The 54,622-nt window shown below is 64.2% G+C and carries 56 protein-coding genes (2 of these 56 only partly in view); 29 read left to right on the forward strand and 27 right to left on the reverse strand.

Features of this window, described 5'->3' with window-relative positions:
* The 3 genes in view from MRUB_RS10980 to MRUB_RS10990 are tightly spaced (at most 45 nt apart) and all read left to right on the forward strand, a layout consistent with a single transcriptional unit that may run on beyond the window.
* Positions 1–788, forward strand: partial view of an EAL domain-containing protein gene (locus MRUB_RS10980; protein ID WP_013014428.1) — the 3' portion only. 1,393 nt of this gene lie to the left of the window's left edge; only the last 788 of its 2,181 coding nucleotides appear in the window; its start codon lies beyond the left edge, outside the window; it ends in the stop codon at positions 786–788.
* Positions 785–3,052 carry a sensor domain-containing diguanylate cyclase gene (locus tag MRUB_RS10985; RefSeq protein WP_013014429.1) on the forward strand — a complete coding sequence of 756 codons (2,268 nt, stop codon included), beginning with the start codon at positions 785–787 and terminating at the stop codon, positions 3,050–3,052. Before MRUB_RS10980 ends, MRUB_RS10985 begins: the two co-directional genes overlap by 4 nt.
* Before the next feature lie 45 nt (positions 3,053–3,097).
* Complete coding sequence (locus MRUB_RS10990) at positions 3,098–3,406, forward strand: hypothetical protein (RefSeq protein ID WP_015586789.1); 309 nt, start codon at positions 3,098–3,100, stop codon at positions 3,404–3,406.
* Positions 3,407–3,414: 8 nt separating this feature from the next.
* On the opposite strand, the gene MRUB_RS10995 is transcribed toward MRUB_RS10990, so the two are convergent.
* The 7 genes from MRUB_RS10995 to MRUB_RS11025 all read right to left on the reverse strand — a co-directional run bounded on the left by MRUB_RS10995 (position 3,415) and on the right by MRUB_RS11025 (position 11,920).
* A complete protein-coding gene (locus tag MRUB_RS10995; RefSeq protein ID WP_013014431.1) occupies positions 3,415–5,844 on the reverse strand; it encodes an ATP-dependent helicase in 2,430 nt (809 codons plus the stop codon).
* On the reverse strand, positions 5,837–6,385 hold the full coding sequence (locus tag MRUB_RS11000; protein WP_013014432.1) for a DUF4276 family protein: 549 nt from the start codon (positions 6,383–6,385) through the stop codon (positions 5,837–5,839). The genes MRUB_RS10995 and MRUB_RS11000 overlap by 8 nt, the downstream gene beginning before the upstream one ends.
* On the reverse strand, positions 6,382–7,524 hold the full coding sequence (locus tag MRUB_RS11005) for an AAA family ATPase (protein ID WP_013014433.1): 1,143 nt from the start codon (positions 7,522–7,524) through the stop codon (positions 6,382–6,384). The genes MRUB_RS11000 and MRUB_RS11005 overlap by 4 nt, the downstream gene beginning before the upstream one ends.
* Positions 7,525–7,543: 19 nt before the next feature.
* On the reverse strand, positions 7,544–9,388 hold the full coding sequence (locus MRUB_RS11010; protein ID WP_015586788.1) for a protein kinase domain-containing protein: 1,845 nt from the start codon (positions 9,386–9,388) through the stop codon (positions 7,544–7,546).
* A gap of 61 nt (positions 9,389–9,449) precedes the next feature.
* Positions 9,450–10,403, reverse strand: coding sequence for a methionyl-tRNA formyltransferase (gene fmt / locus MRUB_RS11015; RefSeq protein WP_015586787.1), 954 nt, complete (start codon positions 10,401–10,403; stop codon positions 9,450–9,452).
* Positions 10,403–10,987, reverse strand: a complete 585-nt coding sequence (gene def / locus MRUB_RS11020) for a peptide deformylase (protein ID WP_013014436.1) — start codon at positions 10,985–10,987, stop codon at positions 10,403–10,405. Before def ends, fmt begins: the two co-directional genes overlap by 1 nt.
* A gap of 57 nt (positions 10,988–11,044) precedes the next feature.
* A complete protein-coding gene (locus MRUB_RS11025; protein WP_013014437.1) occupies positions 11,045–11,920 on the reverse strand; it encodes a DMT family transporter in 876 nt (291 codons plus the stop codon).
* A gap of 92 nt (positions 11,921–12,012) precedes the next feature.
* On the opposite strand from MRUB_RS11025, the gene MRUB_RS11030 reads away from it, so the two are divergent.
* Together MRUB_RS11030 and MRUB_RS11035 are read left to right on the forward strand one after the other, a co-directional pair.
* The gene (locus tag MRUB_RS11030; RefSeq protein WP_013014438.1) at positions 12,013–12,435 is read left to right on the forward strand and encodes a nucleotidyltransferase; all 423 of its coding nucleotides are present in this window, start codon (positions 12,013–12,015) and stop codon (positions 12,433–12,435) included.
* Positions 12,432–12,659, forward strand: a complete 228-nt coding sequence (locus MRUB_RS11035) for a hypothetical protein (protein WP_013014439.1) — start codon at positions 12,432–12,434, stop codon at positions 12,657–12,659. Before MRUB_RS11030 ends, MRUB_RS11035 begins: the two co-directional genes overlap by 4 nt.
* On the opposite strand, the gene MRUB_RS11040 is transcribed toward MRUB_RS11035, so the two are convergent.
* Positions 12,625–13,527, reverse strand: coding sequence for a CAP domain-containing protein (locus MRUB_RS11040; RefSeq protein ID WP_015586786.1), 903 nt, complete (start codon positions 13,525–13,527; stop codon positions 12,625–12,627). The two genes, MRUB_RS11035 and MRUB_RS11040, sit on opposite strands and share 35 nt — an antisense overlap.
* 97 nt (positions 13,528–13,624) lie before the next feature.
* On the opposite strand from MRUB_RS11040, the gene MRUB_RS11045 reads away from it, so the two are divergent.
* Entirely contained in the window at positions 13,625–14,194 is a 570-nt protein-coding gene (locus tag MRUB_RS11045) for a CAP domain-containing protein (RefSeq protein ID WP_152024896.1), read from the forward strand.
* Here the strand turns inward: MRUB_RS11045 and MRUB_RS11050 are convergent.
* Together MRUB_RS11050 and MRUB_RS11055 are read right to left on the reverse strand one after the other, a co-directional pair.
* On the reverse strand, positions 14,191–15,432 hold the full coding sequence (locus tag MRUB_RS11050) for a M16 family metallopeptidase (protein ID WP_013014441.1): 1,242 nt from the start codon (positions 15,430–15,432) through the stop codon (positions 14,191–14,193). The genes MRUB_RS11045 and MRUB_RS11050 overlap by 4 nt on opposite strands.
* Positions 15,433–15,452: 20 nt before the next feature.
* Positions 15,453–16,685 (reverse strand): M16 family metallopeptidase, encoded by a 1,233-nt coding sequence (locus MRUB_RS11055; protein WP_013014442.1) that lies wholly within the window; start codon positions 16,683–16,685, stop codon positions 15,453–15,455.
* A gap of 93 nt (positions 16,686–16,778) precedes the next feature.
* Here MRUB_RS11055 and recG point away from each other — a divergent pair, with 93 nt between their 5' ends.
* Together recG and MRUB_RS11065 are read left to right on the forward strand one after the other, a co-directional pair.
* Positions 16,779–19,142, forward strand: coding sequence for an ATP-dependent DNA helicase RecG (gene recG / locus MRUB_RS11060; RefSeq protein ID WP_013014443.1), 2,364 nt, complete (start codon positions 16,779–16,781; stop codon positions 19,140–19,142).
* Between the two features lie 43 nt (positions 19,143–19,185).
* Positions 19,186–19,431 (forward strand): hypothetical protein, encoded by a 246-nt coding sequence (locus MRUB_RS11065; RefSeq protein ID WP_013014444.1) that lies wholly within the window; start codon positions 19,186–19,188, stop codon positions 19,429–19,431.
* A gap of 146 nt (positions 19,432–19,577) precedes the next feature.
* Here the strand turns inward: MRUB_RS11065 and MRUB_RS11070 are convergent, their stop codons facing one another.
* On the reverse strand, positions 19,578–20,582 hold the full coding sequence (locus MRUB_RS11070) for a serine hydrolase domain-containing protein (protein ID WP_013014445.1): 1,005 nt from the start codon (positions 20,580–20,582) through the stop codon (positions 19,578–19,580).
* A gap of 52 nt (positions 20,583–20,634) precedes the next feature.
* Between MRUB_RS11070 and MRUB_RS11075 the strand changes: the two genes are divergently transcribed.
* The 7 genes from MRUB_RS11075 (at position 20,635) to MRUB_RS11105 (ending at position 27,094) form a co-directional block, all read left to right on the forward strand.
* Complete coding sequence (locus tag MRUB_RS11075; RefSeq protein WP_013014446.1) at positions 20,635–21,732, forward strand: anhydro-N-acetylmuramic acid kinase; 1,098 nt, start codon at positions 20,635–20,637, stop codon at positions 21,730–21,732.
* A 30-nt stretch (positions 21,733–21,762) separates the two neighbouring features.
* Entirely contained in the window at positions 21,763–22,530 is a 768-nt protein-coding gene (locus MRUB_RS11080) for a nucleoside phosphorylase (RefSeq protein WP_013014447.1), read from the forward strand.
* Positions 22,531–22,769: 239 nt separating this feature from the next.
* Positions 22,770–23,672, forward strand: a complete 903-nt coding sequence (locus tag MRUB_RS11085) for a M23 family metallopeptidase (RefSeq protein WP_013014448.1) — start codon at positions 22,770–22,772, stop codon at positions 23,670–23,672.
* A gap of 37 nt (positions 23,673–23,709) precedes the next feature.
* Positions 23,710–24,105, forward strand: a complete 396-nt coding sequence (locus tag MRUB_RS11090; RefSeq protein ID WP_013014449.1) for a bactofilin family protein — start codon at positions 23,710–23,712, stop codon at positions 24,103–24,105.
* 81 nt (positions 24,106–24,186) lie between these two features.
* Positions 24,187–25,137 (forward strand): M23 family metallopeptidase, encoded by a 951-nt coding sequence (locus MRUB_RS11095; RefSeq protein ID WP_013014450.1) that lies wholly within the window; start codon positions 24,187–24,189, stop codon positions 25,135–25,137.
* A 116-nt stretch (positions 25,138–25,253) separates the two neighbouring features.
* Entirely contained in the window at positions 25,254–26,108 is an 855-nt protein-coding gene (gene accD / locus MRUB_RS11100) for an acetyl-CoA carboxylase, carboxyltransferase subunit beta (protein ID WP_013014451.1), read from the forward strand.
* Between the two features lie 38 nt (positions 26,109–26,146).
* Positions 26,147–27,094 carry an acetyl-CoA carboxylase carboxyltransferase subunit alpha gene (locus MRUB_RS11105; RefSeq protein WP_013014452.1) on the forward strand — a complete coding sequence of 316 codons (948 nt, stop codon included), beginning with the start codon at positions 26,147–26,149 and terminating at the stop codon, positions 27,092–27,094.
* A 95-nt stretch (positions 27,095–27,189) separates the two neighbouring features.
* Here the strand turns inward: MRUB_RS11105 and phnE are convergent, their stop codons facing one another.
* The 3 genes from phnE to MRUB_RS11120 form a co-directional block, all read right to left on the reverse strand.
* Entirely contained in the window at positions 27,190–28,818 is a 1,629-nt protein-coding gene (gene phnE, locus MRUB_RS11110) for a phosphonate ABC transporter, permease protein PhnE (protein WP_013014453.1), read from the reverse strand.
* Positions 28,815–29,573 (reverse strand): phosphonate ABC transporter ATP-binding protein, encoded by a 759-nt coding sequence (phnC, locus tag MRUB_RS11115; protein ID WP_013014454.1) that lies wholly within the window; start codon positions 29,571–29,573, stop codon positions 28,815–28,817. The genes phnE and phnC overlap by 4 nt, the downstream gene beginning before the upstream one ends.
* Positions 29,574–29,683: 110 nt before the next feature.
* Complete coding sequence (locus MRUB_RS11120) at positions 29,684–30,559, reverse strand: phosphate/phosphite/phosphonate ABC transporter substrate-binding protein (RefSeq protein WP_013014455.1); 876 nt, start codon at positions 30,557–30,559, stop codon at positions 29,684–29,686.
* A 118-nt stretch (positions 30,560–30,677) separates the two neighbouring features.
* Here MRUB_RS11120 and MRUB_RS11125 point away from each other — a divergent pair, with 118 nt between their 5' ends.
* Complete coding sequence (locus MRUB_RS11125; RefSeq protein ID WP_013014456.1) at positions 30,678–31,364, forward strand: HAD family hydrolase; 687 nt, start codon at positions 30,678–30,680, stop codon at positions 31,362–31,364.
* Here MRUB_RS11125 and MRUB_RS11130 read toward each other — a convergent pair.
* Positions 31,347–32,423: an N-acetylmuramoyl-L-alanine amidase family protein gene (locus tag MRUB_RS11130; RefSeq protein ID WP_013014457.1), complete on the reverse strand. Its 1,077-nt coding sequence runs from the start codon at positions 32,421–32,423 to the stop codon at positions 31,347–31,349. The two genes, MRUB_RS11125 and MRUB_RS11130, sit on opposite strands and share 18 nt — an antisense overlap.
* Positions 32,424–32,529: 106 nt before the next feature.
* Here MRUB_RS11130 and MRUB_RS11135 point away from each other — a divergent pair, with 106 nt between their 5' ends.
* The 5 genes from MRUB_RS11135 to MRUB_RS11155 all read left to right on the forward strand — a co-directional run bounded on the left by MRUB_RS11135 (position 32,530) and on the right by MRUB_RS11155 (position 39,207).
* Entirely contained in the window at positions 32,530–33,153 is a 624-nt protein-coding gene (locus tag MRUB_RS11135; protein WP_013014458.1) for a hypothetical protein, read from the forward strand.
* 69 nt (positions 33,154–33,222) lie between these two features.
* Positions 33,223–34,842 (forward strand): hypothetical protein, encoded by a 1,620-nt coding sequence (locus MRUB_RS11140; protein ID WP_013014459.1) that lies wholly within the window; start codon positions 33,223–33,225, stop codon positions 34,840–34,842.
* Complete coding sequence (locus MRUB_RS11145; RefSeq protein ID WP_013014460.1) at positions 34,839–35,972, forward strand: LptF/LptG family permease; 1,134 nt, start codon at positions 34,839–34,841, stop codon at positions 35,970–35,972. The genes MRUB_RS11140 and MRUB_RS11145 overlap by 4 nt, the downstream gene beginning before the upstream one ends.
* A gap of 56 nt (positions 35,973–36,028) precedes the next feature.
* Positions 36,029–37,135, forward strand: coding sequence for a DegT/DnrJ/EryC1/StrS family aminotransferase (locus MRUB_RS11150; RefSeq protein ID WP_013014461.1), 1,107 nt, complete (start codon positions 36,029–36,031; stop codon positions 37,133–37,135).
* 44 nt (positions 37,136–37,179) lie between these two features.
* Positions 37,180–39,207 carry a M3 family metallopeptidase gene (locus MRUB_RS11155; protein ID WP_013014462.1) on the forward strand — a complete coding sequence of 676 codons (2,028 nt, stop codon included), beginning with the start codon at positions 37,180–37,182 and terminating at the stop codon, positions 39,205–39,207.
* A gap of 8 nt (positions 39,208–39,215) precedes the next feature.
* On the opposite strand, the gene MRUB_RS11160 is transcribed toward MRUB_RS11155, so the two are convergent.
* The 6 genes from MRUB_RS11160 to MRUB_RS11185 all read right to left on the reverse strand — a co-directional run bounded on the left by MRUB_RS11160 (position 39,216) and on the right by MRUB_RS11185 (position 43,835).
* Positions 39,216–39,491, reverse strand: a complete 276-nt coding sequence (locus MRUB_RS11160) for a hypothetical protein (protein WP_013014463.1) — start codon at positions 39,489–39,491, stop codon at positions 39,216–39,218.
* Between the two features lie 87 nt (positions 39,492–39,578).
* Entirely contained in the window at positions 39,579–40,709 is a 1,131-nt protein-coding gene (locus MRUB_RS11165) for an RNA-guided endonuclease InsQ/TnpB family protein (protein ID WP_013014464.1), read from the reverse strand.
* On the reverse strand, positions 40,702–41,157 hold the full coding sequence (locus MRUB_RS16280) for a transposase (protein WP_156113857.1): 456 nt from the start codon (positions 41,155–41,157) through the stop codon (positions 40,702–40,704). The genes MRUB_RS11165 and MRUB_RS16280 overlap by 8 nt, the downstream gene beginning before the upstream one ends.
* Before the next feature lie 152 nt (positions 41,158–41,309).
* Positions 41,310–42,416: a type IV pilus twitching motility protein PilT gene (locus MRUB_RS11175; RefSeq protein WP_013014466.1), complete on the reverse strand. Its 1,107-nt coding sequence runs from the start codon at positions 42,414–42,416 to the stop codon at positions 41,310–41,312.
* 112 nt (positions 42,417–42,528) lie between these two features.
* Entirely contained in the window at positions 42,529–43,068 is a 540-nt protein-coding gene (locus tag MRUB_RS11180) for a hypothetical protein (protein ID WP_013014467.1), read from the reverse strand.
* A gap of 59 nt (positions 43,069–43,127) precedes the next feature.
* The gene (locus MRUB_RS11185) at positions 43,128–43,835 is read right to left on the reverse strand and encodes a nucleotidyltransferase family protein (RefSeq protein WP_015586782.1); all 708 of its coding nucleotides are present in this window, start codon (positions 43,833–43,835) and stop codon (positions 43,128–43,130) included.
* A 63-nt stretch (positions 43,836–43,898) separates the two neighbouring features.
* Between MRUB_RS11185 and MRUB_RS11190 the strand changes: the two genes are divergently transcribed.
* The 5 genes from MRUB_RS11190 to MRUB_RS11210 all read left to right on the forward strand — a co-directional run bounded on the left by MRUB_RS11190 (position 43,899) and on the right by MRUB_RS11210 (position 48,200).
* Positions 43,899–44,108: a DUF3248 domain-containing protein gene (locus MRUB_RS11190; protein WP_013014469.1), complete on the forward strand. Its 210-nt coding sequence runs from the start codon at positions 43,899–43,901 to the stop codon at positions 44,106–44,108.
* Positions 44,109–44,540 carry a DUF3809 family protein gene (locus tag MRUB_RS11195; RefSeq protein WP_013014470.1) on the forward strand — a complete coding sequence of 144 codons (432 nt, stop codon included), beginning with the start codon at positions 44,109–44,111 and terminating at the stop codon, positions 44,538–44,540.
* Between the two features lie 61 nt (positions 44,541–44,601).
* The gene (locus tag MRUB_RS11200) at positions 44,602–45,279 is read left to right on the forward strand and encodes a metal-dependent hydrolase (RefSeq protein ID WP_013014471.1); all 678 of its coding nucleotides are present in this window, start codon (positions 44,602–44,604) and stop codon (positions 45,277–45,279) included.
* A 32-nt stretch (positions 45,280–45,311) separates the two neighbouring features.
* Positions 45,312–46,181, forward strand: a complete 870-nt coding sequence (locus MRUB_RS11205; RefSeq protein WP_036198543.1) for a serine/threonine-protein kinase — start codon at positions 45,312–45,314, stop codon at positions 46,179–46,181.
* A gap of 93 nt (positions 46,182–46,274) precedes the next feature.
* Positions 46,275–48,200 carry an AMP-binding protein gene (locus tag MRUB_RS11210; RefSeq protein WP_013014473.1) on the forward strand — a complete coding sequence of 642 codons (1,926 nt, stop codon included), beginning with the start codon at positions 46,275–46,277 and terminating at the stop codon, positions 48,198–48,200.
* A 205-nt stretch (positions 48,201–48,405) separates the two neighbouring features.
* On the opposite strand, the gene MRUB_RS11215 is transcribed toward MRUB_RS11210, so the two are convergent.
* Entirely contained in the window at positions 48,406–49,506 is a 1,101-nt protein-coding gene (locus tag MRUB_RS11215; RefSeq protein WP_013014474.1) for a type IV pilus twitching motility protein PilT, read from the reverse strand.
* Between the two features lie 289 nt (positions 49,507–49,795).
* On the opposite strand from MRUB_RS11215, the gene MRUB_RS11220 reads away from it, so the two are divergent.
* Complete coding sequence (locus MRUB_RS11220; RefSeq protein ID WP_013014475.1) at positions 49,796–50,104, forward strand: hypothetical protein; 309 nt, start codon at positions 49,796–49,798, stop codon at positions 50,102–50,104.
* An 11-nt stretch (positions 50,105–50,115) separates the two neighbouring features.
* Here MRUB_RS11220 and rsfS read toward each other — a convergent pair whose 3' ends face one another.
* Genes rsfS through rplU form a run of 4 tightly spaced genes read right to left on the reverse strand, consistent with a single transcriptional unit; the run spans position 50,116 to position 52,407 of the window.
* Positions 50,116–50,460, reverse strand: coding sequence for a ribosome silencing factor (gene rsfS / locus MRUB_RS11225; protein ID WP_013014476.1), 345 nt, complete (start codon positions 50,458–50,460; stop codon positions 50,116–50,118).
* Between the two features lie 31 nt (positions 50,461–50,491).
* Positions 50,492–51,742 (reverse strand): GTPase ObgE, encoded by a 1,251-nt coding sequence (gene obgE / locus MRUB_RS11230; protein ID WP_013014477.1) that lies wholly within the window; start codon positions 51,740–51,742, stop codon positions 50,492–50,494.
* Between the two features lie 55 nt (positions 51,743–51,797).
* Positions 51,798–52,073, reverse strand: coding sequence for a 50S ribosomal protein L27 (rpmA, locus tag MRUB_RS11235; RefSeq protein WP_013014478.1), 276 nt, complete (start codon positions 52,071–52,073; stop codon positions 51,798–51,800).
* Between the two features lie 28 nt (positions 52,074–52,101).
* On the reverse strand, positions 52,102–52,407 hold the full coding sequence (rplU, locus tag MRUB_RS11240; protein WP_013014479.1) for a 50S ribosomal protein L21: 306 nt from the start codon (positions 52,405–52,407) through the stop codon (positions 52,102–52,104).
* A 275-nt stretch (positions 52,408–52,682) separates the two neighbouring features.
* On the opposite strand from rplU, the gene yqeK reads away from it, so the two are divergent.
* On the forward strand, positions 52,683–53,249 hold the full coding sequence (gene yqeK / locus MRUB_RS11245; RefSeq protein ID WP_013014480.1) for a bis(5'-nucleosyl)-tetraphosphatase (symmetrical) YqeK: 567 nt from the start codon (positions 52,683–52,685) through the stop codon (positions 53,247–53,249).
* A gap of 67 nt (positions 53,250–53,316) precedes the next feature.
* Entirely contained in the window at positions 53,317–54,570 is a 1,254-nt protein-coding gene (locus tag MRUB_RS11250) for an LCP family protein (RefSeq protein WP_013014481.1), read from the forward strand.
* 5 nt (positions 54,571–54,575) lie between these two features.
* Here the strand turns inward: MRUB_RS11250 and MRUB_RS11255 are convergent, their stop codons facing one another.
* Positions 54,576–54,622, reverse strand: partial view of a hypothetical protein gene (locus MRUB_RS11255; protein ID WP_013014482.1) — the 3' portion only. The gene runs 136 nt beyond the window's last position; the window shows 47 of its 183 coding nt (coding positions 137–183); its start codon lies off the right edge, out of view; it ends in the stop codon at positions 54,576–54,578.

Consider the following 54,622-nt stretch of genomic DNA (forward strand, 5'->3'; position numbering starts at 1 on the left):
TCGAAGAAGACTGGCTGCACCAGGCCCTGGGGCAGGCCCTGCGGCCGCTTAAGTCGGGGGGAACGCCCCTGGGCTTTTTTCTGCACTATCAGCCCATCCGCACCCTGGAGGATCGGCGCCTGCAGCACCTCGAGGCCCTGCTGCGCTGGCAGCACCCCAAGCGGGGCCCGATCTCACCGGCCCTGTTTTTACCCATCGCCGAGGAGGAGGGCTGGATGGTGGAGCTGGGGGGGTGGGTTTTAACCGAAGCCATCGCGCGCGCGGCCCAGTGGGGCATACCGATTGCGGTCAATCTGTCGGGCAGCCAGCTCGAGCCGAGTCTGCCCGAACGCATCGCCGGTCTGCTACAGCGCCACGGCCTGGCTCCCCAGCACCTGATCCTCGAGGTCACCGAGCAGGTAGCGCTGAACGAAACCAACCTTGCGGTGCTGCGCCAACTGGCCCGGCAGGGGCACCCCCTCTACCTCGACGATTTCGGCAGCGGGTTTTCCTCTCTGGAGCGCATCACCAGCCTACCCCTGGCGGCCATCAAGCTGGGCCAGGGATTCGTCAAAAACCTCGGCCCCAACCCCCGCGCCGATACCTCCGAGGCCCGCCTGATGCGCGCCGTGCAGGCCATAGGCCATGGCCTCAGGCTCAAGGTGATTGTGGAAGGCATCGAGACCGAGGCCCAGTACCGCTTCCTTCTGGCCGAAGGTTTTTCCCTGGGGCAGGGCTATCTGCTGGGCCGGCCTGCAGCAATCGAGTCCAGCGAGCAGCTACAGGCCATGCGCAGAGGGGACGCATGAACCGGGCCTTCAGTTGGTCAGCGGTTAATCTGGTCTACGGGGCAATTGCCGCCTCTGCCCTGATTTTTACGTTTTTTTCGGATTTCCTGGGTGCGCAGCCCTCGTACAAGCTCCCCTTCCTCATGATTTTTACAGCGACCACGGCCAGCATCTATGGCCTCAAATGGGGGTTCGCGGCCGGCATACTATCGGCCGTGCTGCTGGCCCGCCTCGCCGGGCTTCAGGCGTGGGATGGTTTGCTGCTGTTGCTATCGGTGCTCATCGCCAACGGCATCGGGGGGAGCCTGCGCAGGGCCCACCGCCACGCCAGAATGCTGGCCCGGAGCCATCAGCTTCTTGCAGAGGCCCTGGAGGTTTTGCCAGCCCTGGAACACCGGCAGGCTCTCCTGGCCAGCCTTCCCGAGCACCTTACCAAGTTTGTGTCGGGCGGCCACGCCAGCGTATGGCTGCCCCAAAAACACACCCTGCGCCTGCTCGCCAGCGTCCCGACGCTCGGCGCACAGGAGATCTCGGCCGAGGGGGTGGTGGGCCGGGCCTTCCGCGAAGGCCGGCCCCAGTACGTGCCCGACGTACGCCAGGAACCCAGTTTCATCGCAGCCCCTGGCATCAACACCCTGGCCGAGCTGGCCCTCCCGCTGTTCGAACGGGGCGAGGTGGTGGCGGTGTTCAACCTGGAAACCGAGCGGCCTTTCTGGCCGGAGGAGGTCGATGGGCTGATCCGTTTTGCCGAGACGGTGAGCCTGCACCTCGACCGCCTGGCCGACCTCGAGGCCCGTCGCCTGCTCTCCGACCTCTCGGTGGAGCTGCACAAGGTGACCTCCCTCGAGGAGGCCTCGGAGATGGCCCTTTCCCTCCTGCTGCAGGGCCTGTCGCTCAGGGCGGGGGTGGTCTGGGAGGTGCGGGGGGCGCGGATGCAGGCGCTGGCCCATGCAGGTGTAGACGAGCCCACCCTGCTGGAGGTTTTGCGGGAGGGCCTGCCCTACGGTCAGGGCCGGGCCTGGGACGTGTACGCCTCGGGTAAACCGTTCTTCACCCAGCGCTACGCGGAAGAACCGGGGGGGGTGCAGGCTTTGCAGGCCCTGGGCTGGCGCACCTTTGCGGCGCACCCCATCCCGACCCCTGGCTCCCCGCGCAGCCGCTACATCCTGGTGGTGGGCACACCCCCGGAAAGAAACTGGCGCAAGGCCGAGCAGGAGCTGCTCTTGCTCTTCTGTCGCACGCTGGGCATCGGGTTTGAACGCCTGATAGAGAAGGGCCGCCATGAAGGCGTCAGCCGTCTGGTGCAGGCCCTTTTGCAGCAGCCCTCGGAAAACCTTTACCAGATGGTGCTCGAAGAAGCCATCCAGCAGGTGCCGGGCAGTGAGGCCGGAAGCCTGATGGTGCTCGAGAACGGGCTATACCGCTATAAAGCGGCCGTGGGTTTCGACCTCGAGGGGTTGCAGGCCGCCCCCAGCACGGCCGCCGATATGCTCAACTGGTACGGCCTGGGTGAGGAGCGCTTGCACCAGGGCGAGCCCCGCATCCTGAGCGGCGAGACCACCCCCATTTACGAGGTCAGCCATCGGACTGCGCCGCCCGCAGTTGTGAATGGGGCCGGCAGGGTGCACGAGATTCAGGCCAACCTGTGCCTGCCCATCGCCTTTCGGGGGGAGGTGCTGGCCTACCTCAACCTGGACAACCTGCACGACCCACAGGCCTTCGGCGAGGATAGCCTGCGCGCCGCCCAGTTCTTTGCGGCTCCGCTAGCCACCCTTCTGCACGACAGCAAAACCCACCGCCTCCTGGAGGAGGCCGCCCTCACCGACCCCCTGACCAGACTGCCCAACCGCCGGGCCTTCGACAAAGCGCTGGCGGAAGAGCTCGAGCGGGCCGTCCGGTACGGCTACCCATTGTCTTTGATCGTGATGGATCTGAAAGGGTTCAAGGCGGTCAACGACCGGCTGGGCCACCCCACCGGGGATCTGGCCCTCATCCGGGTGGCCGAGCTGTTGGAAAAGGAGCGTCGCTCGGGCGACTACCTTTTCCGCTGGGGCGGCGACGAGTTCGCGGCCATCTTTCCGCACACCGATAAGGCCGAGGCGGTGGCGGTTACCACCCGCTACGCCCAGATCATCGAGTCCATCTGCTTCAACGGGTTGCGCTTGGGGGTCAACATCGGTCTGGCCGCCTACCCCGAAGACGGGGGGAGCCCAGAAAAGCTGCTCAGCACTGCGGACAGCCGCATGTACGAGGCCAAAGCCATGGGTGTGCCGTTGAAGTCCTGACAAACCCTCATGCAATTTGGGGTGGCTCGAGGTATCACGGTCTGGATGATGCGCGTTCTATTCTGCTGCCTGGTGGCCTTGCTGGCCCTATCGGCCTGTGCGCCCAGCGTTACCGAGGTGCGGCGCTTCGATTTGATTGTGCAGAACCAGTGCACCGGCCCCAACCAGACGGTGTTTTTCTACATCAACGGAGAGTTTATCGGAACTGTGCGGGGCTCGAGGCTCTTTCCCAGCCTGCGCGAAGGCCGCTACGAGCTGCGGGCCGAGGGCACCCAGCCCGGCCAGCCGGGCCATCTGCGCTTTAGCCGCAACCTGGTACTCAACAAGGACACCGTCTGGACGCTGTGTCCGTAGGGTTGGGTTCAGTCCTGGCCCTGCAAGCCCATTTTGGGCCTGCCCAGAGATGCACTGCCCACCACCTCCAGCCGGGCATAGCGCAGGACCAGCTTGCGCACCCCATCGGCAAAGGCCACCGTGGCCACGCCATCTTCCAGGCCGACCACCCGCCCCACACCAAACTGAAAATGCCGCACCTTTTGCCCCAGCGACAGCCCGGGGGGCTTTTCGGGGGCTTTGGGCTCCAGCAGGAAGCGCTCGAGGTCGGCAAACTCGCCCGCCATCCCCTCCCCCGGCTCTATATCGAAGGCTTCCCAAAGGCCCCTGGCTTCCGGGGTGAGGCCCAGCGCCTCGAGCCAGCCCGCCCGCTCGGCGTGGGCGAACAGGCGCAGCACCTTGGCGGCGATGGGCTGGGCCTGCTCGGCCTTCCACCAACGATGTAAGAAGCGCTCGAGGCCCAGCTCGTGGGCGCCCCGGGCCAGGGCCAGGGTCTGGGCGGTGGAGAGTTCCTCGGCCTTCATCTCCAGGGCCTCCCCCACCCGCTCGACCGCCCCCAGCACCTGCTGGTACTCGGCCTCCTGCAAGAACGGCGAGAGCGGGAGGCTGGACAGGGCATAAAGATAAGTATGCTGCGAGCTGCGGGTCAGGGCCACATAGAACAGGCGGCGCTCCTCCTCGAGGTTCTCCGAACCGCTGTAGGGCAGGGTGCCCTCGTTGCAGTCGGGGATGAAGACCAGGGGCCATTCCAATCCCTTGGCCCGGAAGATGGTCATCAGGCTCAGGCGTTCGCGGGTCTCCGGCGCGGGCTCGTCGCCCAGGTGCTCCTGGGCCAGCCGCTCGAGGTGCTGCAAGAGCTCGAACACGCGGCCCTTGTCGCGGGTGTACTCGAGGAAGGCCCGCACCCCCTCGGCCCTGCCCACCCCCACCTCATAGAAGCCCGAGGAACGCAGCAGATGACGGCAATAGTCCAGGCGGGCCTCGAGGGCCACCAGCACCGCGTGGGCCGGGCCCTGCGCTATAGCCCCACCCAGCCACTCAAAAAGCTCGGCTAGCTCGCGCAGCCGCCGGGCCACCCGCTCCTCGGCCCCGGCCAGCTCGGCCCGCAGCGCCTCCACCAGCGAAGCCCCCCGCTCCACCCGCCGCCAGACCGCATCGGCCAGGGCCCGGCTCAGGTAGCGCTTGGGGGTGTTGTAGACCTGCAGCCAGAGGTGCTTGGTGGGGTTCAGGGCCAGTTGCAGGTAGGCCAGCAGCCCCTGGATCTCCGGGCGCTGGTAGAAGGGCGTGCTGCCCACCACCCGGTAGGGAATCTGCCGCTCGATCAGGCACTGCTCGATGTAGGGGGTCTGGGCATAGAGCCGCACCAGCACCGCCATCTCGCCAGGCTTGCGGCCCTGGGCCAGCAGGCCCGCGATATCGCTCACCAGGCCCTGGGCCTGGGCGGGCGTGTGGGGTTCCAGGCGAAGGTGCACCCGGCCCTGGAAGCCCTTGGTCAGGCTCAGGCGCTTGGGTTCGCGCTGCTGGTTGTGGGCGATCACCCGCCCGGCCAGCACCACCTGCGGCGCGGGGCAGCGGAAGGTATCGCGGATCAGATATTTTTTGGCCCCATAGCGCTGGGCGAACTCGAGGATAAAGCGCGGGCTGGCCCCCCGCCACTCGTAGATGGTCTGGTCGTCGTCGCCCACCGCCATGTAGTTACGGTGGGGCTGGGTAATCAGGTCGAGCATCTCCGACTGGGCCAGGTTTACGTCCTGAAACTCATCCACCAGCACCGCCTGAAAGGCTTTTTGCACGGTCTGCAGAATGCCCGGATGGCGCACCAGCACTTCCCAGCCGGTCATGAGCATGTCGTCGAAGGTGAGCAGGCCCTCCTCGAGCCGCACCTGCTCCATCAGTTTGTACAGCTCCAGGTACCACTCGAGTTCCTCGGGCGCCTGGGCCTGCGAAGCCACCCGCAGGGCCGCTGGGGGCAGCCCGGCCCCTTTCAGATCGGCATACTGCAGGTTGCCCTTGCAGGCCCCCACGTAGCTCAAAAAGTCCTCGGCCTCGAGGTTCTCCAGCTCGGAGACCCACTCGAGCTTCAACTCGCGGGCCCGTCGCAGGGTGCGCTGCAACAGGGCCTGTTCAGAGCCCTCATCCCTGACCTCGGCCAGCTTCAAAAGCCCCTCCGAGGCCGCCTTGCGCACGATGCGGTAGCCCAGGGCGTGCAGGGTGGAGACCTGGATGGCCTGGGTGTGGGGCCAGCGCGCAAGCGCCCGCTTGAGATCGTCCACCGCCAGGCGGCTAAAGGAGGTAGCCAGAATCTTGCGGGGCTCGAAGACCCGCTCCCGCACCAGGCGCTCGAGGCGGTGCACCAGTGCGGTGGTCTTGCCGGCCCCGGCCACCGCAAACACCAGCGCCGGCCCCTCGTTGTGGGCTACGATGGCCTGTTGTTCGTCGGTTAGTCGCAAATCAGGCATTGGCAATTTTCTCTAGCTCCCGCCAAAGCTTGTCGAATGAAGGCGCTCTTTCACGCAAAAGATGAGGGTCACATGCCGTGGCCATTCTAGCTACCAACTTGGGTTGATCTACGGTTTCCGAATAGTACCCCATACGCCGCTTTATCTCCTCTTTGGCCCCACGAATCGTTTCAACGGCCACCGGAGCCCGTCCCAACCCCAAAGCGTCCGCGCCAGCCAGAAACCAGGTCTCGAACTCACATTTGGCCAGCACCAGATGACAGCTGAGGCGCGCATCCTGCCTAAGCTGGGACAGAAGACTCGGCGCAAGTTCTGCAGGACAGTCTTCGTCTGCATCCAGCAGCACCAGGATGGCCCCCTGCTGGCCTAAATTGTTTTGGGCAAGCGCAAGAAAACGCCTCCGTTCTTGCGGATCATTCAAGAAACGGTTTCGTTGAACCCTGAGCGGTCGCTGGACTTGGAGTGAGGGGAAAAAGCTTCTGATCAGAATGGGCAAAGCCTCCACCTCTCCATGTCCCTCTACAATGGGCGCAAGTTTCATAGAAGTGCGTCTTGGACTGTGGGCAGTTCCAGTTGTCGCTGGCGCAAAAGCTCCCCTGCGGTAAAAAGGTTATCCCGGATAACCTGTTTTTGTTCCTCTGGTATGGGCCGAACCTCACTTGTTCCCCGCTGCATACCTACCATGAAAAGAGCATCGGGAGACAAGCCCTCATGGTCAAGAAGGTCGGGACTGTGGGTCGTCAACAAAATCTGACGGCTTTCACTGGCTTCGATCAAGGCATCCGCAAGCACAAAAGCGCTGCCGGGATGCAGGGCCACCTCGGGCTCTTCGACCCCCGCTACCGTAACGGCAGTCTGGAAAGCAGCCACCAACACAGCCAGCGCCCGCAAGGTTCCATCCGACATCGAGCTGGCGTAAAAGCGCCAGTCGTTCTTGTTGTCCATCCGCTGAAAAAAATAGAGGGTTTCCTTGTGACCCAAGATCACAGGCTCAACCTTTGTAACACCCGGAACAATCTTTGAGAGAAACTCCTGAACCCGCTCTAAGCGTTGGGGAGCATTCCGCATCTGGCGCAGGACGCTGGGCAGGTTGCTACCATCCCGGCGCAGGATGGGGTAGGCATCGGGATCCTGCAGGTTGCGAATAGCCGCAGGGTTGGGGTTGTAGACGGCGATTCTGGTAAGATAATCGAAAACCTCGTTGAAGCCCTTTTCTGCTGAAACAGCCCTCAAGTATAGGTCTTGACGGTTGCTAGCCGCGCTCAACCGAGGGTTGGACGCTTTCAACTCACCGCGCTCTAGCACAAAATACCGCTCAGACGAGACTGCGGTCTGCAGTGAAAACACCCGGCACTCCTCCCGAGCAACCTGATAATCGTAGCCGCGCACAGCTTCGATGTCAAAAGCATATTTAGCAGCCCAGTGCTCGAGGGTTAGGTGCAGTTCGATACGGAAATTGTTGGGGCGACCGCTCGAGCGCCGACGTACCTCGTTGATACCCCCTCGTTCTCGCAACGCATAGTCCAGGTTGAGACTCAGGGCATCTGAAACGAAGCGCAAAGCATCGAGCAGGTTGCTTTTACCCGAGCCGTTGGGGCCTACAAAAACGGCCAGCTTACCAAGCTCGAGGTCAACCTTCCCCAAGCTCTTATAGTTACGAACCAAAAGCCGGGTCAACATGCGCTCATCCTAACTGCTTTCAAGCAAACCGGTACAGCTTCCCCGCCAGGGTCGCCACATAAAGCGCCCCCCGGTAGGGCAGCGGGGGCACCTGGATGGGGCCTAAACCGGTGGCCTCAAAGAGCAGCCGTCCGCTCTTGGTGTCCACCCCCAGCACCCGGCCTTCCTCGGTGCCCAGGTACAGCACCCCGTGGGCGATGGAGGGCGCCGCGGTAACCTTGCCGACCTCGAGCGCCCACACCTCATCGCCGGTTTTCTGGTCGAGGGCGTGGAGCTTCCCGGCCCAGCTCGCCGCATACAGGTGGCGTTCGTCCAGGGCCGGGGCCCCCCAGAGTTCGCCCTCGAGGTCGAAACTCCATTGCACCTCACGGGTCAGGGGGTCGAAGGCGTGGATCTCGCCCGCCCAGGTGGGGATAAAAAGCAGGCCGCCTCGAGCCGGCATGGCGGTGTGCACGGCCCCGGCCTCCACCTTGTAGCGCAGGTGGCCGCTCTGGGGGTCGAGGGCAAAAAGCCAGCCGCCCTCGCTAGCCACGAACAAAAGACCCCGGTACAGGGTGGGCGAGGCCGAAAGCTCGCTGCCGGCCTGGAAACCCCAGCGCAGGGTGCCGCTGGCGTCCAGGGCGTACAAAAAGCCGTCGCGCCCGGCCAGGTAGATGAGGCCACCCACCAGCGGGGCCGCGGTGATCTCGGCGCGGGTGGGGAAGCTCAGGATGGGCCGCCCGGAAAGGGACATGGCGGTCAGGCGGCCGTCCCAGGCCGCCACATAGACCCGCTCGTCGGTCACCACCGGCGGGGCCGAGACCTCGTCACCCAGGCGCTGGCGGTGAACCGCGCCATCGGTTAGATCGAGCCGGGCGATGCCCTGTCCCGCCCCCACCCACAGGCTGCCCTCGCGGGCCACCAGCTCACCGGGCCAGGCCACCTCGCCCGAGAGGTCGTGGGTGCCGCGCAGCTCGAGCTTCTCGGGCCGCGCGGGGCCGGTGGGGTAGTGCCCGCTGCGGCTGGCCCCTGCCCGCGGGGTGGCCGAGAGGCTCTCGCGGTAGCGCCGCAGGGTTTCCTCCAGCACCGCGTGGGCCGTGGCCGCGCTGGCCGGGCGCTCGTCGGGGGTTTTTTGCAAAAGCGACAGAATCAGCTCGGAGACCTCGAGGGGAATGGCCGGGTTCAGGCTGTGGGGGGGCCTGGGCGGCTCGTAGACGTGCTGGTAGAGCACCGACTGGTCGTTTTCCCCTTCGAACAGGGGCTTGCCGGTAAAGGTGCGGTAAAGCACCGCGCCAAAACTGTAGAGGTCGGCCTGGGGGGTGAGGGCCAGGCCCTTGGCCTGCTCGGGGGCCATGTACTCCGGGGTGCCCACGGTGATGCCGGTGCGGGTGAAGTGGCGGCTCTCCTGCATCAGATAGGCCAGGCCAAAGTCCATCACCTTGGGCTGGCCCTCGGGCGTGACCAGGATGTTGCGGGGGGTGAGATCGCGGTGGATCACGCCCCGCTGGTGCAGGTGCTCCAGGGCCTCGAGCACCCGCGCCGAGGCGGTCAGGAGGCGCAGGCCCTCCACCCCGTCCTCAAAAGGGCCCAGCCGGTCGTAGCTGCCGCCCTCCACCAGCTCCATCACAAAATAGGTGCGGCCCTCCTCCTCGCCCAGATCGAAGACCTGTACCACACCGGGGTGGGAGAGCTTGGAGAGGGCCTTCACCTCGCGGAAAAAACGGCTGCGCTCGCTGGGGGGCAGGTAGGTGTGCAGAATCTTGACCGCCACCAGGCGGTCCATGCGCTCATCGGCGGCCCGCCAGACCTCGGCCATCCCCCCCTCGCCCAGGGGGGCCAGCAGCCGGTAGCGCCCGGCCAGCTTCAACTTATCCGTGGGACTCATGGGCCACGCCCCCATTATGAATCAGGCAGCGTTTTTCCGATAGCTTGCCAGCAAAGCTGGGTCAGCCCAGCCGATCGCCCACCCGCAGGCGGGCCCCCCGCGCCCAGTCGGCGGCCGGCATGGGCTTCTTACCCTCGGGCTGCACCTCTTTCAGCAAGAGGCTGCCCTGCCCGGCGGCAACCATGAGCCCATCGGCGATGTGCAGAACCGTGCCCGGCTCGAGAATCTGCTCCAGTGGGCCCCTCGACATCTGCAGCACCTTTACCCGCCGGCCCCGGTGCTCGAACCAGCTTCCCGGCCAGGGCTGCACCCCCCGGTGGCGGTTGTAGATTTCATCGGCGCTACGCTCCCAGACGATTTTTCCGTCGTCTTTTTGCAGCATGGGGGCGTGGGTGCCCAGGGCCGGCTGGGGCTGGGGTTGCAGGTGCTCGAGGTCGGCCAGGGCCTCCAATAACAGCTCGATCCCTTTGTCGCGCAGGCGGTTGGAAAGCTCCACGGCTGTTTCGTCGGGGCCCACCGGGGTGCGCCAGCGGGCCACCACCGGGCCGGTGTCCATGCCCACATCGGTCTGCATGATGCAGACGGCGGTCTCGGTCTCGCCGTGGATCAGCGTCCACTGCACCGGAGCCGGGCCGCGGTACTTGGGCAGGTCGGAAGGGTGCAGGTTCAGGAAGCCGAACCGGGGGATTGCCAGCAGCTCGGCGGGGAGAATTTTGCCGTAGGCCGCCGTGACCGCCACCTCCGGGGCGATCTCCCGGAAAAGCTCTGTGAACTCGAGGTTCTTGCGCAGTCTGGCGGGCTTCTCGACCCGCAGGCCCCGGGCCTCGGCCCAGGCGGCCACCGGGCAGGGCGTGAGCTTGAGACCCCGGCCCGCCGGTTTGTCGGGCTGGGTCACCACCAGCACCACCTGGTGCTGCTGGTAGAGGGCCTCGAGCACCGGCACCGCCCAGGCCGGGGAGCCGAAGAAGGCCACCCTGCGAGGTTGGTTGGAGTGGGTTGAGATGGTCTCGTTCATCATCGCTTGGCTTCTCGCAAAAAGGCTTTGGCCTGGCGCTGGAACTCGGCCAGGTCTTCACGGTGCTCCTCGAGGAACTTCTGCCGGTCGGCGAAGGACATGCGCTGGAAGAAAAGGATGCCGTCGAGGTGGTCAATCTCGTGCTGCATGACCACCGCCAGGTAACCCTCGGCCTCGAGCACCTTCTTCTGGCCGTGCTCGTCCTGGTACTCGACCCGCACCTGCAGGTCGCGCTGGGCCCCCTCGGCGTACAGGCCCGGCAGCGAAAGGCAGCCCTCGAGGATGGACTGCCGGCCCGCGCGGTAGGTAATGACGGGGTTCACCATCACATATAGCTGCTTGACGCGGGTCTTGAGGTCGGCCTCGGGGCCTTCTTCTTCGTCGTCGTCCAGGTACTCAGCGGCCACAAACAGCCGCTGGCTCACACCCACCTGCGGGGCGGCCAGCCCCACCCCCCGGGCCTCAAACATGGTCTCGAGCATGTTCTCGGCCAGTTGGGGTATGCCGCTAAAGTCCTGCACCGGCAGGGCTTTTTTCTTCAAAACAGGGTCGCCGTACAGGCGGATGGGGAGAATCTCGGCCATATCTTGGTTGATTGTACCGGTAGGAAGAGGCGGTTACTGGAAGGCAGGCCCGCCGGACTAAGCATCCCTGGTCACCCTCCCCAGCGTGTTCACGATGATCACCCCCACCAGGGCGATACCCCCGCCCACCAAAGCCAGCAGGCCGGGCACTTCCCCCAGCCAGAGGTAGGCGATCAGGGTGGCGAGCACCGGGGAGACATACAGAAAACTGGTCACCTGCGAGGCCGGGGCGCGGCTCAGGGCGTAGTTCCAGGTCAGGTACGAAAGGCCGCCGGGCAGCACCCCCAGGTAGATCACGCTCCAGGTAGCCTGCGGCGAGGCCGCCTGCACCTCGGAGAAGAGCCCCGGCCAGAAGACCAGCAGGGGCAGCGTACCGGCCCAGATGGTGTAGGCCGTGAAGTTGAGGGGGTTGTACTTACGCGCCAGGCGCCGCTGGAAGACAAAATACACCGAGGTCACCAAGGCCGAGAGCACAATCAGCAAAGCGCCGGGCTCGAGCTGAAAACTACCCGGATGGTTCCCCACCGCAATCAGGGCCACCCCGGTAAAAGCCACTGCAATGCCCAACCAGCCCCAGGCCGAGAGCCGCTCCCGCAGGAAAAAATAGGACATCAGGGCCACAAACACCGGCCCCACCGCAATCAGGAGGGCCGCCGGGCCAGCTTTCACCGTGACCTGCCCGAAATTGAGGGCGGTGTGGTAGACGGTAATGCCCAGAAACCCCAGCCCGAAGATGGCCGGCCAGTCGCGCCGCTCGGGCAGCGGCATCCGCACCAGCAGGGCATAAACCAGCATCACGCTCGAGGCCACTAAAAAGCGCAGCAAGGTGAGGTGCGCGGGGCTGTAGTCCTGCAGGCCCGCCCGTATCCCGGCAAAGGCCGAGGCCCAGGGCAGGATGGTAAGGGCGATGGCAAGGAGAACTCGAGCTTCCACAACAACCGGCTCCTCTCGGGACAGACGGCTTCGCCGCTGGAGGATACTAACATGGGCTAAGCTATAAGCAGCGGTGCACCCCGCGCTGAGATATGACCCAGGAGATGCTCGAGTTTATCCGCTGCCTCAATACCCAGGGCGCTCGCTCAATGGTAATCGGTGGCTATGCCCTGGCTTTTTTGGGCGTGCCCCGCTACACCAAAGACCTCGACCTGTGGGTAGACCTAAGCGAGGCTCCCCTAGTTCTTCGAGCCATCCAGACTTTTTTTGGTGGGGACGATTTGGGGCTCACCCTGGAGGACCTCAGCACCCCAGGGGTGGTTCAACTGGGCTACGAGCCCAACCGGATTGATCTGGTGCTGCTGGCTGGGCTAGATTTCGACCAGGCCTACGAGCGAAGCCAGGTTCATCAGGTAGAGGGCCTCCCGGTGCGGGTGGTCTCGCGTGAGGATTTTATTACCCTGAAAAGGGCTTTTGGGCGCAGCATTGACCTGCGCGATATCGAGGAACTATGAAACCCATCGCCCGTAAATACCGCTTCGAGGAGGTGCCCTCCGAAAAGGAACGCTGGCAGGCGCTGCCCCTGGAGGTGCGCTTGCAGGCCGTGGTGGAGATGGCCTTCTTCTGGGCCCGTTTGCAGGGCCAGCAGAACCTCGAGAAAATCCAGCCGGTGGCCCGCAAAAGACCCCTGACCGAGCCAGCACCTAGGGCTTCAGGGGAATCCGGTGGCTGTAGCTGATGCGGTTGCCCTGGCGCAGGCCCAGCCATAGCGCTTCCAGCGTGCTGGGGAGGGTAAGCTCGAGGCGCACCGGCCCCGAGAGGTTCTGCCAGAAGCGCGGTTGTGCGCCCACCGCCAGGGTGAAGCTGCCCGCCGGGAGCTGAAGAACCACGCGCTGGCCGGGTACAGCGCTTCGCTCGAGGGTCTGCTCGAGGCGCAGGCCGCGCTGGCCGTTCTGGGTGGCCCACCAGGTCTGGCCGTCGAAAAGCGCAAAGCTCACCTCGGCGCTGGGGGGCAGCTCGAGGCGGGCCTGGATGGGGGGGTTGAGCCGGGCGTAAAGGTTGTTGCCCACAAACACCCCCACCGTACCGGGGGCGCTCCCCGAAAGAACCAGCACCGTGCGCTCGGCCTGGGCTGGGGTCAGGCGCACCTGGGGGTCGAAGGGCCGCCCGATGAAGTTCTGCACCACCACCACCCGGCGGCCCTGGCGCACCAGGGCCACCCCCAGGTGGGTGAACTCCGGCTTGAGCAGGTTGGCCCGGTGGCCGGGGCTGTTCATCCAGCCCACAAGCGCCCGTTGGGGGATCTCGGGGTCGGGGTAGCCTTCGAAGCTGGCCAGGTTCTCCCCCACCATCACCTCGAGCACCCCTACGGCCCGCATCCGCTCGGCGGCCCCCAGGCCATCCGGGTTCTGGTGGGCAAAGAAGTTGCGCTCCTGCATATCCTGGGCGTGCCCCAGCGCCGCCTTGTAGGCCAGCGCGTCCCACTGCAAGGGCCGCAGGCCGCGTTCCTGGCGCACCTGGTTGGTGCGCTGGAGCACCTCCAGCTCCAGGGCAGTCTGGGCCAGCGCCCCACCGCAAAGCAACAACCCCAAAAACCACACCCACACCCTTGCATCATAGGGGCTGAAGGCAGGAGCAGGTGTTTATTTTCCTGAGAAAAGGCTCAATGGTCATCGAGCTAAAGCAGATGCCACAATAAAGCATGTGAAGCCTTGGATGCTGGTTTGTCTGCTTAGTCTGGCGGCCTGCACCTCCCCTGCCGCCCCACCATCCACAGAGAGCCCCGATCCGCCTTCGGAAAGCCTGCCTGCCTGCAGCGCGGTTCGCTTCGATGCCGAAGGTGCCGGCCTGAGCAGCGCGGTGTTCACCCAGGCCCTCAACCAGGTGCGGGCCACTCCCTGCCGCTGCGCCAACCAGGCCTTTGCCAGCCCGGTGGCCGCGGTGGCCTGGGACGCCAAGCTCGAGGCCGCCGCCCTGGCCCACAGCCAGGACATGCAACGCAATAATTTTTTCTCACACACCGGCTCCGACGGTAGCAACCCCGGTCAGCGCATCGCGCGGGCCGGCTACAGCGCCGCCAGCTGGGGGGAGAACATCGCCGCCGGCTACCCCGACATGAACACGGTAATCCGGGGCTGGCTGGACAGCAGAAGTGGGCACTGCGAGGCCATTAAGAGCGCCAGCTTCAGCGAGATTGGGGCAGCCCTGGTGCAGGGCGATGCCTCCAACACCTACCGCACCTACTGGACGCTGGTATTGGCCCGGCCCCGTTAGCCCGCCGGTACCAGGCTGTAGAAGAAGCTCCGGCTGAAGGGCTGGGCCTCGAGCAGGCCGTTTACGTCGTCAAGCGTGACGGCCTCCACCTTGCGGGCCACCTCGCTCAGGGGCTCGTAGCTCTGGTTGTAGAGGTACTGGAGGCCCACGCTCATCAGGCGCTGCATGGGGGTTTCGCCAGCAAACACCAGGGCGGTGGCCAGTTTGTTTTTGGCCCGCTCGAGCTCCTCCGGGCGCACCCCCTGGCGCTCGAGGCGCTCGAGTTCCTCGCGCAGCACGGCCTTGACCACCTCCTCATTGGCGGGGTCGGTCTGGGCGTAGATGTAAAACAGACCGGCCTGGTCGGCCTCATCCACCCCGGCCCCCACCGACTCCACCAGCCCCTTATCAGTCAGGGCCCAGTGCAGGCGGCTGTTGCCCTCTTCCCCCAGGATGTTGGCCAGAATGCTGGCCGCGTAGCGGCGCGGGTCCTGGGCCGCGACCCCCGGTGCAAAAACGGCCAGGTAGGTCTGGGTGGCCTTGGGGTAGGGTTCGCGCAGCTCGCCCACCGCCGGGTTCAGCGCCGGGTAGGCCCTTTCGGCATGGCCCTTCGGCCAGGAAGCGGTGAGCGCGGCCACCTGCTCGAGGGTGCGCTCCCAATCCACCCGGCCCGCCAGGGCCAGCACCAGGTTGGAAGGAGCGTAGCGCCGGGCCTGGTACTGGGCCATCTGTTCGCGGGTCAGGGCGGTGATGGACTGGGTGGTGCCCAGCACGCTATTCCCCAGCGGGTGCCCGGCAAAGTAGCGGGCCCGCCCCCAGTCGAAGAGCATCACGTTGGGGCGGTCTTCGTAGAGGGCGATCTCCTCGAGGATGACCTGCTTCTCGGTGTCGAAGTCCTCCTGGCGCAGGGCCGGGCGCATCAGGTCGCTCCACAGCTCCAAAAGCCGGGGGGCGAACTCGGGCAGCACCGCCCCGTAGTAGACGGTGTTCTCCTCCGAGGTGTAGGCGTTGTACTGGGCCCCCATCTGGTCGAACTCGAGGTTGACCTGCAGGGCGTCGCGCCGCTCAGTGCCTTTGAACAGCATGTGCTCCAGAAAGTGCGAAACACCCGCGATCTCCGGGGTCTCGTCGCGGCTGCCGGTCTTGCAGAAGTAGCCCAGGGCCACGCTCTTGGCCTCGGGGTTGATCTCGGCGATGACGGTGAGTCCGTTCTCGAGGGTGGTTTGGCGGAAGGTCAGGGTCGGTCGGGTCAGGGTCATGACTACTCCGGAAAGCGAATCTATTCAGCAGCCACCAGCTTGCGCGGCCCCAGGGTGGCAATCCAGGGGTTCTGGTAGGGGTGGGCGGCCAGGTAGCGGTTGATGCGTGTTACGTCTACGGCTGCAATCTGGGCCTCGATCTCGTCCAGGGTGCGCACCCGGCCCAGCAGGTAAAGGTCGCGGGCGATGCTGGCAGCCCTCGAGCGCGAGGACTCGTCCTGCATCACCAAAGCCGCCCGCAGGCCCACCTTGGTGCGCTCGAGCTCCTCCTCGCGCACCCCTTCGGCCAGCCGGGCGATCTCGGCCTGCATCACCCGCAGGGTCTCGTCGGCCCGCTCGGGGGTGGTGCCGGCGTAGGCGGTCAGGTAGCTATAGCCTTTAACGCCGTTGGGTGCGGCGTACACCGAGTAGACCAGGCCCCGCTTCTCCCGCACCTCGGTAAACAGGCGGCTGCTGCTGCCCCCCGAGAGCACCTGCACGGCCAGGCGGGCGCTGTAGAACTCGGGGTGCTCGAAGGAGATGTCGGGGTAGATCAGGCCGATCTGCACCTGGGCGGTCTCCTGCTCGAGGTGCAGGGTGCGCACCGGCGCCAGCTCAACCGGCGGGTAGCCCGCCCCCGCCCCGCTCCAGGCCCCAAAAGCGTTCAGAACAGCCTGCCTGGCCTCTTCAAAGCCGATGCCGCCCACCAGGGCCAGAATGGCCCCCTGGGGGGCGTAGCGCCGGGCAAAGTCGTCCCGCAGGGCCTCGGCGGAGATGGCTTTGAGGTGGGCCTCCTGGCCGCTGGGGTTGCGCCCGTGGGGGCTGGCAAACACCGCCCGGCGCAGGGCCGCAAACATCTTCTTGGGGGGCTGATCCTCCAGCGCGGCCAGCTCCTGCAGGGCGATCTGCCGCACCGCCTCGAGGGCCTCGCTGGGCAGGTGGGGGCGCATCAGCACGTCGGCGTACAGCCCCAGCACCGCCTCCAGCTTGTCGGCCAGGAACTGCGCGGCGAAGGTGGTGTGCTCGAGGGCGCTGCTGCTACCCCGGCGCACCCCCAGGTCGTCGAAGGCCTCGGCCAGGGCCCGCGCATCGCGGCGACCGGCCCCTTTCCATAGCCAGCCCTCCAGCAGGCTGGCTGCGCCCTCCATCCCCTCGGGATCGTTCACGGCGCCCACCGGAACCAGAAGCTGCATAGCCACACCCGGTGTCCAGGGGCGTTCTTCCACGGCCAGCGTCAGGCCGTTGGGCAACACTTCAACTTGGGATAAAGCCATACCCACCAAGTATACGCGCCATCCCCTCCCAGACCATGACCTTTTCGACATTGCCACGGGCGCACCACAAAAGCAGCGCCAACCCCAGCTAAAATGAATCGAGAGGAGCACGTGACCCGCGAAGAGCTCAAAGCCCGCCTCATCCGCCCCATCGCGCGCGAACTGGCCGACGGCGCCCAGGATCGGGTGGTGGCCGGGGGCCTGGAAAAGCTGATTCAGAACCTGGGCCAGCCCTTCCCCGAGGTGGGGCGGCTGCTGGCCGGGTACCGCCAGATGGATGTCGAAACCCGCAAAGAGCAGCTGAAAAAAGCCCTCGAGCTGCTGGGGGGCCAGGTCGCCGAAAGTAGACCCCAGCGCCTCGAGCCCCCCCAAGCCGTGCCCGGTACCCGAAGCCCGGCGCTGGAGACCGTGTCCTTCGACACCCCGGTGGAAGCCCTGAACCTGGGGCCCGGCGGCAGAAAAAAGCTGGCCGAGCTGGGCATCCGGGCCCTGCGCGACCTGCTGCACCACTACCCCCGCCGCTACGAAGACCGGCGCACCCTGCAGAGCATCCGCGAGGTCGAGGACGGCGCTAAAGCCACAGTGGTGGGCAAGGTACTGAGCCGGGAGCTGGTCAAGACCCCCCGAAAGGGCCTGCAGCTGGTGCAGGTGCGCTTTATGGACGCCTGGGGCTGGAAGTTTACCGGCGTCTGGTTCAACCAGCCCTGGGTGCTCAAGCAGATGCCCGAGGGCGCCAGCCTCGTCCTGTCCGGGCGGGTGCAGAAGCGCGGGGGCGTTACCTCGCTGATGGTGGAGTACTTCGAGGACGAAGGCGGCGAGTCGCTCTCCACCGGGCGCATCGTGCCGGTCTACCCCGCCAAGGAAGGCATTGGACAGGCTTTTTTGCGGCGGGCAGCCTGGCGGGCCCTCGAGGCCTTCCAAACCATACCCGACCCCCTCGAGCCCTACTTAAAGCAAGCATCGCTGATGCCGCTGGACAGGGCCTTGCGGCAGGCCCACTTCCCCAGCTCGGAAGAACAGCTCGAGCAGGCCCTCCAGCGCCTCAAGTTCGACGAGTTTTTGCTCTTGGAGCTCAAGGTGATGATCGAGTCCGGGGGCTCGGCGCTTCTGGGCCGGGTCTTCCGGGTTACCCCCGAGATGCTCGAGCGCTTCCGCGCCGCCCTGCCGTTTACCCTGACGGGTGCGCAGGAACGGGTGCTCTCGGAAATCCTGGCCGATATGCAGTCCGAGCGGCAGATGGCCCGGCTGGTGCAGGGCGATGTGGGCTCGGGCAAGACCGCGGTGGCCGCCGCCGCGCTCTTTGTGGCGGCCCAGAACGGGGCCCAGGGGGCTCTGATGGCCCCTACCGAAATTCTAGCCAAGCAGCACTTCGAGAACCTCACCCGCTACCTCTACCCGCTGGGGGTCTCGGTGGATTTGCTGGTGGGCTCCATGTCGAATGGCGAGAAAAGGAGCGTGCTGGAGCGGCTCAAAAGCGGCCAGACCCAGGTGGTGGTGGGCACCCATGCCCTCATCCAGGATGGGGTGGCCTTCCATGACCTGGGCCTGGCGGTGATCGACGAGGAGCACCGCTTCGGCGTGATGCAGCGCCGCCGGCTGCTGGGCCAGCGCCCCGACGTGCTGGTGATGTCGGCCACCCCCATCCCGCGCTCGCTGGCCCTCACCCTCTACGGCGACCTCGAGGTCTCCCAGATCGACGAACTCCCCCCCGGCCGCACCCCCGTCCGCACCAAAATCCTCACCCAGAAAACCCGCACCCAGGCCTACGCCTTTGCCCGGCAGGAGATAAAAAAGGGCCACCAGGTCTTTGTGGTCACCCCCATGATCGAAGAGGGCGAGTCGGAGGCCACCGCCGAACTGGCCGCGGCCACCCGGCTGCGCGAGGAGCTGGAAATTCTTCTTCCCGACGTGCGCATCGACCTGCTGCACGGCAAGATGAAGGCCGAGGAAAAGGACGCGGTCATGGAGCGCTTCAAACAAGGGGCTTTCGACCTTTTGGTCTCGACCACCGTGATTGAAGTGGGGGTGGATATTCCCCAGGCCACCGTGATGATCATCGAAAACGCTGAGCGCTTCGGGCTGGCCCAGTTGCACCAGTTGCGCGGGCGGGTGGGGCGGGGGGGGCTGGAATCCTACTGCGTCCTGATTGCTGGCGAAACCTCCAAGCGCACCCTCGAGCGCCTGCGGGTCATCGAGGAATCCACCGACGGCTTCTACATCGCCGAGCAAGACCTCCGGCTGCGCGGCCCCGGCGAGCTGCGGGGAACCCGCCAGTCGGGCATGCCCGACCTGCGGCTGGGCGACCTGGCCTCCGACCAGGCCATCATCGAGCAAAGCCGGGCCCTAGCCAAAGCCATCCTGGAGGCCGACCCCTACCTCGAGCAGCCCGAGCACGCCCTCTTGAAGCGCGAACTCCAGGCCCGGGCCGAGGCCATTGGCTTCCGCGAGGTGATTTAGATGGGGTTCGGCAGGCCCCGGCGTTTTGCAGTAGCATAAAGCCATGTCCCTGGAATGGGCCTTAGGGGTGCTGGTTCTGCTGGCGCTGGTCGCCCTGACCTTCTTTCAGCTAGGGCGCCTGAGCCAGCCTTCGAACCCTACACAACAGCCTCGAAAGCGGCCCCGCCACCCCTCGGTGTTTGTGGATATGGACGACAACCCCCCCATGGAGATCGATTTTGAGGCCGGCATCCGCGCCAATCAATCTTCCAGCCGCAAGCACCCCAGCCGCGACGAGGCTTCCAGCTGACCACCCCCTGACCAATCCGGGCTAGCTTGGCCTTGTGGAAGGGCTTATGTCGCTGCTGCTGCTTCTGGTGGTCGCCATACCCACCCTGGTGCTGTTATGGCGGGGGGTTCTCGAGGGCGCCCCGGCCGACGAGGCCCTGGAGTAAATCAGCCCTTCCAGGCTGCGGCAATTGCGTTCCCTACAGCACGTCGCAGCTCAGCAATGCCGGTTTCTTTGCGCCGGCTGGGATGCACCCGGTTGGTGAGCAAAACCCAGGCATAGCCCCGCTCAAAATCCATCCAGACCCCGGTTCCGGTAAAGCCGGTGTGCCCCAAGGTCTGGCAGCTGCACAGACTGCCCCCGCTGTAGGAAGGGGTGGGTATCAGCCAGCCCAGGGCCCGCTCGGCATGCTGCGGGCGCCGCATCTCCGCCAGCGCTGCCGGGGAGAGCACCTCGCCCTTCATCAACCGGTGGACGTAGGCCAGAACCCCCTTCAAGCTGCCAAAAAGCCCGGCGTGCCCGGTGGCTCCACCCAGGGCAAAGCAGTTTTCGTCGTGAACCTCACCCTGCAAGACCCGCCCGCGCCAGGGGTCGTGCTCGGTCGCGGCACACTGCTCGGGGTTTGGGGGGTTGAAGACCAGGCCCTCCGAAAGAGTAAAAACATCCAAGCCCTTACCCCTTAAGCGCTCCAGCACCAGCCCCAACAGGATGTAGCCGATATCGGAATACACATGCGCGCCCACCGGCCCCACTTCCCAGCGGTGCTGCAAAACCCGGTGCTTAAGGGTGTGGGCCTCCCCGCCCCAGGTATAAACGGCCTCCCAGGCCGGCAGCCCGGCCACATGCGTTAGCAACTGCCTTAGGGTACGGCTGGGCAGCTCGCTACCCTGCATCCAGGCCAGCTCGGGCAGGCAGCTCGAGAGCGGGTCGTCCAGGTCGGCCAGCCCCTCCTCCACCAGATGCAGTATTTGCGGCACGGTAAAGAGTACCTTGGTCAGGCTGGCCAGGTCAAAGAGGGTATCGGGGTCAACCGGCGCTGGCTTCTGCAGGTGCTTGACCCCGCTGCAAAACATCTCCGAGGAGCCATCCAAACCCACCACGCCCAAAGCAACCCCCGGTATTCGCCCCGATTCAACCGCCCCCTGAACGATCTGCGAAGCCTTTTTTAGCATGGCCTCCCCAGTCTATACCGCTCGCCCAGGCAGCAGCGGTAGAGTCTAGGGTATGCGCGTTTTGGGTTTGATGTCCGGCACCTCGGTGGACGCGGTGGATCTGGTGCTGGCCGAGTTGGCGGGTCGGCCGCCAAAGCTCGACTGGCGGGTGCTTCGCCACAAAGAAGCCCCTTTCCCAGCCGAGCTGCGCGCCCAGATTATCCGCACCCTGAAGTCGCAGACCACGACCCGCGAGCTGGCCCTCTTGCACCATGCTCTGGGCCGCTTTTATGCGGAGGTAGCTACCGATTTCAAGGGCCAGGTAGACCTGGTGGCCTCGCACGGCCAGACCGTCTGGCACGAACCCCCCCACGCCACCTTGCAACTGGGCGAACCGGCCTATCTGGCCGAAGCCCTGGGCGTACCGGTGGTCTCGGATTTTCGCCCCTCCGACCTGGCCCTAGGCGGGGAGGGTGCACCCTTTGTGCCCTACGCCGACCTGCTGCTCTACGGAGAAAAAGGGGTTCGCCGGGCCATTCACAACATCGGGGGCATCTCCAACCTGACCTACCTGCCCGCCGACCTGAATCCCAGCAAGGTGCTGGCCTTCGACACCGGGCCTGGCAACGCCCTGCTCGACGAAGCTGCTGGCCGACTGGGCCTGAACCAGGACACAGGCGGCAAAATTGCGGCTTCGGGCAAAGTAGATACGCTGCTGGTAGAGCGCTGGCTGGCCCATCCCTACTTCGACCGCAAACCGCCCAAATCCACGGGGCGCGAGCTCTGGAACCTGGAGACGCTGGACGAGGATGCAGCCTTACCCCCCCAAAACCTGCTGGCCACCCTGACCGAGTTCACCGCGCGTTCCATCGCCAAAGCCTACCAGGACTTTGTGCTACCCCTGGGGCTCGACGAAATCTGGGCAGCCGGCGGCGGGGCCTACAACGCCACCCTTATGCAGCATCTCAAGCGGCTTTTACCGGTTCCCGTGTATACCTTCGAGGAAAAGGGCTTCGACTCCAAGCACCGCGAGGCCCTTTGTTTTGCGGTGCTGGGGTATCTGCGCCACCTCGAGCTGCCCAACATCCTGCAGCAAGTTACAGGGGCGAGCCAGAGCGCCATCGCGGGCAAGATCACCCGGCCCTCTACCCGCCACGCTGGGCTGGCTTGATGGCGGGGCCTCGAGTACCATAATAGGCCTATGGCAGACCTGTACCACATCGGCTTCGGGCCCGAAGATCTGGGCGATCACCGCCCCACCCTGGCCATTCTGAGCGGCGACCCCAACCGCGCAACCCAGATAGCCCAGACCAAGCTCAGCCAGGTCAAAACCCTCTCGGAAAACCGAGGCTTGAACAGCTACCTCGGTTTTTTGCCCAACGGACGGCCCATCATCTCAGCCACCAGCGGCATGGGAGCCCCCAGCCTGAGCATCGTGGTCAACGAACTGGTGCAGGTCGGCATCCGCACCATCATCCGGGTGGGCACCAGCGGCTCCATCCAGGAGGATGTAAAGCCTGGCAGCGTGGTGATTTCTAAAGCGGCCCTGTGCCGGCAGGGCGCTGCCAACGACATTGCCCCCCCCGAGTACCCCGCCAGCGCCGACCCCTTCCTCACCGTGGCCCTGGTGGAGGCCGCGCAGCGCCTGGGTGTCGAGCACGCCCTGGGCATCACCGCCTCGGTAGACACCTTTTACGAGGGGCAGGAGCGCACCGGTTCAGCCAACCCCCACCTGCTGCGGGCCCTCCAGGGGATTACCGAAGAGTACCGCAACCTGCGCATACTCAACTACGAGATGGAGGCCGGCACCCTGTTCAAGATGGGCAACGTGTACGGGTTTGCCGCGGCCTGCATCTGCGGCATCATCGCGCAGCGTACCAGGGCCGAACAGCCCATCCTGGAGGCCAAAGGCCTGGCGGTGCAGCGCGCCATCGACGTGGCTATCGAGGCAGCCGCCCAGTTTGCCTAGTTCTTTCGGGCAGGTGGGGATGTTTTAATGGCTGCTTTAGAAAGGTGTGACTTGAACTACAAAACATCGTTCATGTAACGCCCCACTTTCCCAGAAAGTTCTAATCCAACACCCCCCCCCAAGCCGCAACTGCCAGATTCCTGGGGGAAATCCGGGAGGGCCCAAAGATGAGAGATTGGGCCTGGCAGGTTAAAGGCCCCTTGACTTTAACCATAGGGCGGCGTTACTTATAGCACCTGATGCCGCCCCGTCGACACCCCGTGCGTTATACCCTGTGGCTGGCCCGCACCGGCGCCGCCCCACGGGCGTTTTCCCTACCCGCCTGGGTTCCGCTGGTGGTGGTGCTGGTGCTGCTGGTCTGGAGCGGCCTGAACCTCTGGCTCTGGCAGCGCACCGCCGAGATGCGCAGCCTGCAGATTCAGTTGGTAAGCCTGTCGGATCAGGCCCGCAAGCTCAACAACCAGTTGGCGGCTGAGCGCACCCGCAACAACGCCCTCAGCCAGGATGCCCAGAGCATTCTGAAGCAGCTCGAGGTGCTCGAAAAAGAGATCAACACCCTGCGCGAGCGGGCCGGGATGCCCAAAATCAAACTCACCCCAACCCGCAACGAGGGCGGTGGGCGCGGGGGGGCCGCGACCCCGGCGGCCCTCGAGGATGTCTTAAAGTATGCCGACCAACAGACCAGGGCTTTTTCCGAGAAGCTGAGTGAGGTATCGCCGGCGCTCAACGAGGCCCTCGAGCGGGAAGCCGCCATGCCCTACGGCTACCCCATCCGCGGGCAGACCCGGATCACCTCGTATTTCGGCTACCGTCGCAACCCTTTTGGCTGGGGCTTTGAGTTTCACAACGGGCTGGACTTCCCTGCCTCTTACGGCACCCCCGTGCGGGTCACCGGGGCCGGCAGGGTCATCGAGACCGGCTGGAAAGGCCCCTTTGGCCTGGCGGTGGTGGTGGATCACGGCTACGGCTACCGCACCCTGTACGGGCACCTATCCTCCATCACGGTACAGGTTGGGCAGCGCCTCGAGCGCGGCGACCAGGTGGGGCTGGTGGGTTCGACGGGCCGCTCAACCGGGCCCCACCTGCACTACACGGTCTTCCGCAACGGGAGCGAGGTTAACCCGATTCCCTACCTAGACTAGCAGGCCGCGGCAAGTTTGACGGGCAGGGGTGTAAACTATGGCGGTGTTAGGTGGAGGACGTAAACCCAATCCGGCTGCGCTCACCTACCTGAGTGAGGGCAGTGAGATCGAAGGCAACCTTAGAGCCCCGGGCAACACCCGCATCGACGGGAAGATCAAAGGATCGGTGCTCGTCGAGGGCGACCTCGAGATCGGCAGCAACGCCCAGATCGAAGGCGATCAGATTAAGGCCAACAACATCATCGTTCACGGGCAGGTTAGCGCCCAAGTGATCGCGCTGGGCAAGCTGCACATCACCAAGAGCGCCCGGGTAGAAGGGGACGTGCGGGCCATGTCCCTGGATGTGGAGGCCGGAGCGGTGTTTGTGGGCCGCAGCCAGACGGGCGAGCCCAGGGCGCTGCCCCAGAACACCAAGACAGGCAGCAACCAGTAGCCCAGGCCACCCAGCCCCTCTTTTGGGGGAGGGTCAGCCGTCACCGAGGCCCAGGCCTTCTTGCTGTAGGCTAAATGGGTCATGGCGAGAGCGCCCCACCCCCTCACCTCGAGCGTCACCCTGAGGGTGCCGCTGTGGGTGGTGGCGGCTTTGCCGCTGCTGCTGGTGGGGCTGGTGCTGCTGGGGTGGAGCAAAAGCTCCCTCGAGCGTCAGCAACTGGCCCGGCTGGAGGCCCAGGCCTATAAGCTAAGCTTGGAGCTCGAGGCCGAAAAAAGCCGCAACGAGGCCTACGGCATCGAGGCTGTTCAACTGCAACAGAGCCTCAAGGTGCTGGAAAGCGAAATCAACCGGCTCCGCGCCAAGGCCGGCCTGCCCAAGCTGCACCTGCCTGCGCCGGCCCAGCCCAACCCGGTGCCCAGGCCCGACGGGGCCCCTCGAGGGGCCGGCGAGCCCATCGATCTGGGCGCTCTGCTGCTCAGCCTGCGCTCTCAGGTGGAAGGTTTTGCAGCGGAGCTCGAGGCCACTGCCGTTGCACTCAACAACCCACTCCCCCCCGATCCCCGCCCTGGGCGTGTGCTGCGGCGGCCCGCCCTCCAGGCCAGCCCCCCCAGCCCGACCCAGTTCGTACCAACCGGTCTGCCCTTGCTGGTCGAAGCCCCGCTCACCTCCACCTTCGGCTACCGCTCCAATCCGTTTGGCGGTGGGGCCTACGAATTTCACAACGGCGTAGACTTTGCCGCACCCGAGGGCACGCCGGTCTATGCCACCGCGGCCGGAACGGTGAGCGAGATGGGCTGGAACCCCATCTTTGGCCTGATGGTTCTAATAGACCACGGCAATGGCCTGCACACCCTGTACGGACACCTTTCCTCCACCTACGTCGAAAAAGGCCAGCAGGTTCAACAAAGCGCCTTGATCGGTGCAGTCGGTTCAACCGGGCGCTCCACCGGCCCGCACCTGCACTACACCGTATACCGGTATGGGGTGGCGGTTGACCCACTCCCCTATGTGGGTTATGCCGCAGTTCGCTAAGTGCCGCACCCATGCCGATTCAGCCGCGCCTCGGCTCGCACAGCCCTATACTTGAACCCCGTCCAAACAAGGGGGGTTTCGCCTTATTCTCATTCTGCGGTATAAGATAGGGCGTTATGGCCTTAGAGCGGCTTTTCCGCCGTCGCCGGGCACAGGGCGAGGCAAGGGACATTCCCGAGCTATGGGTCAAGTGCCCCAAGTGCGACGCGCAGATATATAAAAAAGACCTCGAGACCAACCTGCACGTCTGCCCCAAGTGCGAGCACCACCTGCGGCTCTCGGCCGACAAGCGCATCGCCATGCTGGCCGATGCAGGCAGCTTCGAGCAGATCACCGGCCTCAAACCCACCGACCCCCTGGGCTTTGTGGATACCGAGCCCTACCCCAAGCGGCTCGAGCGCTACCAAAAGGAAGCCGGGCGGCCCGATGCCATCGTGGGGGGGCGCTGCACCATTGGGGGCGTGGAAAGCGTGCTGCTGGTGATGGACTACGCCTTTGCCGGGGGTTCGATGGGCAGCGTGGTGGGTGAGGAAATTACCCGCGGCATCGAACTGGCCGCCCAGGAGAACCGGGCGGTGGTGATCGTCGCAGTCTCGGGCGGGGCCCGGATGCAGGAAGCGGCTTTATCCCTGATGCAGATGGCCAAGACCACCCTGGCCCTCGACCGGTTGTGGGCGCAAAAACTGCCCTACATCTCCATCCTCACCGACCCCACCACCGGCGGGGTCACGGCCAGCTTCGCGGCCATCGCCGATGTGATTCTGGCCGAGCCCGGGGCCCTGATCGGCTTTGCCGGGCCTCGAGTGATTAAGCAAACCATCCGCCAGGACTTACCCGAGGGCTTCCAGCGCTCGGAGTTTTTGCTCAAGCACGGCATGGTAGACCAGGTGGTGGATCGGCGCCGGCTGAAGGAAACCGTGGCGCGCATCCTCAAGCTGCTGCACCCCAGGACGGTGAACCATGCAGGCTAGCCTTCAAGTCAGACACCAACCGCTAAAAGGGGGTGCTTATGCCGCTTGAGTTCGAAAAGCCGATCGAGGAGCTCGAGGCCAAAATCGCCGAGCTGGAGGGCTTTGCGACCAGCAGCGGGGTCGACCTCTCCGGCGAGCTCCAGGTTCTGCGGGAGCGCCTGGCCCAGCTCAAATCGGAGACCTTCGATAACCTCTCTCGCTGGGAGCGGGTGCAGCTGGCCCGTGCCCCCGGACGCCCCACCACCCTCGACGTGATCGGGGGCATCATGACCGAGTTTGTCGAACTGTACGGTGACCGAACCTACGGCGAAGACCCCGCGGTGGTGGGCGGCCTGGCCCGCTTTGAAGGCACCTCGGTGGTGGTGGTGGGGCACCAGAAAGGCCGCGACACCAAAGAAAACATCCGGCGCAACTTCGCCATGCCCCACCCCGAGGGTTACCGCAAGGCCATGCGTATGATGGATCTGGCCGACCGCTTCGGGCGGCCCTTCATCGCCTTCATCGACACCCCCGGCGCCTACCCCGGCGTCTCCGCCGAGGAGCGCGGCCAGGCCTGGGTGATCGCCCAGAGCATCCAGCGCATGGCCCGCCTAAGGGTGCCGGCCATCGCCATCATCCTGGGCGAGGGCGGCTCGGGCGGGGCGCTGGCCATTGGGGTAGGCAACCGCGTGCTGATCCTGGAAAACGCCTGGTACTCGGTGATCTCGCCCGAGTCCTGCGCGGCCATCCTCTGGCGCGACGCCAAAGAAGCCGCCAAAGCCGCCGAAGCCCTCAAACTCTCGGCCCCCGATCTCTTGAACCTGGGCATCGTGGATCGGATCATCCCCGAACCCAGCGGTGGGGCCCACCGCGACCCCGCCGCCACCCTGGCGAATATCAAACAGGCTTTGCAGGCTACGCTTGCCGAACTCGCTGGCCTTAGCCCAGAGCAGCTATTCGAAGACCGCTACCGGCGGTTCAGGGGGCTGGGGCGCTACCAGGCCTAGTCACGGAAAAAACATCCAAAAAATAGCAGGGGGCGGCCTATGCACCGCCCCCTGTATTGCTCCCGATCAACCCGGTGGTAAAGCTTCCCTGACTCTCACACCAGCCGGCTGCGCAGCCACGAGGAAGCGAAGTCGATGATGTTCACCACCACCACAATCGCTATAACCCCCACGATCATCTGGTCGTACTGTCCCGAGGCCATCTTCTCGTTGATGAAATAGCCGATGCCACCCGCCCCCACCAGGCCCAGCACCAGCGAGGAGCGGAAATTGATCTCAAAGTTGTAGATGGTATAGGAGACAAAAAGGGGCAGCACCTGGGGCAATATAGCCCAGCGCACCACGTTCACCCCCGCCGCACCGGTAGATTCCAGGGCCTCAACCGGGCCCTTGTCGGCGTTTTCAATGGCCTCGGAGTAGAGCTTACCCAGCTCGGTCAGGGAGTGGATGGCAATGGCCATCACCCCGGCAAAAGGCCCCAGCCCCACCGCCGCCACCAGAATCAGGGCAATGATCAGGGTGGGCACTCCACGCAGCACGTTTAAAAACAGGCGGGTTGCGTAGAACACCGAGCGCATCAAGGGCGTACCCGAGGTCACGTTGCGGGCTGCTAGAAACGAGATGGGCATGGCGAAAACCGCCGCCAGAAAGGTGCCCACCAGGGCCATCTGCACCGTGACGGCAATCTGGCTCAGCACCTCTTGCAGCGGGTAGCGCTCGGCCGAAGCATCGGCCAGTAGAGGGGGCCAGGCCCTATCGGCAAACTGCTGCAAGAAGGGCCAGCCCACCACCAGCTTGTTGAGGTCAAACTCGGTGGCATCAAACGCTGGGATCAGGCAGCTCGCCACCAGAGCAATCAGGATACCAGCGCGCCAATCGTCGGGCTCGTGCAGCGTAGGGTTTCGCAACAACACCAGCCCAGCCCCCAGCATGAGTCCGGCCAGAAAAAACATACCAAAAGCGCCGTACTGGGTCGTGGCCGGCTGCACCAGGCGGTAGCCCTCGCTCGAGGCCTGCTGGGGAATAGCCCCTTGCAGATCGGCCAGGCTTTGGATGGGCTTGAGTTCCTCCTGGCCCAGCTCTTTACGTATGGCGTTGAGCTCGGGCAAGGCCTGGTTGTAGGCCTCGATCATGGCCGTCTGGCTCTCCGGGGCCGTGGGGGAGAACAGCTTGTAATAGCCCAGGCTTTTAGGCAGGTAGGCCCCTCCACCTTGGGGGGCATGAAACCAGTAAAACGCCAGCGCCCCAGCCAGGGCAGCCGCCAGCAGAATGGGCAGGCGCTGCTTGGGGCGGCTAAAAGCAAGCAGGGCCACCGAGGCAGCCACCCCAAGGGCCACCAGCAGCTCCATGAGGCCGTTGATGGGCTGCATACGAACCAACTGGGCTGGCTGCGCGTACCAGCTTCCCGCGGCCAGCAGCACCACCGCCCCTCCCAGCACACCACCCCATCCGGCAGCCCCACCCCGGCGGGTAAGCACCAGGGCTACGAGCACACCCAGGGGAATCAGCAGAAGCAGGGGATAAACGGGCGTAAGGCCCAGCAGGGTGGGGTCTATGGTATCGCGGCTCAAAAAGCCCCGGGCCCGGCTGAAGGGGAAGGCCACAAAAACCACCAGCAGGGCCAGCCCAGCGCCCACCACCCAGCGCCGCATGGAGCCCCGGGCCACCCCCATCAGCAGCGCCAAGAACACCCCGCTCAAGGTGTACAACAGCAGCTCGGTCATGCCAGCATCTCCTTGCGCTCGTATAGATCGTCGATGATCGACTCGGTAAGCTGTGCCGGCGCCCCATCGAACACCAGCCGCCCGCGCTTGAAAGCCACGATGCGCTTGGCGTACTTCAGGGCCAGGTCGAGGGCGTGGATGTTGATCACCACTGTGACCCCGTCCTGCTCGTTGAAGCGCTTGAGGGTGCGCATCACCTCCTCCGAGAGCACCGGGTCGAGGTTGGCCGCCGGCTCGTCGGCCAGCATCAGGGTGGGCTGCTGGGCCATGGCCCGGGCGATGGCCACCCGTTGCTGCTGCCCACCCGAGAGCGAGTCCACTCGAGCGTTCTCTTTTGCGGCCAGGTCTACGCGCTCGAGCTGCTGGCGGGCAATCTGGTAGTCGGCCTCGCTGTACAGACCCAGCAGGCCGCGCCAGGTGGGCAGATAGCCCAGCCGGCCATGCAACACGTTTTCCAGAGCACTCAGGCGGTTGACCAGGTTGAACTGCTGGAAAATGAAGCCGACCGTGCGGCGGTACTTCTGCAACTCGCGCTTGGGCAGCTTGGTAATATCGGTACCATTGACAATCACCGAGCCCGAGGTGGGAATCAGCAGCCCATTGAGGGTGCGCAAAAAGGTGCTCTTACCGGCCCCCGAGCGCCCAATTACGGCCACAAAATCCCCAGGGGCAATCTCGAGGTTCACGTCCATCAGAACCTGAAGGGGCCCCTTGGCGGTTTGAAAGGTCTGGTTAAGGTTTCGGACTTCAATCATGCGTTCTCCAGATCGGCTGTGCAGGCCTGGCCCTCCTCGCAAGGCCATACCATCAAATCATAAGCCCCCAGCCAGCACCGGGGGCATAAGCAACCGAAGGTTGTTCCGTCTTACTGGCCGGCCACTTTGCGGGCCTGGCGCACCACATCGTAGTCGGAGTCCTGAGCGGGAATCATGTAGTCGATGCGGTAGAGGTTAAACAGGAGTTTGCTCTCCGGGGTTTTGATGCCCTGCAGGGCCGCCGCGATGCCGCGCGAAAGGGTGGGGTATTTGGTGTAGAACTGCTTGGAGACCGAGAAGGTATCGCCGGGGATGGGCTTGGAGTAGAAAATGGCGGTGAGCTGGGCGGCCTCCTCGGGCTTGAGGAACTGCGTCCAGGCCCCGCTCTTGTTGCGGTTGTCGTTGGCAAAGGTGGCCGCTGCGTCCACCGACTTATTCAGCACTGCCAGCACCGCGGCGTCGTGCCGACCGGCGAAGGTTTGCTTGGCGAACAGCTTGTCGGGGTCGAGCTTCTCGGCCACCAGCGCGGCCCGCGGGAACACGTAACCGGCTGCGGAGTTTTTGTCTACCCAGGCGATGGTCTTGCCCTCGAGGTCGCGCACGCTCTTGATGCCTGAGTCCTTGCGCACCACGATGGCCGACCAGTAGTAGGGGCTGCTGCCGCGCACGCTCTTGAGGAGCACCTGGGCGCCCACATCCTGGTTGGCGATCACGTAGCCGTCGGGCGGGAAGAAGGCGAAGTCGAGGTTGCCACCGCGCATGGCCTCAATCAGACCGCGGTACTCGGTGGGGATGAAAACTTCCACCTCGATGGCCCCCTGGAAGCGGCGCTCGAGGTAATCGGCAATGGCCTGGGCCGCCGGGCGAAGCTGATCGGAGTTCTGGGTGGGGTTAAAGCCGATGCGCACTTTAACCGGGTTCTGGGCCAAGCCCGCGGACAGGCCAAACATCAACAAAGCTAGCAGAAGAAACAGGCTGCGTTTCATACGCCGCTTAGCCTACACCAGGTTGTGTCGGAATTGAATCAGGTCAAAATTTTGCATGACTCCGGTTACGTTCGTTCACCTACCCTTAAATCCCTTCAACCCGTAGAATGCAGCGAGCATGCAAGCCCTCATCTTCGACTTCGACGGCACCATCCTGGACACCGAAAAGAGCGAGTTTCAGGCCTGGCAGGAGGTGTACCAGGCCCACGGGGCCGAGTTATCACTGGAGTATTGGCTTCCTTTTATCGGCAACAACTCCATCCCCTTCGACCCGGCTGGCAACCTGGAACGGCTTGTGGGCCAGCCGCTGGATAAGGAAAACATCGAGCGCTGGGTGGACGAGCGCAAGCGAACCCTCAACCAGTCGCTCCAGCCCCTACCGGGGGTGCTGGACTACCTCGAGGCCGCCCAGGCCATGGGTCTCAAGCTGGCAGTGGCCAGCAGCTCGAGGCGGGCCTGGGTGGAGGGGCACCTGGAGTGGCTGGGCTTGCTGGGGTATTTCCAGGTCATCCGCACCAAGGAAGATGTGACCCTGACCAAGCCCGACCCCGCGCTATTTTTGCGGGCCGCCGAGGGACTGGGGGTCGCCCCCCAGGAAACCATCGTGCTCGAGGACTCCCTGAACGGGGTGCGGGCGGCCAAGGCGGCGGGGGCCTTTACGGTGGCCATCCCCAACGCCCTCACCCAGCACCTCGACCTGAGCCAGGCCGACCTGGTGCTCACCCGCCTGGACGACCTGGCGCTGTGGGATCTGCTGCGCATTGCCCGGCAAAAGGGCGGCGCAGGGCTACTCCCCGTTGTTTAAAAAGCGCAGGATGCCTCGAGCCAGGGCCAGGGCCAGGGTCTGGCGGTACTCGTTGGTCTGGAGGCGGCGGCCCTCAACGGGATGATTGGCAAAGCCCACCTCCACCAGAATGGCCGGGATGCGGGCGTTGCGAATCACGTAAAAAGGCGCCTGGCGCACCCCCCGGTCTACCGCGCCGGTGGCCTCTAACAACGCCCCCTGCACATAGTGGGCCAGTTGCCGCGAAAACTTGAGGTTGGACTGGGCGATCAGGTCGCGCACCAGGCGTTCGCCCACACTCTGGGCCTCGCGGGTCAGGCGCTGGCCCAGCTCGCCCCCGCCGTTCTCACGGATCACCTGGGCCAGCAGGCTCTGATCCAGGGTGCTGCCAAAGTAGTAGGTCTCGATACCCTGGGCCGCGTTGGGTGCGCTGTTGACGTGGATGGAGATAAACAGGTTGCGCTTGGAGTTGGCCATCTCGGCCCGCAGGCCCAGGTCGGTGGCCTTGTCAGGGGAAAGGTGGGTATCGCTGCTGCGGGTCAGAATGACCTCGATGCCCTCTTTTTGCAGCAGTTGCCGCAGGCGCAGGGCCAGGTCGAGGGTCACCTCCTTCTCCACCACATAGCCCACCGCCCCAGAATCAACACCGCCGTGGCCGGGGTCTATCACCACCACCCTGGGCTGGGGGCGGGGCCGGGGGGGCTGGGGTTGGGCCTGCACCGGGGGGCTGGGCCGGGGGGCCCTGGTGAGCACATCCACCACCAGGCGACGCCGGTTTCCGTCGTCCAGAAGTGCGGTCTTGACCTCTACGTTCGGCTTCAGGCGCACGAACACCGTGGCGCCGTTGCCGGCTACCACCACCTGGTAGGAGGCCACCTGGGGTGAACTCACATCCACATCGGCGGCCTCCACGCCGATGCCGCTAAAGCGAAGGGTGAGGGTGTCGGGGGACTGGGCGAGTTGGTACTGGGTTCGGGCCTCGAGGTCGAAGACCAGGCGGGTGTAGCCTTCGTGCAGACCCAGGCGCGGAAACGCCAGCACCGGGGCCAGCCATACGATGACAAAGGCTAAAAGCCGCATCTTTTTGGAGTATAGCCGAAGCCGCTGGGTTTTTATTAGACCGTTGACCCAGCACGGTTGATGGTTTGCTCATTCGGTTCATGCCCCAGGCTCTACGATTGAGAACATGAAACGTTGGTGGATTCTGCTCACTTTTCTTTCTTTGATTGTGCTGGCCTCGAGGTTTGCCGGTTTCGAGGTGCGGCCCCGGGGCAACTCGGAGCTGGATGTGGGCACCGGCATCTACACCCTGCCCACCGGCGGCACCATCACCGACAACCAAAGCGGCCTGGTGCTGGAAGCCCGCTACATCCAGTACAAAGACGGCGAGTTTATCCGGGCCCAGGGGGCCACCCTCAAGGCCAGGGAGGGCAATTTTAGCGCGAGCAGCCTCGAGTACCTGCAAAAGCCCGACACCCTGCGGATGAGCGGGGTGCGCTTCAGCTCCAAGGAGTTCAAGGCCCTCAGCGCCCAGCAGGGGCTCTTGCTCGGCGACGACGTGCTGGTGCTCAAGGGCGAGGTGCGCTCGAGCGAGCCGGTGCTCGAGGCCAGCACCCTGGTGGTGGACACCACCAAAGACCTGGCTTTGGTACTGGGGGCCTTCACCTTCCGCGACGGGGCCACCACCCTCAGGGGCAACCGGCCCGACAGCACCTTGTTGCTGACCGTTAGCGGCGGCAAAGTGCGGGCCAGCACCCGCGTTCCAGCCGATGTTTTCAACCGCCTGCGCCCCTACGCCGATAAACTGTAGGGCGTGCGAGTGGAGCATACCAGAAAAAAGCTGCATGATTCGCGACTACTAAACCTCGTATTGGCTTACATGGGCTTGAAGGCGTCCAGCCCGAGCTTCCCCCAACGTCGGCTCTTCCTGCAAGGGCTCTGCTTTCTGGCCCTGGGCTGGGGCGGCCTGGCCTGGGCCAGCCCCGCCCCCTGCAGCGAGCAGCCCTACACCCTCGAGACCCCCGAAGGGCTGGCCGGCGGGGGGAACCTCGAGTTCGACGGCGATCTGGCGGTTTTTACCGACGGGGCCTGCCTGCAGACCAAAGGGCTATCCCTGCGAGCGCCCGAACTGCGCTACGACCAGCAGAGCGGCGAACTAACCGCCCAGCAGATCGAGGTGGAAACCCCCCGCTACCGCTTCTGGGCCGAGGCAGGCCAGGTTAAGGGCCGGGTGCTGCAGGCCCGCGGCATCCGGATCACCACCTGCCGGTGCGGCGACGACCTGCGGCTCATGTCGGAGCGCCTCAGTTTCGATACCCAGAGCGGCGAGGTGATCCTGGAAGAAAGCCGGCTCGAGGTCTACCGGCTGGGCCTGGCCCGGTTCGAGGCCATGCGCTTGAACGCCAACCGCACCCTGGAGGAAAACCTGGGGTTGCAGGCCGATGCTTTGCCCTTTCCCCTGCGGCTGGACTTCGACCAGGGCCTCAACCTGGGCCTGAGCGGCTTCCCCCTGCTCGAGCCGGGGGTCTTTAGCGGCCAATTCAGCAGCCGGCTGACCTTGCTGGCGCTGCGCCTGGGCAGCCCCGACCCCATCCTGCGCCTGGGGCTTTGGGGGCAGGCCGCAGGCAGGCGGGGCTGGCTCGAGCTCGACCTCAAGCCCAGCGGCCCGGCCAGCCGGGGCGAGGTGGTGGATGGCCCGATGTTTTTCGTTCATGACAGCGAAAAAGGGCGCTTTGCTTTTGGTCTGAAGCGGGCTTTTCAGCTCGACCGCTTTACCCTGACCCCTTTCGGCTGGATCGCCCAGGACTGGCCCGACGGCACCCCGGCTTCCCAGGTGCAGGGGCTGGCCGCCGGGGCCGAGCTGCGCTACAACCTCGAGGTGCAGGAAGGACCCTTTCGCTTCCGCCTCGAGCCCTTTGGGGTGCTGGGTTTCTACGATCAGCCCCAGCAGTACCTGGCCTACGGGGGGTACGCCGAGGGCCGCTACGAGGGCGCGTTTGCCCTGAAGCTGGGCTACACCTGGATTATCGAGCCCACCCCCGGGCGCTTCTGGCTCGAGCGCCGCGAGGCCACCCAGACGCTCTCGGGCAGCCTTTCCTATCAGCACATCCGGCTCGAGGCCTCCCACAATTTCCTTCTGGATCAGACCCAGACCAGCCTGCGCCTCGGCTACCCCCAGAGCTACGGCGAGATCTGGGCCCAGCTCAACACCTGCTGGAACTGTGTGGGCAAAACCCTGAGCAACGGGCGCGACGACTGGGAGCGCCGCGAGCTGGTGCTGGGCTTTACCCCGGTGCCCCTGAGCTGCACCTACGACCTCAGCCTGGCGCCTTTCCTCGGGTATGATTTCCTGCGGCAGGGCGTGAGCCGCTGGGGTTTGGAGCTGCGCTACGCCGACTGTTGCTTTATCTGGCGGTTGGGGTATCAGGAGGTTCGCATCGCCCAGCATCCCGACGAAATCCCCAACGGCAAATTAACCTTCGGACTGGAAATTCGATGACCCGCCTAGATCGCTACATCTTACGTGAAGCCTGGCCGGTTTTCCTGTTTGGCCTGGCACTTTATGTGGGCTTTGGGCTCATTAGCAACCTCCTGCCCAGGGCCCAGTGGATGGGCACCGCCGAGCTCAGCAGCATCCTCAAGTGGCTGGCCTTGCAGGTGCCCTACGCCACCGTGCAGGCCATGCCCATCGCCGGACTTCTGGCGGTGATGCTGGCTTTTGGACGGCTGGCGCGGGAAAACGAGCTTTTGGTGATGCAGGCCGGGGGCATCTCGGTGCTCCGCACGGCCCGGCCTTTTTTGCTGGGGGGCCTGCTTTTGAGCGGCTTCTCGCTGGCCCTCTCGGAGTGGGTGGTACCCTGGGCCAACCGGGCCACAGCCCTGGTGTACTGGAACGAGCTGATCCCCGAGCGCACCCCCCAGTTCAACCTGGTGGGGCGCGAGCTTACGGTGGGCGAGTACATCCTGCGCTACGAGGGCTTTGACCCAGCCAAGGACGAGTTCCAGCGGGTGCGCCTCGAGCGCTGGCAGAACCAGACCATGACCGTGATCCTGGCCCAGACCGCCCGCCTGCAGGGCCAGCGCATCGTGCTGAGGGATTACCGGGTCTTTACCCTGGATTTCGCCCAGCTTCCCCTGCCCGAGTTCGCCTCGCTGGAGCAGGCCGAGGCCGGCTTGCAGCAGATTTTCCGGGCCCAGAACATCGGCCAGCCGGGAGCCGAGCTCACCGTGCGGCTCTCCCGCAGCCGCGAAGACCTGGAGGTTCAGTACGCTGGGGGCGGGTTCGAGGTGCCGGTGCCCCTCTCAGAGTGGTGGCGCAAGCTGCAAGACCCCCGCACCCCACCCCGCGAGCTGCGCGAGGCCAAGGCCCAGTGGCACGCCGCCATTGCCCTGGCCCTGGCCAACCTGATGGTGCTGGTGCTGGCCCTGCCGGTGGCGGTGCGCCGGGCCACCAGCCCCGGTACGGCGCTGGGCCTGGCTTTGGTGCTCACCATCGCCTACTACGTGGCCTTCAGCGCCGGCAAGGTGCTGGCCCTATCCGGCCCTCTACCGCCGGAGCTGGCCGCCTGGGGGGCCAACCTGCTGGGGGTGGCCGTGGGCTACGGGCTGGGCAAGGGCATCTACCGGTAGTGCCGCGCCCATCAAGGCGATAAAACATGTACTAAGCTATGGAGCAGGTGTTTTGAATGGTACCCATTCTTGACCTTAAACGTGAGTATCTGGAATTGAAAAGCGAGGTTGACGCCGCCCTGGCCCGCGTGCTGGCCTCGGGGGCCTTCGTGGGGGGGGCCGAGGTCGCCGCCCTGGAGGAGGAGCTGGCCGCCTACCTGGGCGTCCCCCACGTGATCTCCTGCGGCTCCGGCACCGATGCCCTCGTCATCGCCTTGCGGGCCATGGGCCTGGGGCCGGGGGATGAGGTGATCACCACGCCCTTTACCTTTATCGCCACCCTCGAGGCCATCCAGCACGTGGGGGCCCGCCCCGTGCTGGTGGACATCGACCCCCGCAACTTTAACCTCAATCCGGCCCTGCTCGAGGCTGCCCTCACCCCGCGCACCAGGGCCATCCTGCCGGTTCATCTGTACGGCCAGGTGGCCCCCATGGGCGAGCTGCTGAACTTTGCCCAAAAGCACGGCCTGAAGGTGCTGGAGGATGCAGCCCAGGCCATCGGGGCCCGCTACTGCGCCCCGGGCCAGCCGCCCGCCCAGGCCGGTACCCTGGGTGATGCGGGGGCGTTTAGCCTCTACCCCACCAAAAACCTGGGGGCCTATGGCGACGGCGGCTTTATCGCCACCCACCACCCGGCCATCGCCGAGGAGGCCCGCCTGCTGGCCGTGCACGGCTCCAAGGAGCGCTACCACCATGTGCGCCCGGCCGGCTACACCTCGAGGCTCGACAGCCTCCAGGCCGCCATTCTGCGGGTCAAGCTGCCCCATCTGGAGACCTGGAACGCCCGCCGCCGCCAGATTGCCCAGATCTACAACGAACACCTCAAAAACCACCTCCAGACCCCCTGCGAGATGCCCTACGCCCTGCACGTCTACCACCAGTACACGGTGCGCCACCCCGAACGCGACCGGCTGGCCGCCCACCTGAAGCAGCAGGGCATCGGCAGCAGCGTGCACTACCCGCTGCCAGCCCACCTCCAGCCGGCCTACCGCGAGCTGGCCCCGGCAGGCTCCCTTCCAGCCGCCGAGGCCGCCGCCCGCGAGGTGCTGAGCCTGCCCATGCACCCCTTTCTGGAGGAGGCCCAGCTCGAGGCGGTCATCCGGGCCGTACAAAGTTACGCCTAGGCAGGGCACATTCTCCGCTCCTAGCCCCATTTATACTGGGCGCTATGTCGGAGAACCCTTTGCTGGAAGTGCGCTACGATATCCCTTTTAGCCAGATCCGCCCCGAGCACATCGAACCAGCCATCCAGACCCTCCTGGCCCAGGCCGAGGCCGAGCTCGAGGCCATCCTGCGGGTAGAGGGCCCCCGCACCTTCGAGAACACCCTGCTCCCCCTGGATCGGCTGGGCGAGGGGCTCAGCTACGCCTTTACGCTGGTGGCGCACCTCGAGAGCGTGGCTTCCACCCCCGAGCTCCGCGCAGCCTACAAAGCCATCATCCCGCCCATTACCGCCTTCAGCACCAAGGTGCAGATTTCCGCCGAGCTCTACCAGGCCCTCAAGGACTTCGCCGCCACCCCCGAGGCCAGCCAGCTCAGCCCCGACTGGGCCCGCTTCCTCAAGCTGCGCCTGGATGAGTTCCGCCGCCAGGGGGCCGATCTGCCCCCCGAAAAGAAAGCCCGCCTCGAGGCCCTCAACACCCGGCTTTCGGAGATCACCGCCCAGTTCGAGCAAAACCTCACCGACTCCACCGCCGACTGGGAGCTGTACCTGGACGAAAGCCAGGTGGCGGGCCTGCCCCCCAGCGCCCTCGAGGCCGCCCGCCAGAGCGCCCGCGCCAAAGGCCGCGAGGGGTACCGCTTCACCCTGCAACAGCCCAGCTACCTGGCCCTGCAAACCTACCTGGACGACGCCGAAATTCGCAAGCAGGTCTACCTGGCCTACCACCGCCGGGCGACCGAGCCAGGCCGCGACAACCGGCCCTTGATTGATGAAATTCTGGCCCTGCGCCGCGAAAAGGCCGAGTTGCTGGGCTACGCCAACTTTGCCGACTACGTGCTGGAAAACCGCATGGCCGGCAAGGCCGAGACCGCCCTGCGCTTCGAGCAAGACCTCAAAGCTGCCTACGAGCCCCATTTCAAGAAAGAGCTGGCCACCCTCGAGGCCTTCCGCCGGGAGCTCGAGGGCCCCCAGGCCCCCCCGCTGGAGCCCTGGGACATTGCCTACTACGCCGAGAAGCAGCGCAAAGCCCTCTACGACTTCGACGAAGAAGAACTGCGGCCCTACTTTGCCCTACCGCAGGTGCTCGAGGGACTCTTCGAGATCGTGCGGCGGGTCTTCGGCCTCGAGGTGCGGGAAGTAACGGGCGTGGAGACCTGGCACCCCGAGGTCAAAACCTACGAGATCTACCGGGAAGGCCGGCGCATCTGCCGCTTCTTCACCGACTGGCACCCCCGCGAAAACAAGCGCGGCGGGGCCTGGATGAACACCCTCATCCGCGGCGTGCGCAATGGTAATGCCACCGAGCCCCACCTGGGCCTGATGTGCGGCAACCTCACCCCCCCGGTGGGCGACCGGCCCGCTTTGCTCACCCACCGCGAGGTGGAAACCATCTTTCACGAGTTTGGGCACCTGCTGCACCTGGCGCTCTCGAGCGTGGAAGCCCGCAGCCTGGTGGGCACCCAGGTGGCCCGCGACTTTGTCGAGCTGCCCAGCCAGATTATGGAAAACTGGTGCTGGGAGCGCGAAGCCCTCGACCTATTTGCCCGGCATTACCAGACCGGCGAACCCATCCCCGACGAGCTTTTTGAGAAGATGCTGCGAGCCAAAAACTACTGGGCCGCCAACCTGGGCATGCGCCAACTGGCCTTCGGCACGGTGGATCTGGCCCTGCACGTTCACTACACCCCCAGCGACGGCGATGTGGTCGCCTACGCCCGGCAGGTCATGCAGCCCTTCATGCCGGCCCCACTACCCCAGGACTATGCCTTTGTGGCCGGGTTTGCCCACCTGTTCGGGCACCCGGTGGGCTATGCGGCAGGCTACTACTCCTACAAATGGTCGGAGGTGCTCGATGCTGACGCTTTCTCGCGCTTCAAGGCCGAGGGCATCTTCAACCGCCAGACCGGCGAAGACTTCATCACCCACATCTTGAGCAAAGGCAACTCCGCTGACCCCGCCGAGCTCTTCCGGCGCTTCCTGGGGCGCGACCCCGACCCCAGGGCCTTGCTAGCGCGCTCAGGGCTTCTGGACTGAGCCGCTGCCTAAGGCGAAACATCCCCCCATAAAACCCGCAGGGTGGTGCCATAACGGCTGTTATCCTGCGGGTCGAGTTCTTCCACCGCTTTTACATAACCACCGCGCATCACCACCCGGATGCGCAGGTGGGGCCGTTTCCAGTCGTATACCTCGCGCCCCCAGTCCCAGTCGTCGTACTGGCTGAAAGGCCCAATGCGCTCGATAATGGCCTCCAGGGACAGGTTCACATAGTTCTCGGGACGGGAGAAAAACGCACGTAAGGTCTCTTCAGAGCAGGCCATACACCCCCTTCGACCGGTTTCCTTAGCCAGTCTTGACACTCCCACGAGTGACGACTCCCCGTTCTGAAGAACGGGGCTTCTCGGTTCTCACGGGACGGCCCGCGCCGTACCCATCCCCGAAGGCTCCGTCCGAGCCTTGACCAGGACATTCAGTGCAGCAGCCACATCCCGATGAAGAGAGGCCCCACAAGCGGGGCAGGTGAACTCCCTGACCCACAAGGGTTTCTTCTCCCGGCGCCCGCACACCGGGCAGTCCTGGCTGGTATATTTGGGGTCTACCCCCACTACCCGCCTACCAGCCTCTTCCGCTTTGTAGGCGAGGATTTGCAGAAAAGCCGCCCAGCCCGCATCCAGCACTCCTTTAGCGGTGCGAGAACGGGCCAGGCCGAGGATGTTCAGGTCTTCATGCACGATGGTGCCATACTGGTTGACCAGCCTCCTTGCCACCTTGTGGTGGAAGTCTTTGCGTTGGTTGGCGATTTTGCGGTGCAGCCTAGCAACCCGCCTTCTGGCCTGTTTACGGCGAGAACTACCCCGCTTCTTCCTGGACAGGCCGCGTTGGGCTCTGGCAAGTTTGGCCTGAGCCTTCTGAAAGTATCGGGGGGCCTCGACCATCTCCCCCTCCGAGGTGATGAGGAAGTGGGGGTTCGTACCCAGGTCTATCCCGATGGCCTGGTCATTGGGGGGAAGGGGCCTGGACTCCACCTCACAGGTAAAAACGATGTACCACTGTTCTCCCTCCCGCTTTACCGTTGCGGTCTTGACCTTTCCTTCGAGCGGGCGGTGGAACTTACACTTGACCGAGCCGATGCCGTAGATGAGTACCCGCTTCCCGCCCGCCTGGAGTTTGACCCCGGTAGTCCCGGCCTGGGGGAAGGTGAACGAGTCGTAGCGCTCCTTCCCCTTGAAGCGGGGGTAGCCGGGGGTTTGCCCCTGCTTGACCCGCCGGAAGAAGCCCTGGAAGGCTTTGTCCACCCGCTCGATGACATTTTGCAAAACCTGGGAGTGGATGCGCTGGTACTCCGGCAACTCGGCCCGTATCTCCACCAACGAGCGCTTCTGCTCGTAGTAGGTCACGTTCTGGCCTGCCTTGCGGTAGGCCTCCCGGCGCTCCTGCAAGGCCGCGTTGTAGAGGTGGCGGCACAGCGAGAGGGTGCGCTCCAGGTCTTTTTGCTGGGGCTGGGTGGGGTAGAGGCGGTACTTGAAGGCTTTATGCATCCTCGTCCACCTGATGCTTGCGTTGCAACTCGATGTAGCGCTGAATAGTCTGGGCTGAGATATTCCCGGCGCTGCCCACGTAGAAAGAAGGCGACCACTTCGGGGGCACAGACACAAACAGGTGAGCGTGGTCGGGCATGACTTCCAACCCGAGGACTATCCAGTCCCTCATCAAGCAGGTCTCCCGGAATACCTGCATCAGCCTTTCGCGCACCTCGCCCACAAAAACGTGCCTGCGGTCTCCGGCGGACGTGGGGGAGTCCATGTATCCCCGGTTTGAAAACCGGGGGATTATAGCTCCCCCACACCCCCTCTTTTTTCTAAAGCCCGTGGATTCTTGGTTCAACGAGGACTGCCTACGATGCGTACTCCCAGCCGTGCGAAGCAAAGCCTCGCTTTGGGCTTGGGTGGGTTGCATGCGGAAGCGGTAAACCTTGTGCAAGACCATTCAGTCCCTAGCCGCTCACCATGCCATATCCGCCAGGGGCGGATGTGGGGGAGTCCATGCACGCCGGGCGTGGCGGCATGTCTGTGACTCCTTCCCATCTCTGAAAGGGATGGGTTTAATAGCTCCCCACACCCCCTCACTTTTATAAGTCCTTAGGGGCGGCGCACACCGGCCGTCTGGGGTGCGGGGCCACCGGCATTGGCCAGGCGCGCAAACTCCTTGGGGTCTACAGCGCGCGACTGGCCCATCTCGTAGGTAATCAGCTTGCGCTTGTACAGGTCGGCCAGGTTGGCATCCATGGTAATCATGCCGTACTGGCCCCCAGTTTGAATCACGCTGACCAGTTGGTGGCTCTTGCCTTCGCGGATCAACGCCCGCACCGCCGGGGTGGCCACCATGAGCTCGTAGGCCAGCACCCGTCCACCGCCAAAGGCTTTGGGCAGAAGCTGCTGGGTGAGCACTGCAACCAGGTTGTTGGAGAGCTGCACCCGTACCTGCTCCTGTTGAGACTCCGGGAAGACGTCAATAATGCGGTCGACGGTCTCGGGGGCGCTATTGGTGTGCAGCGTGCCCATAACCAGGTGCCCGGTCTCGGCGGCGGTGATGGCAGCCGAAATGGTCTCATAGTCGCGCATCTCCCCCACCAGGATCACATCGGGGGCCTGCCGCAGCACCGAGCGCAGGGCCTTGTCGAAGCCGTGGGTATCGGAGCCAATCTCGCGCTGGTTGATGATGGAGGACTTGTGGCGGTGGAAGAACTCGATGGGGTCTTCGATGGTTACGATGTGGCAGCGCTTACGCTCGTTGATGTAGTCGATCATGGAGGCCAAGGTGGTGGACTTGCCCGAGCCGGTAGGGCCAGTAACCAGCACCAGGCCGCGGGGGCTCATGGCAATATCGGCCACGGTCTTGGGTAGCCCCAGCTCCTCAAAGCTCTTGACATTGGAGGGCACCACCCGCAGCACCCCACCCACACTACCGCGCTGCAAAAAGATGTTGACGCGGAAGCGGCCTTTACCCGGAAGGCTAAAGGAGAAGTCAAGCTCCTTTTCTTCCTCAAAAACCCGCTGCTGCTTCTCGTCCATCAGGGCATAGGTCAGGCGCCGGGTTTCCTGAGGGGTGAGGGGTTCAAACTCGGTGGGATGAAACTCCCCGTCAATTTTTACCATGGGGGGAAGGCCCACCGTGATAACCAGGTCCGAGGCGCTGCGATCTACAGCCAGATTGAGCAGGTCTACAATATCGGGTGCTTTGCTCATGCGCGTCTCCAGTTGTCAATCTTAGAATACGCCAACCCGAGGGCCGGCTATGTTTATATAGCCAACCAGAAGCCAGCCGCAGCAGACTGCCGGTATTACCAAACCACCCCAGCTACCTTGCTCCCAGGTATTTGAAGTAGCGTTCCCGCGTAACCATGCCGTGCACCGTATCGCCATCGGCCACAAACACAATCGGGTGCTGGCGAAATAGCGACCCCAGCTCACTCGCAGCGGTTTCACCGGAGACCACCGGGGCTTCGTCCCAGGGAACCAACGAGTCGGCCATACCGATAACGCCCACCGGATGACCGTCCTCGAGCAGTACTGCGATACTCCCCTCGAAGGACTGTAGCGCGCTAATTACCGGCACCGGTCTAGCCAGCTTACGGGCCGAAGTGGGTACAAATATACCCGCGGAAAGCAGGGTGGTGGTGGTTACCTTAACTGCTCTTTTAGCAATAAGGAGGCTAACGGTAAAGACCAGCAAGAAAGCCAGACCCTCGAGGACGCCAAAGAAGTTAAAGCCCTCCCAGCCAAACTGCCCCCGTCCGCCCAGGGCCCAGTGTATAAGCCCCGAGACCATCAGCCCCGCAATCAGCGCAGCAAGGTAAGCAATCAGACCGGCCAGGCGTAAGTCGCGAACAGTTCGCATCTAGCCTCCAGTCTACATCCCCCTGGCGGGGTGGCTCCAGACCCCGGCGGCCCTTACCCTTAAGTCAACCACCGAAGATCCTCCTCTTTATCGATATCTATGCCTATTTCAGCGTAGGGGGTGATGAGGGCTTTGGCTGGAACCCCGATAATTCGCGAGACCCTGGCCTCGAGCCCGACGATGTCAGCCTGGCCCAAAAGCACCTTGACCAGGGTGCCCAGCCCAATCATCCGGGCCAGGGCCAGGGGTTTTTTACGCAGTTCCAGGGCTTGCTTGAGCAAAGGCAGGGCTGTAAAAAAGAGCTTTCTGTCGATGATGACCAGGTTGCCCCCGGTAAAGTAGCCCTCGCGGACGCGGGCGTAGGTGCGGCGCATCCCCGGGAAGCGCTGCTCAATGGTGGGCCGGGCAACAATAGTATAGACGAAGCCCGCCTGGGGTGCATTTTCCAGCACCCAGCGCACCGCCTCTTCCTGCAAAAAGGGCATGTCGCCGGTAGCCACCAGCACCTTGCTACCCTGGGCGGCATTAATCCCGGCCTCGAGGTTAGCCAGCAAGCCGCCCTGGTCGGGCAGGGCCCGTTGGGGTGGGGGGTTCAAGGGCACGGACGGCCCGACCAAAATAACTTCCAGCCCTGCTTGTACCAGGGCCTCGAGGGTGTACTCCACCAGCGGGCGACCCCGGTAAGGCACCAGGGTTTTGCTGGCTACGCCGAACTTCTGGGCCAGGGGGTCATCGGCATTACCCCCCGCCAACACAATCGCTTCCACCGGACTAGTTTACCCTTGGTTACCCGCCTCTCTTTACCCAAAGCCCTTGCGGGCGATACCCTAATGTCTATGGACGACCTGCTCGAGCGGCTGGGAAATCATCTAGTCTGGCGCATCGGCAAGGCCGAGGCCGAGGAGGTGCTGGTGGTGCGGGTGGGCCTGGCCTCCGCCGCCCCCGAGTTCAGCCACCTGGCACGCCTCCGCAACGTAACCGACGAAGAAATCGAGCAACTCGCACAGTCCGGGCAACTACGGGTCGAGTGGGTCAACTAGATGGTACTGGAAAAAACCTTCCACCTTAAACTACCAGCGCCCCCCGCGCACCTGCTCCAGCCCGAGCAGGTCTTCGGTGGCAAGCCCCCGTTCGGTGAGCTAACCCGCCAGGACACCACCCTGCGGGGTTACCTGGTGGCCGAGGCCCCGCTGTTTGGCGAAATCCAGTTTCCCTTCCAGAGCCGTATTCATCCACAGGGCCTTGCAGCGCGCCTCGAGGCCCTGCCCCTCCCCGAACCCCCGGCCTTCTGGGCCGAGCTCGAGGGCCATGGCGAGGTGGTGGAGGGGGGCATCGCCTATCAGCTCACCCTCCGCATCCACGCCACCCTGCCCCAAGGCGAAAAATGGGGGGGACGGGCCCTGGGGCGCCTGGCCGAGGCCGCTTTCGAGCGGAACGTAGAACGGGTTCTCCAGCAGCTTGTCCAGGCCTAAAGCCCGGCAAGCCCAAACCCAGCTTCGGACATATACTAGTTAACGCGTCGGAGGTCGAACCATGGTCGAGGTACGCTACCTAGGACACTCAGCCCTACTCATCAGCGACGGCACCACCCGCATACTGGTAGACCCTTTCCTCACCGGAAATCCCAAGGCAGCCCTCTCAGCCGATCAGGTAGAGGCCGATCTGGTGGTGCTGACCCATGCCCATGGCGATCACTACGGCGACAGCGTGGCCATTAGCCAGCGCACCGGAGCCCCCATTATCTCCAACTACGAGATTGTGAGCTATGCCGAAAAACAGGGCGCCAAAGGGGTGGGCATGAACCTGGGCGGCACCTACCGGTTCAAAGGCGGGTGGCTCAAGTGGTTCCCGGCCTGGCACTCCTCTTCTTTTCCGGATGGAACCTACGGCGGCCTGGCCCAGGGGCTCGTGCTCGAGCTGGGCGGTAAGCGCCTGTACATCGCAGGGGATACCGCCCTATTCAGCGATATGACCCTGGTAGCCCAGTACAGCCTCGATCTGGCTGTTCTGCCCATTGGCGACCACTTCACCATGGGGCCGGACGATGCCCTCAAGGCCCTCGAGCTGACTCGAGCCAAGCAGGTGCTGCCGGTGCACTACAACACCTTCCCCCTCATCGCCCAGGATGGCGCGGCCTTTGTGCAGCAGGCGGGCCGGCTGGGGGTGGGGGGCCAGGCCCTGGCCCCTGGTGAACACCTGACCCTTTCATAGTAATTACCATGGCTCCAAACCCCCAGAAACCCATGGACTATCGCCGACTGACCCGACAACACTACAAGCTCGAGATGCTCTTGGGCCTGGGGCGGTCATCCCAGGTGTATCTGGCCCGTGCCCCCGACGGCACCAAGGTAGCCCTCAAGGTGCCGCGCCGCGAGGTGCGCACCGACCGGGCCCTCACCGAGCGCTTTGCGCAGGAAGTGGCCCTGTCGCTTACCCTTAACCACGCCAACCTGGTGCGGGGGCTCTCGGGGCGCCCCGAGGGGGAAGGGGCTTTCCTGGCGCTGGAGTACTTCGAAGAGGGTACCCTCGAGGACAGGCTCAAAAAAGGCCCCCTCAGCCGGGAGGTGGCCCTCGACTGCCTGAGCCAGGTCGCCCAGGCCCTCATCTATCTTCACGACCGGGGTATCATCCACCAGGATGTCAAGCCGTCGAACATTTTCATCGACGGTATGCTGTTCAAGCTCGGCGACTTTGGCGTGGCCAAAACCCGCGAAAACCCCAAACCCTTAGAGCGGGCCGGCAGCCCCTTCTACATGGCCCCGGAGCTGTTTCTGGGGGAGCCCGCCACCCCCGCCTCGGACGCTTACTCGTTTGGGGTGATGGCCTTTGAGCTGCTGGTAGGCAAACGGCCCTTTGTGGGGGAGACCCTGGAAGAAATCACCCACGCCCACCTGCACAAGCTGCCCCCACCCACCAACCTTCCACCCCACCTCGACCGGATCGTTCGCAACCTTCTGGCCAAAGACCCCGCCATCCGCGCAACCCCTAAAGCTTTTCTACAGATCGTGCAAGGCAACCCCCAGGCCGAGGCCAGCCCTGACCCTGGCAAAAGCAGTCCAGAGAGCAAGCCCCCCAAAAGCAAAGGGCTGTTTGGCCTGTTTCGCAAAAAATAGAAGCGCGGCGCTTTATCAAAAGCCAGGCCCCTTGCGCGCAACCCCTTACCGGCTTCGGCCGATAAACTATGGGCAAGCAAAGCGAGGCCTGTTATGAGCAACCCCATCTGGTTTCCCTCCGATGCGTACACCCGCGGCAGCCACATAGAAGCCCTGCTAAAGCACCTGGGCCTGGATAGCTATGAAGCCCTTTACCGCTTCAGCATCGAGCAGTCCGAGGCTTTTTGGGAGGCCACCCTGCAGCTTTTGGGCCTTGAGTGGTTGACCCCTTACCGGCAGGTGCTGGACACCTCCCAGGGCCCGCAGTGGCCCCGGTGGTTTGTGGGCGGGCAGCTCAATCTGGCTTACAACGCCCTGCATCATGCCAGAACCCGCAAAGACGCCCCGGCCCTGATCTGGGAAGGGGAAGAGGGGGCCGTAGCGCGCTTGAGCTACGGGGAGCTCGAGGCCGCCGTGGCCCAGGCCGCCCACGCGCTCGAGGCCCTGGGCATCCAGAAAGGCGACCGGGTAGGCCTGTTTCTGCCCATGCTGCCCGAAACCGCCATCAGCGCCCTGGCCGTGGCACAAATTGGGGCCATCTTTGTACCCATCTTCTCCGGTTACGCCCCCGAAGCAGCGGCCACCCGGCTGCAGGATGCCGGGGCCAGGCTGGTCATCACCGCGGATGGCTTCTACCGGAGGGGCAGCCGGGTTGATCTTCTGAACAACGCCCGCCGCGCCGCAGCCCTTTCGCCAAGCGTAGAGAAGCTGCTGGTGGTGCGCCGCTTTGGGGACGTGCCCCTGGCCGCCAACGAAGTGGCCTGGGACAAGCACGTCCTCGGCCAGCCCTCGAGCGCAGCATACCAACCCATGGACAGCATGGATCCGTTCATGCTGATCTACACCTCCGGCACCACCGGCAAACCCAAGGGCACCGTGCACTACCATGCTGGCTTTCCCATTAAAGCCGCCCAGGACATGGCCCACCTCTTCGATCTGCGTCAGCACGAAACCCTGTTCTGGTTCACCGACATGGGCTGGATGATGGGGCCGTGGGCCATTCTAGGCGCTCTTACCATCGGCGGTACGGTGCTGCTGTACGAAGGGGCCCCCGATTACCCGGATCCAGGCCGCTTGTGGGCCCTTTGCGAGCGACACAGGGTAACCCACCTGGGCCTCTCCCCCACCCTGGTGCGGGCCCTGATGCCCCTGGGGGATGACTGGGTACGCCAGCACGACCTGTCCAGCTTGCGCATGCTGGGCTCTACCGGCGAGCCCTGGAACCTCGAGCCCTACCTCTGGTTCTTCAAGACTGTGGGCCAGGGCCGGGTTCCCATCATCAACTACTCCGGGGGCACCGAGGTTGGTGGCGGCATCCTGGGGTGCACAGCCTGGCGACCCATTAAGCCCATGGGCTTCAACACCGCGGTACCCGGCATGCACGCCGAAGTGCTCGATGGCATGGGCAAGCCCGTGCGGGACGAGGTGGGCGAGTTAGCGGTGCTGGCCCCCTGGCCGGGCCAGACCAAGGGCTTCTGGAAAGCGCCTGAGCGTTACCTCGAAACCTACTGGCAACGCTTTGAAAACGTCTGGGTGCACGGCGACTGGGCCATTTTGGATCGAGAGGGGCACTGGATGATTCAGGGCCGGAGCGACGACACCCTCAAAATCGCCGGTAAGCGGGTGGGGCCCGCCGAGTACGAAAGCGCCGCCGTGGAGCACCCCAGCGTAAAAGAAGCCGCCGCCATCGGCATACCGCACCCGGTAAAGGGCGAGGCCGCGGTGCTATTCGTGGTGCTGCGCAGCGGCCATACCCCCAGCCCCGACCTCGAGCAGGCCATCAGCGAAACCATCACCCAGCGCCTGGGCAAGGCCCTCAAACCCGAACGCATACTGTTTGTGCCCGATCTACCCAAAACCCGCAACGCCAAGGTGATGCGCCGGGTGATACGGGCCGCCTTTCTGGGCCAGCACCCCGGCGATCTCTCGGCGCTGGAGAACCCCCAGGCGGTAGAAGCCATCCAGCAAGCTGCCCGATAGGCCACCTCATACCGTTTTTGCTTGAATCCTTCACCGCCCTGCGCAGTCAGAGGTGAAGGATTCAAGCCGACCGAAGGGAGTAGAAAAGCATTCCGGTAGTTTCGTTCACTTTGACAAGTCTAAACTCCCCTGTACGAAGCGACCCTCGAGGGTTCCTTATTGCGGTTAGTTCACCAGCACTGGCATTCCGTTGTTCCCAAGCCCCCTAGAAAGCCCGGCCGGTGGCTTTGGTAAGCATCAACCTGAGCTCGTGGGGGCTGGTGGCCGAGCCTTCGGCATCCTCGAGGCTGATGTGGCCCTGGCTGTAAAGCTCAACCAGGTGTTGATCAAAGGTTTGCATGCCGCGCAGATTGTCCTGTATCATGGCATCCTTGATCTGGGGCGTCTTGTTTTCGTCCTTAATGAGGTCGCGCACAAAAGGCGTGGCGAGGAGTATTTCCAGGGCCAGCGCCCGACCGTGACCGTCGGCGCGGGGCAGCAGGCGCTGCGAGATGATGCCCAGAAGCGACTCGGCCAGCAGAATGCGAATTTGCAGGTGTTCGTGTAGGGGGAAAAAGTCGATGATACGGTTGATGGTGCGCACCGCATCCAGGGTGTGCAGGGTGGACAGCACCAGGTGGCCGGTCTGGGCTGCCATAATCGCCGCCTCCACCGTTTCGCGGTCGCGCATCTCACCGATCAAAATCACATCCGGATCCTGCCGCATGGCGTATTTGAGGCCGGAGCTAAACGAGTCGGTATCCACCCCCACCTCGCGCTGCACCACCAGGCTTTTCTTATGCTTGTGCAGAAACTCGATGGGGTCTTCAATGGTGATGATGTTTTTGGGATAGTGCAGGTTGATGTGGTCGATGAGGGCCGCCAGGGTGGTGGACTTGCCTGAGCCGGTAGGGCCGGTCACCAGTATCAATCCGCGCTCTTTGGAGGCCAGGTCTTCCATCACCGGACGGGGTAACCCCAGGGCCTCGAAGCTTGGAATGGTCTCGGCCACCACCCGCATCACCAGCCCGAAGCTACCCCGTTGGTGCAGCAGGTTGCAACGGAAACGCGCCAGGCCCGGCACCGTATAGGCAAAGTCCATCTCTTTTTTGTACTCGAGCTCCTCGAGCTGCATGGGGTTTAGCAGACTGCGCACGATGGCTTCTACATCTTCCGGCGAGAGCACCTTGCTCCCAAAGGGTTTAAGTTTGCCATCAATGCGCACCGTAGGCGGCGCCCCAGCCTGCAAATGGATATCCGAGGCTCGAGCCTGCACCATGCTGCGCAGCATATCAGCAATGGGCGTAGGGGTTTGCGTAGCACTCATCTTAAAGCTCCCTCTGTGTTAGCAGATCAACGGGTTAACCTTGTTGGTGCACACCGACAGCTACCATAAGGCCATCGCTACAATAAGTGCTCATTTAAAAATCGGCCTTACCGTGCTGCCGGCATCCAACTCAAACCCACGCTCATGAGTATATGACACCACCCTAACCTGGCCCACATCAAATAAACAAATAAACAAAGCCCCGCGATTGGGTATAGCATTTGGTGGGGTTAACTTGCAGAACCCCCACCCCTGGCCTCAACGGGGGCCAGGGTTTAAACTCGAGCACATGGGCAAGAAGCGCCGGGAAGAAAAGCTCAAACGCAAAGCTCAGCAGCGGGTGCCGCTCTCCGGTCGGGACATGCTGCGCATCTTTCCCAGCCTGCTGTTGCGGGCTTTTATCGTGGTGATGCCCCTCTCCCTGCTTATGACCATCCTGGGCAGCAACGGGGTCACGCTGTTCAATAATTTCTGGGTGCAGATGGGAACGTACCTTGCCGCCTATATCGTATTCAACAGGTTCATCTTTGGCCCCATTCGCAACTACCAACCAACCCAGGCCAGCTCGCGCAACAACCCACCCAGGGCCAAGCCCTAGGCGCTGTCCCGCTATATGCGCTTTGCATCGGCCCAGAAACCCTCTAGATCGTAGTATTCGCGGGCCTCCGCGCTCATCAGATGCACCAGCACCGGGCCATAGTCGAGGAGCACCCAGCGTGGACTGGGGCCTTCGACGTTGTTAGCCCGGATGCCTTCGTCTTCGAGTAGCTTTTCCCGCACAGCCCGCTCGAGGGCCTGCAGGTGGGGCTGGGAAGTCCCGGTCGCAATCACAAAGTAATCGAGCGTGTCGGAGACGCCGGTCAGATCCAGCACCACCACATTCTCGGCTTTCTTGTCCTCCAGGGCTTCCTTGACCAGGTGGATGAGTCTTTGGGTATCAATGGCTTGAACCATTCGACCTCATTGTACACAAGTAAAGAGCAGGCTATCGAACCTCAGGGATGTACTCAAACTCGTGCGAGCCAAAGCGCACCGTATCGCCCGCCCGAACCCCATGGGCCTTGAGGGCTTGTTCAACCCGGTAGCGCTTGAAAAGTTCCTGCAGGTAGCCTGCGGCCTCCATCATATCGCCCTTGAGCCGGTCGAGGTGGCGCTGCACCTGGGGGGCCTCGAGCTCGAACACCCCTTCTTCCACCTGGGTTACCTTGATGTAATCGGCGGGCTCGGGCTTGGGCTTGGGGGCTTCCAATTTGGGCTTGGGCGCGGCCTGCACCAGGGCAAATAGGGCCTCGACCAGCTCGGGCAAGCCGGCCTTGCTCTGGGTGGAGATGGGTAGCACCGGCAGGCCGGTTCGGCTGAGTTCGCCCACCAGGGTTTGCACCTCTTCCGGGGTGAGCAGGTCGGTTTTGTTGAGGGCGATCAGGGCCTGGCGCTGCAGCAGTTCGGGGTTGTAGGCCCGCAGTTCGGCCTGCAGGGTGTGCAGGGTTTGCACCGGCTGATCGGCGCCATCGAGCACGTACAGCAGCACTCGAGTCCGGGCGATGTGGCGCAGAAACTCGAGGCCCAGGCCCCGGCCCTGCGCGGCCCCTTCGATGATGCCGGGGATGTCGGCCATGGTGATGCGCTCGAGGTCGCGCTCGATGACCCCCAGGTTGGGGGAAAGGGTGGTGAAGGGGTAGCTGGCAATCTTGGGGGTGGCGTGGGTCAGGGCGGCCAGCAGGCTGCTCTTGCCGGCGTTGGGGTAGCCCACCAGGCCCACATCGGCCAGGAGCATCAGCTCGAGGCGCAGCTTGCGCTTCTCGCCCTCCTCGCCGGCCTCGGCAAAGCGGGGCGCCTGCCGGGTGGGGGTCACAAAGCGCGGGTTCCCCCAGCCGCCCCGTCCACCCCGCGCGGCCACAAAGGTCTGGCCCTCCTCCACCAGGTCGGCCAGCAGTTCGCCGGTCTCGGCATCGTAGACCCGGGTTCCCCGCGGGACTTCGATAATCAGGTCTTTGCCCGACTTACCAAAAAGCCCCTTGCCCATGCCGTGCTGGCCGTTTTCGGCCTTGTAGACCCGCTTGGAAAGGTTCGAAAGCGAATCTACCTGCGCCAGCGCCCGCAGGATGACGGAGCCCCCATCCCCCCCGTCGCCGCCGTCGGGGCCCCCTTTGGCGATGTACTTCTCGCGCCAAAAGCTGATACAGCCGTCGCCCCCGCGCCCGGCGGCCACGCTGATCTCGAGCACATCCCTGAACATAAATCAAAAACCGGAGGCCAGAAGCGCAGGCTCCCGCCTCCGGCGCAGAGTAAGGTTAATCCCCAGCCTGGGCCGTTTCCAGGGGCCTTACCAGCACAAAGCGGCCCTTGCGGCCCTTATCGGCAAACTCCACCACACCGTCGATCAAGGCAAACAGGGTGTAGTCGCGGCCCTGACCCACCCCCGCACCGGCGCGGAACTTGGTGCCGCGCTGGCGCACCAGCACGTTACCAGCCTTGACCACCTGACCTTCGAAGCGCTTGACGCCCAGGCGCTTGGCTTGGCTGTCGCGCCCGTTTTTGGTTGAACCCAGACCCTTTTTATGTGCCATCGTGTGCTCCTTCGGGAGAGCGCCTCAGCTAAGCGCGAATCTCCTTTACAAGAATCTCGGTATAGGGCTGGCGGTGGCCCCGCTTGCGGCGGTACTGAACCTTGGCTTTGAACTTAGCCACCACCACCTTTTTGCCCTTACCATGCTCGACCACCTCGGCCACCACCTTGGCGCCGGGTACGGTGGGGCTGCCGATCACGGTCTTCTCGCCCCCCAGCATCAGCGCCTCAAACTCCACGGTATCGCCGGGGTTGGCCTCGAGCTTCTCCACACGCAGCCGGCTGCCTGCCTCTGCGCGGTACTGTTTACCACCGGTTTTGATAATTGCGTACATGACCACACTCCAGTTAGCCGTCTGGGATGCATGTGCAATCCAATCAAACGGCTCGGGTCTTTTGACCCAGCCAACTGTCAACTATAGCGGCTAGGGACAAATGTTTCAAGTGCCGGTTCGCTTCTGGAAAATCGGATTGGCCAGCAGGCCGCAGAAGCGCGCCGTTCCCCGCCAAGGCCTGCCGCCTTGGAAATTTTTACAAATGTGGTAGGCTCTCTGTTGCGGATGGGCAGGAGTCTCCAATACCTGCTCCCGCCCTCGGCGGAGGCTTAACTTTGATACGCACGAGCGCTGTCGCTGATTACGCCGAGAAGGTGCGCCGGCTGGTCAAGCCCGAGCGCTATGAGCATATTCTGCGGGTCGCCGAGCTGGCGGCTCAAATTGCCCGGGCCAACCGGCTTGACGAGGGAAAAACCTACCTGGCTGCCATCCTGCACGACGCCGCGCGCGATCTAAGCGCCGAACGCTTGCTGGAGCTGGCCACCCCAGAGAACGAGATCGAGCGCAACCATCCCCTGGCCCTGCACGGGCGGGCGGGCCGCCGGCTGGCCGAGGCCTGGGGCATAGAGGACGAGGAGGTGCTCGAGGCCATCGAGGGCCATGTCTATGGGGTTCGTCCCGACCACGGGATCGGCATGGCCCTCTACATCGCCGATGTCTCGGAGCCGGGCCGCGGGGTCAATCATGAAATCCGGGAGATGGCACTTAGCGGCAGGCTCGAGGAGGCCTACCAAAAGGCCGTCGTTTGCAAGGTTGATTACCTGCAAAAGAAGGGCATTACACCGCATCCCCGCACCTGGGCTGCCTATCAAGCCCTGCAGCGAAAGCCAGGCGACCGCTAGGCACACCGCGCCGCTACAGCCCTGTTACCCACGCTCTGCTGCTCACTCGATTTTGTAATCTTTGGTCATGGCACAACCGCCCAGCCCCCACCGCCCTGGAACCGCTTCGTCGGTTCGCCGCCCCAGGCCGCGGGGTTCGTTAATTGGGCTAGGGCTGGCCCTGCTTGTCCTCGCCTGGGCCCTGGCCTACGGGCCGCAGCACAGGGATGTGGAGACCCAGTGGCAGGGCGCTGACCAGGGCAGAGGCCCGTACGAGGAGCTCAGCCTGGTGGTGGCGGCCCGCGACACCGAGTACTGCGGCTATCACACCGCTTGCGGGCCAGGACTCCGCACCGACACCATCTTTTATGTCCGTCTGCGCGGGGCAGAGGCCACCGTTGTGGCCATTCCCCGCGATTTACACTACAGCGGCGAAACCCCCGAAGGTTATTTTGATGGTCGGATTAACACCATCTACGAGCGGGGGGGCAAAGGCAAAGGGCTGCAGATGGCCGTGCAAAACCTGCTGGGTGTACCGGTGGAGCATCATGTGATCCTGACCTTTGAAGCGGTCATGAGGCTGGTCGACGCGGTGGACGGGGTGGATGTGGTGCTGCCCCAGCCCATGAAGTACACCGACCGGGCCGCAGGGCTCTACATCGACTTCCCGGCAGGGCCGGTGCACCTCGACGGCAAGGATGCTGTCAAGTACATGCGCTTCCGGCGTTGGGAGGGCACCGACCTGGGCCGGCTGGATCGCATCAGGGAGGTGATGGAGCTGGCCCTTCGCAAAGCCCAGAACCCCCGCTACTGGCCGCGCTTACCTGGGGTTGCCAGCGCCCTCTGGGGCTCCATCGAGACCAGCCTCCCCCTCTCCGAAGCTTTGCGCCTGCTCCCGAACCTGCGCAACCTGACTTTGAAAAGCGCCACCCTGCCCACCCTGGAGGAGGGCCTCTACCTGATCCCCGATCAGGCTGCCATGCCTTCTTTTATCGCCGGGCTGCTGGGCCGCACCACCGATACCGAGGTCATGGCCCGGCTGGTGCAGGCGGAAGCCCTGGGCCTCAAAACCCTTCTGCTCGATCGGAGCGGCAGTGGGCTGGGTGAACGATACCGGCAGGGCTTTATCGAGATGGGCCTGACCCCACCCGAGCTGCAGCTTGGGAAGGTAGGGGGCTCGAGCGTGGTCTTGGTGCGCAGTGGGGTTTCGGTGGTGGGGCGCGAATCCCCCGCCTTCGTGTTGGCTCGAGACTACGCCGACCTGCTGCACCTACCCCTGCAAACCCGCATACGCCTCGAGCCCGCGGGCTACGATGTGGTCATCGTGCTGGGGTCAAACTAAAAGGGTCACTCATCCGGCATGGGCTCCTCGTCGGATTCGAAAGCGTAGTACA

This window comes from Meiothermus ruber DSM 1279 (assembly GCF_000024425.1).
In the GTDB taxonomy this organism is placed as follows: domain Bacteria; phylum Deinococcota; class Deinococci; order Deinococcales; family Thermaceae; genus Meiothermus; species Meiothermus ruber.

Excerpts from the sequence above, each read along its gene's own strand:
- MRUB_RS10985 (WP_013014429.1), top strand. The coding sequence starts at position 785 with ATGAACCGGGCCTTCAGTTGGTCAGCGGTTAATCTGGTCTACGGGGCA.
- MRUB_RS10990 (WP_015586789.1), top strand. The coding sequence starts at position 3,098 with ATGATGCGCGTTCTATTCTGCTGCCTGGTGGCCTTGCTGGCCCTATCG.
- MRUB_RS10995 (WP_013014431.1), bottom strand. The coding sequence starts at position 5,844 with ATGCCTGATTTGCGACTAACCGACGAACAACAGGCCATCGTAGCCCAC.
- MRUB_RS11000 (WP_013014432.1), bottom strand. The coding sequence starts at position 6,385 with ATGAAACTTGCGCCCATTGTAGAGGGACATGGAGAGGTGGAGGCTTTG.
- MRUB_RS11005 (WP_013014433.1), bottom strand. The coding sequence starts at position 7,524 with ATGTTGACCCGGCTTTTGGTTCGTAACTATAAGAGCTTGGGGAAGGTT.
- MRUB_RS11010 (WP_015586788.1), bottom strand. The coding sequence starts at position 9,388 with ATGAGTCCCACGGATAAGTTGAAGCTGGCCGGGCGCTACCGGCTGCTG.
- fmt (WP_015586787.1), bottom strand. The coding sequence starts at position 10,403 with ATGAACGAGACCATCTCAACCCACTCCAACCAACCTCGCAGGGTGGCC.
- def (WP_013014436.1), bottom strand. The coding sequence starts at position 10,987 with ATGGCCGAGATTCTCCCCATCCGCCTGTACGGCGACCCTGTTTTGAAG.
- MRUB_RS11030 (WP_013014438.1), top strand. The coding sequence starts at position 12,013 with ATGACCCAGGAGATGCTCGAGTTTATCCGCTGCCTCAATACCCAGGGC.
- MRUB_RS11035 (WP_013014439.1), top strand. The coding sequence starts at position 12,432 with ATGAAACCCATCGCCCGTAAATACCGCTTCGAGGAGGTGCCCTCCGAA.
- MRUB_RS11050 (WP_013014441.1), bottom strand. The coding sequence starts at position 15,432 with ATGACCCTGACCCGACCGACCCTGACCTTCCGCCAAACCACCCTCGAG.
- MRUB_RS11055 (WP_013014442.1), bottom strand. The coding sequence starts at position 16,685 with ATGGCTTTATCCCAAGTTGAAGTGTTGCCCAACGGCCTGACGCTGGCC.
- recG (WP_013014443.1), top strand. The coding sequence starts at position 16,779 with ATGAATCGAGAGGAGCACGTGACCCGCGAAGAGCTCAAAGCCCGCCTC.
- MRUB_RS11065 (WP_013014444.1), top strand. The coding sequence starts at position 19,186 with ATGTCCCTGGAATGGGCCTTAGGGGTGCTGGTTCTGCTGGCGCTGGTC.
- MRUB_RS11070 (WP_013014445.1), bottom strand. The coding sequence starts at position 20,582 with ATGCTAAAAAAGGCTTCGCAGATCGTTCAGGGGGCGGTTGAATCGGGG.
- MRUB_RS11075 (WP_013014446.1), top strand. The coding sequence starts at position 20,635 with ATGCGCGTTTTGGGTTTGATGTCCGGCACCTCGGTGGACGCGGTGGAT.
- MRUB_RS11080 (WP_013014447.1), top strand. The coding sequence starts at position 21,763 with ATGGCAGACCTGTACCACATCGGCTTCGGGCCCGAAGATCTGGGCGAT.
- MRUB_RS11085 (WP_013014448.1), top strand. The coding sequence starts at position 22,770 with ATGCCGCCCCGTCGACACCCCGTGCGTTATACCCTGTGGCTGGCCCGC.
- MRUB_RS11090 (WP_013014449.1), top strand. The coding sequence starts at position 23,710 with ATGGCGGTGTTAGGTGGAGGACGTAAACCCAATCCGGCTGCGCTCACC.
- MRUB_RS11095 (WP_013014450.1), top strand. The coding sequence starts at position 24,187 with ATGGCGAGAGCGCCCCACCCCCTCACCTCGAGCGTCACCCTGAGGGTG.
- accD (WP_013014451.1), top strand. The coding sequence starts at position 25,254 with ATGGCCTTAGAGCGGCTTTTCCGCCGTCGCCGGGCACAGGGCGAGGCA.
- MRUB_RS11105 (WP_013014452.1), top strand. The coding sequence starts at position 26,147 with ATGCCGCTTGAGTTCGAAAAGCCGATCGAGGAGCTCGAGGCCAAAATC.
- phnE (WP_013014453.1), bottom strand. The coding sequence starts at position 28,818 with ATGACCGAGCTGCTGTTGTACACCTTGAGCGGGGTGTTCTTGGCGCTG.
- phnC (WP_013014454.1), bottom strand. The coding sequence starts at position 29,573 with ATGATTGAAGTCCGAAACCTTAACCAGACCTTTCAAACCGCCAAGGGG.
- MRUB_RS11120 (WP_013014455.1), bottom strand. The coding sequence starts at position 30,559 with ATGAAACGCAGCCTGTTTCTTCTGCTAGCTTTGTTGATGTTTGGCCTG.
- MRUB_RS11125 (WP_013014456.1), top strand. The coding sequence starts at position 30,678 with ATGCAAGCCCTCATCTTCGACTTCGACGGCACCATCCTGGACACCGAA.
- MRUB_RS11130 (WP_013014457.1), bottom strand. The coding sequence starts at position 32,423 with ATGCGGCTTTTAGCCTTTGTCATCGTATGGCTGGCCCCGGTGCTGGCG.
- MRUB_RS11135 (WP_013014458.1), top strand. The coding sequence starts at position 32,530 with ATGAAACGTTGGTGGATTCTGCTCACTTTTCTTTCTTTGATTGTGCTG.
- MRUB_RS11140 (WP_013014459.1), top strand. The coding sequence starts at position 33,223 with ATGGGCTTGAAGGCGTCCAGCCCGAGCTTCCCCCAACGTCGGCTCTTC.
- MRUB_RS11145 (WP_013014460.1), top strand. The coding sequence starts at position 34,839 with ATGACCCGCCTAGATCGCTACATCTTACGTGAAGCCTGGCCGGTTTTC.
- MRUB_RS11150 (WP_013014461.1), top strand. The coding sequence starts at position 36,029 with ATGGTACCCATTCTTGACCTTAAACGTGAGTATCTGGAATTGAAAAGC.
- MRUB_RS11155 (WP_013014462.1), top strand. The coding sequence starts at position 37,180 with ATGTCGGAGAACCCTTTGCTGGAAGTGCGCTACGATATCCCTTTTAGC.
- MRUB_RS11160 (WP_013014463.1), bottom strand. The coding sequence starts at position 39,491 with ATGGCCTGCTCTGAAGAGACCTTACGTGCGTTTTTCTCCCGTCCCGAG.
- MRUB_RS11165 (WP_013014464.1), bottom strand. The coding sequence starts at position 40,709 with ATGCATAAAGCCTTCAAGTACCGCCTCTACCCCACCCAGCCCCAGCAA.
- MRUB_RS16280 (WP_156113857.1), bottom strand. The coding sequence starts at position 41,157 with ATGGTCTTGCACAAGGTTTACCGCTTCCGCATGCAACCCACCCAAGCC.
- MRUB_RS11175 (WP_013014466.1), bottom strand. The coding sequence starts at position 42,416 with ATGAGCAAAGCACCCGATATTGTAGACCTGCTCAATCTGGCTGTAGAT.
- MRUB_RS11180 (WP_013014467.1), bottom strand. The coding sequence starts at position 43,068 with ATGCGAACTGTTCGCGACTTACGCCTGGCCGGTCTGATTGCTTACCTT.
- MRUB_RS11190 (WP_013014469.1), top strand. The coding sequence starts at position 43,899 with ATGTCTATGGACGACCTGCTCGAGCGGCTGGGAAATCATCTAGTCTGG.
- MRUB_RS11195 (WP_013014470.1), top strand. The coding sequence starts at position 44,109 with ATGGTACTGGAAAAAACCTTCCACCTTAAACTACCAGCGCCCCCCGCG.
- MRUB_RS11200 (WP_013014471.1), top strand. The coding sequence starts at position 44,602 with ATGGTCGAGGTACGCTACCTAGGACACTCAGCCCTACTCATCAGCGAC.
- MRUB_RS11205 (WP_036198543.1), top strand. The coding sequence starts at position 45,312 with ATGGACTATCGCCGACTGACCCGACAACACTACAAGCTCGAGATGCTC.
- MRUB_RS11210 (WP_013014473.1), top strand. The coding sequence starts at position 46,275 with ATGAGCAACCCCATCTGGTTTCCCTCCGATGCGTACACCCGCGGCAGC.
- MRUB_RS11215 (WP_013014474.1), bottom strand. The coding sequence starts at position 49,506 with ATGAGTGCTACGCAAACCCCTACGCCCATTGCTGATATGCTGCGCAGC.
- MRUB_RS11220 (WP_013014475.1), top strand. The coding sequence starts at position 49,796 with ATGGGCAAGAAGCGCCGGGAAGAAAAGCTCAAACGCAAAGCTCAGCAG.
- rsfS (WP_013014476.1), bottom strand. The coding sequence starts at position 50,460 with ATGGTTCAAGCCATTGATACCCAAAGACTCATCCACCTGGTCAAGGAA.
- obgE (WP_013014477.1), bottom strand. The coding sequence starts at position 51,742 with ATGTTCAGGGATGTGCTCGAGATCAGCGTGGCCGCCGGGCGCGGGGGC.
- rpmA (WP_013014478.1), bottom strand. The coding sequence starts at position 52,073 with ATGGCACATAAAAAGGGTCTGGGTTCAACCAAAAACGGGCGCGACAGC.
- rplU (WP_013014479.1), bottom strand. The coding sequence starts at position 52,407 with ATGTACGCAATTATCAAAACCGGTGGTAAACAGTACCGCGCAGAGGCA.
- MRUB_RS11250 (WP_013014481.1), top strand. The coding sequence starts at position 53,317 with ATGGCACAACCGCCCAGCCCCCACCGCCCTGGAACCGCTTCGTCGGTT.